This window comes from uncultured Roseobacter sp. (assembly GCF_947495275.1).
Classification (GTDB): domain Bacteria; phylum Pseudomonadota; class Alphaproteobacteria; order Rhodobacterales; family Rhodobacteraceae; genus Roseobacter.
Genome location: NZ_CANLYL010000001.1, coordinates 402148 through 457325 on the forward strand (window position 1 = coordinate 402148; position 55178 = coordinate 457325).

Below are 55178 nucleotides of genomic sequence, written 5' to 3' on the forward strand. Positions count from 1 at the left end.
TCGAACCGTTTCTGCGGGCATCGGGCGCGGTAATTTCGCGGACGCTCAGCGTCGATGAGGATGGCCTCTGGACCGATCACATTGTCTGGACGTCCATGAGTGCCGCAAAACAGACGGCCGAAGAGTTGATGGCGCACCCGCAAGCGATGCCGATGATGCAAGCCATCGCGGAAGGCAGCGCCAGCATGCGCCACGCGTCTATCGTGCTGACAATGGACTAAACAGGAGCAGGCTGGCACAACGGCACCATGCGCCGCACAGACCGCCTTTTCGACATTATCCAGATCCTGCGCGACGGGAAACTACACCGCGCGCAGGACATTGCCGAAAAACTGGAGGTTTCAACCCGCACAATATACCGCGACATGGACACGCTCACCGCATCGGGCATCCCTGTGGAAGGCGAGCGCGGAGTTGGCTACATGATTACGCAAGCCATCACCCTGCCCCCGCTCACGCTCACCGTCGAGGAGCTGGAAGCGCTGAACCTCGGCATGGCCATTGTTGGCGAAGCCGCTGACCCGGACCTCAAGGCGGCAGCGCTGAGCCTCGCTGACAAGGTTGATGCGGTGCTGCCGACGCAAACCGTTTCCGAGGCTGACGCGTGGAAATTTGCTGTCTATCCCTTTGCGGATGCCGCGCGCGGGTTTACGCATATGCCGGTTTTGCGGGCCGCCATCCGGGCGAAACAAAAGCTGCGGATAGTCTATACGTCCAAGGACAACCAGATTACGACACGGACGATCCGCCCGCTGCACATGGAATACTGGGGCCGGATCTGGACCTTGACGTCGTGGTGTGAAATGCGCGGAGCGTTCCGCGTTTTTCGGGTCGACCTGATCCAGACGGCAGAGGCGCTGCCTGAGCTTTTCGTTGATGAGCCCGGCAAGACCATTGCCGATTACGTGCCCTAGCAACACAGCGCCTCGCGGCGCGGCAAAATATGGATTTATGTGAAGAAGTTTAGGTTTGAAGGGTGCCATTTCGTTTCGGGCCGAAACAGCACCATTTCACATCATAATCGTAAAAATCGCAATTTTATGCGTGGGTTAGCACCCAGCCGCATTGTTTGCTGCAACGCCGCCTGCAACGGCACCACCGGCTGTCAGGATGTCCCTGCCGGACCCTCCGCCAAGCTGGTTGCCCACAGCAGCACCGGCCAATGCACCAGCGACGCCAGCGCCCACACAGCCAACTTGTCTTTGCTGCTGAGGTGTGGTTGCGCAGGCCTGAAGAAGCCCCATTGCGACAAATGTTACTAAGATACCAGTTTTCTTCATTGCTCATTCCCTTTTGAAGGCAAGCCGGATCAACTCCAGCATTTTGCGGTATAAGTGCAGCATAAAAACGCAGCAAGGTGGATCGGGTTCCGTATGGCGGATTGGCGCCACCGTTTCCGGCGAAAAAGCGCCGACCTCAGGGTTTCAGTCGCCAGCCCGTTTGGGGTGGTAGAAAGGCCTCAACACTGGCTTGAGCAATCACAATCGGATCGCCGGAAACCGTTGTGACGTTCAGCCCACCCTTTACAATCCGCACCTCGGCGCGCCCGCGCGGCAAGGTTGCAACCAGATGGTCCGCATCAACCGCATCCGGGTCCTGCACGCCGACCGTCACCTGCACGCGCATTTCGGAATGATCCAGCCCGATTGCCCCGAAAAGCGGTAGCGATGAGTGCCGAAAAGCATCCTCAATCGCCCGTTTTGCCGCCTTGGTATAATTCTGCCCATGCAGATCGTTGCCCATGCCCATTTCGATGATCACACGTTGCTCAGCCATCCTTGCGCTCCATGTCGAAACCGACCGTCAGCGCCACATTGGCCATGATCGTGGGGTTGCCGTCACCATCGGGTCGCGGTGCGTCCAGCCCGCCGTGGTGCAGGCGCACATCTGCCTGACCGTAAGGGAAAACCGTCAGAACCTTGTCGACATCCACCTTCTCGGGGTGCTGAACCCCGATGTCGACGATGATCTGCATGTCGGTTTTCTCAAAGCCGAAAAGCTCCGCGAGGTTGATCGAATTGTGCCAGAGCGCATCTTTGACGCCACGCACCGCCGCTTCGGTGTAATCACCACGCCTGAGCGATGTGCCCATCCCGAATTCCACCAGTAGTTTTTCCATTGCGGTCTCCTATCTGCCCTCAGGCATCAAAAACAAAACACTTGTCACGCCGGATCGTCAGCCACATCACGGTGCCGGATTTTGGCAGGAATACGTTCGGCACAGTGGCACGCAGAACCGAACCATCATAATCCATCGCAAATTCCACAAGGCTTTCATTGCCCATGAAACGCGCCCGCTGCACCACACCACGCGCGGCTGTCCCATCGGTGGCTGTCGGTTTCGGCCCGGTCCCGTTGCGATCAAAATCAATACGCACATGCTGCGGGCGAAAGACGATATCCACAGGCGACCCATCGGGATACCCCGGTGCCAGAAACTGCCCGAAAGGTGTTTGCGCCAGCGCCCCTGTTACCTGAGCGCGCAAAACATTGGCATCTGAAAAGAACGACACAGCAGCACGATCAACGGGCCGCGTGTAGACATTGTAGGGCGCGCCGTGCTGCACAATGCGGCCGTCACGCATCAAGGCGATCTCATCTGCCATGCGCATGGCTTCTTCGGGCTCGTGGGTGACAAGCAGAACGGCGGTGTCCTGCTCCTTGAGGATGTTCAACGTCTCGTCCCGGATGCCGTCGCGCAGCCGGTTATCAAGGCCGGAAAACGGCTCATCCATCAGCATGATCTTGGGTTTCGGGGCCAGCGCACGGGCCAGCGCCACACGCTGTTGCTCGCCGCCCGACAACTGATGCGGAAACCCGTCGATGAACCGCATCAGATCGACACGTTCCAGCAGTTCCTCCACCCGTTTGCGCTTGTCTGCCTTGCTGCCGGATTTGAGGCCAAAGGCCACGTTTTCGGCCACACTGAGGTGGGGGAAAAGCGCGAAATCCTGAAACATCAGGCCAATTTCACGGCGCTCGGGCGGCAGGCGGAAAATCGTGTCACAGACCAGCGATCCGTCGACGTAGATTTCACCGCTATCCTGCATTTCGACACCCGCAATCATGCGCAGGGTGGTGGATTTGCCGCATCCAGACGGACCTAGCAGGCAGGTGACCTGCCCGGGCTGGATCGAAAAGCTGACATCATTGACCACGGCGCGCCCGTCAAACGACCGCATCAGGTTCTTGATTTCCAACCTTGGAGGTGCAGGTGTCACGCGGCGCTCATCAAATCCGACTGAAATAATCAGGTGATGAGCTATCAGCCCTTCCGCGCGCCCGCAAGCACTGCCACGAAGCCGATGCATAAAACGACGCAGCAGATCACCAGCAGCTGTTCGTATTTGTGACCTTCGGGCAAAAAGGCGGCCACGCTGTCCCAACTGCGGGCAAAGTAGGCAAAGGCACCCGTCACCGCCGCTCCGAAGGCCGTGAGGTAAGACCACAGCGGGATGCGCCGCGCACCCACTAACCCGATCAGCAGAACCGGGGTGAGGAACATCGAGGCCGTTCCGCTGACCGCCACCGCGTCAAAAAGCGTGGCGTTGCCCCAGAGTGTCAGCGCCGCCCCCAGCGCCATGACGACGACCATGACGATGCGCCCGCCCATGAGGCTGCGGGTGGCAAGACCCAGCTCTTCTACAGCCAGTCGCGCAGAGGAGGCCAGCGCGGAATCCAATGTGCTCATGGCCGAGACCAGCAGCGAGATGACAAGCAGAGCAAAGACCCAGGGCGGGAACATACCCCCCCATGTGCCGATCAACTGCCCTTCGTAGGGTGCGCCAACGAGGCTGGCCTGAATGCCGAAAAACCCGAAGGCGAGAATGCATAGCGTCGAAATCCAGAAGGCATGCAGGAAGGACCGGCGCGTGGTGTCTTTGTCGGCAAGAAACCCGCGGTCCATCATCACCGGATCATGGGCGGGGTAGGAAAAGACCTGAAGGGCCGCAACCGCCAGCAGGATCCATCCGTTGTAAGGGCCTGATGCGCCCGGCGCGGTCAAAACGGCTGTCAACGAAAACCCCGGGGTCAGAACCAATGCGCCAAAAGCCAGCGTCAGCGCCACCAGAAAAAGCAGCATCTGCACCACATCCGTCCGCAGCGCGGCGCTGAGCCCACCCCAGGCGGAATAGGCCAGCCCCAGAACGGAGACGATCAGAATGGCAATTGTGCCGCTGCCGCCTGCCAGCGCGTCGAAAATCAGCCCGACCACCAGCAGGTTGGCAAAAACCTCGGAGAGCAGGCGCAAGCCGATCACCAAATTATAGGCCGCCTGCCCGATGGTGCCGAAATGCGTACCCAGCCAGTCCTGAAGCGATCCCGCACCCTTGGCGCGCAGATGGCCTACAATGAAACCGCCGGTCAGAAACGACCCGTAGTAGGCCGCATAGGCAAGGGTTCCGGCGATCCCGTAGTAATATCCCAGAATGGCCGCATTCATCAGCGACCGCGCAAAAATCCACGTGGTCACCTGACTGAGCACCAGAACCCAGAGGCCCGGTGCGACACCGCTGTCGGATTTGCCGCTGAAAAAGCCGTCAACGCTGACACGTCGGGGCGCTGCCAGCAGGCTGGCGACGATGATCACACCGGAAATGACAACAAGAAGAGTGGTTTGCATTGCGGATGGGCCTTTTCTGTTTGACCCCAACCGGTACCCGACCGTCAGACGTGATGCCAGACGGGCGACGACAAGCTGTCAAAAACGTGAACAGACGTTTGAATAACGATCAGTCGGTCAGCTCAAAGGAGGCCTGCGCGCGGTCAACGCCATTGACCTGAACGGTCACCATGTGCCTGCCCGGATAGAGACGAAAGGTTGTCGCGTCCCCTTTGAGCTTATGCGCTTTGCTGACCCCAAAGGGTTTTGACGGCGTGGCCTTGCCCTGTTTGAGCTTGAAGACCTTGCTACCCTGCTTGCCCTCCGGGCGTGCAAAGGTGATGCGGTAATCCACAAGCACCGGCAAATCCGTCGCCGCCGCGACCTGGCAGTTAAATTTCAGGGTCTCACCCACGGCGAGCGTTGGAGTCAGGATGTCCAGATCGACCGTGACCGGTACATCCGGGTCATAGCCCAGAGCCATCATAGCGCCGGGGTGACCTTCTTTTATCAGGCTGCGCAGCGCATGACGGGTCATCCAGTCAAGCTCCTTGGCGGTCTGCTTTCCTGCCGCTTTCCAAGATGCCAGACGCTCCAGCACCAGATCGGGACGGATTTTGGACAGATCATTCAGATGGTTAGCCACCGACCGTGTGACATAGCGCGTGGGGTCTGCATGCAGGATATCCAGAAGCGGCAAGGTTTGATCCGGAGTCAGATCCACGGATTTGGCCCAAGGCAGCTTGGGGCGCGTCCCTTCGCTGACAAGGCGGCGTACGTGGTAATTGTCGTCCTGCGCCCATTTTTGCAACATGGCGAGGGTTTCCTGCGGCCAACGGTTCAGAAAAGCGCGGATGTAGAATTCCATCGAGAACCGCTGCGTGGCCCGATAAAGCAGGTCCATTGCCCGGGGGCGGTGCGCCTCCAGCCCATGGCGCACGGCCAGAATACCCGGCACCGCATGGATGAAATGACCGAAATCATCGTCCTGCAGATCGGGGTTCAGCGGCGCAGGCATGGCCGCTTCGAGTTGATCTGCCATGGCGTCAAAACCCTCTGCCAACTGCGCCTCAATGCAGTCGGCCAGCCATTCCAGACGGGCCATCAGTTCGCGCGTGTCGAAGCCGCCAAGCGCCGCGCGGGCAAATTTCTGCGGATCAAAATGTGGTACGCCCGCGGCATATTCCTGCGCAAGCTGGTCCACCGTCTGCGGGTTGAACAGATAATCCTTCAGCGAAAACTTATCGGCCATGGGTCAGATCGTGGCGTTGGTGGCACCACCATCCAGAAGAATGTTCTGCCCCACCATGAACCCTGCATGTTGCGAGCATAAAAACGCACAAACAGAACCGAATTCTTCCAGCGTCCCGTATCGACCGACGGGAATCGTCGCGGAACGACGCGCCCGCGCTTCCTCCAACGTGATCCCTTCTCGCTCGGCCACCGGGCCATCCAAGGCCTGCGCGCGGTCGGTTGCGTGAATGCCGGGCAACAGGTTGTTGATCGTCACGCCGGAGCCTGCCACCTGACGGCTGGTGCCTGCCACATAGCCCGTCAACCCGGTGCGCGCGGCATTGCTCAATCCCAACTGCGGTATGGGCGCTTTGACCGATTGCGAGGTAATATTGACCACCCTGCCCCAGCCGCGTTCCATCATGCCGGGGACAAGCGCTTTGATCATGGCAATGGGCGACAGCATATTGGCATCCAGCGCCGCGATAAAGTCATCGCGATCCCAGTCATGCCACATGCCCGGTGGCGGCCCGCCCGCGTTATTGACCAAAATATCAGCACTGCCGACCACCGAAAGAACATCCGCGCGCCCTACATCCGTGGTGATATCGGCAGCGACCGCCTCGACCGATACGCCGTGTTCCGAACGGATTTTTTCAGCCGCTGCTTCCAGGGTCTCCTGACCGCGCGCATTCATGACCAAATCGCAACCCGCCGCGGCCAAGGCCTGTGCACAACCAAATCCCAACCCTTTCGAAGATGCGCAAATTACCGCGCGTTTCCCCTTGATGCCCAAATCCATAACATGCTCCCCTTCGTTTCAGACTATGCCTAACACTGTGGCAACAGAAGAGACCAGCAAAAGACTGCGCCATCTTATCGCGTTGCGACAAACCTGCGTTAACACCTTGAAAGTCAAACGATGCCAAACAGCAAAGGAACATGCTCCTGAAACACACAGATACCCCGGATCAGTCCTTCGCAGCCTTTCTGGCATCTGAAATGACCGTAATTTCCGGCGTCAATGATGGCGACGGGTTAGGCGACGCAGATGATCTGGTACTGGACGATGTTTATTCTCTGGTGGATCCGCCGCTTTTGCACCGGCTAATGCTGCTCTGCAACGACCGCGGGCAGTATCACATCGCCCCCGCCAGCGAGGTCGGTGTGATCGGTGCAGAGGTCCGCCTTGACTGTGTTGTGACGCTGATGTCCGATGATGCGCCCCTGACCGAAGTCGTCATTTTGGTACAGATGGACAGGGACGGTGCAACAGATGAGGTTTTCGCCCTGCCGTTGGGCGCGCTGAAGGCGCAGATGAACTACCAGTTGATCGGTGTCGACACACATAAGGCTGCATTGAGACTGGCGCAGGCTTCCTGCGGTTCGCTCACGCGCGGGACGGTGATCACCACCGGTAAAGGCCGTCAGAAATGTATCGAGGACCTGAAAATCGGCGATCCGGTTCTGACCCGTGACAATGGCATCCAGCGCCTGCGTTGGATTGGGTACAGCACGCAACGCGCTCTTGGCGCCTTTGCCCCGGTCCGCATTCTCGCCGGAGCGCTGCAAAATTCGTACGATCTGATTGTCAGTGCCAACCAAAGATTTTTGATCTCCCGGCACCCTCACCAAACAGGGGTGGGACATTCCGAATTGCACGTCAAAGCGGCCGATCTTGTAGATGGCCACTCCATAAGGGCGTTGTCAGGGGGGTTTGTAGACTACTATCAACTAGTCTTCGACACCCGCGAGGTCATCTACGCGCATGGCATTGCAATCGAAACCCTGCCAATTGACGGGCGCACAGCACCGCTGATGCCGTCCGAAATATTAAACGATTTCAATATGCGGCGAACGTCTAACGCCCCCATACTGACCCACGGCACAGCAGCTTGCGGTCATGTGGCGGTGGATGCAGATATCATGGACCATCTGCGCAATGCCACGCTGAGCTAGATCAGGACCAGGGGTCATCGCATTTGCAAGGCCTGGCAGCTTGCTCATCGCTTGCCGCGCCCTGCCCGCCTCGCTATACGCGCACCCATGCTGGATTCATCTCACAATCGCCCCGAGTTGCCGCCTGAAATTGCACGGCGTCGCACCTTTGCCATCATCAGCCACCCCGATGCGGGCAAGACCACGCTGACGGAGAAATTCCTGCTGTTTGGCGGGGCCATCCAGATGGCCGGACAGGTACGCGCTAAAGGTGAAGCACGCCGGACCCGTTCGGATTTCATGGCCATGGAAAAGGATCGCGGCATTTCGGTTTCCGCCTCTGCCATGTCCTTTGATTTCAAAGAGTTCCGGTTCAATCTGGTGGACACGCCCGGTCACTCCGATTTCTCCGAGGACACCTACCGGACGCTAACCGCCGTGGATGCCGCCGTTATGGTCATCGACGGCGCCAAAGGCGTGGAAAGCCAGACGCAGAAGCTCTTTGAAGTGTGCCGCATGCGCGATCTGCCGATCCTGACCTTCTGTAACAAGATGGACCGTGAAAGCCGGGACGTCTTTGAAATCATTGATGAAATTCAGGAAAATCTGGCCATTGACGTGACACCGGCCAGCTGGCCCATCGGCGTCGGGCGCGATTTCCTGGGGTGTTATGACATCCTGCGCGACCGTCTTGAGCTGATGGACCGCGCGGATCGCAATCGCGTGGCCGAGACCATCGAGATTGACGGGCTCGAAGACCCGAAACTCGCCGACCACGTGCCCGCCGCACTGCTGGACAAACTGCGCGAAGATGTCGAAATGGCGCGTGAACTGTTGCCGCCCCTTGATCTGGCCGCGATGCATGAAGGCTCGCTGACACCCATCTGGTTCGGGTCCGCGATTAACTCCTTTGGCGTCAAGGAGTTGATGGAGGGCATTGCCAGCTACGGGCCAGAACCCCAGATCCAGTCCGCGGAGCCGCGCCAGGTGCTGCCCGAAGAGAAGAAGGTGGCAGGTTTCGTCTTCAAGGTTCAGGCCAATATGGACCCCAAGCACCGCGACCGCGTGGCCTTTGTACGTCTGGCCTCGGGACACTTTCAGCGCGGCATGAAACTCACACATGTGCGCACCAAGAAACCCATGACCATCAGCAACCCGGTCATGTTCCTTGCCTCAGATCGGGAGTTGGCCGAGGAAGCATGGGCGGGCGACATCATCGGCATTCCCAACCATGGGCAATTGCGCATCGGCGACACATTGACCGAAGGCGAAGCCATCCGCGTGACCGGCATCCCTTCCTTTGCGCCTGAGCTTTTGCAAGGCGTGCGGGCGGGTGATCCGCTCAAGGCCAAACATCTTGAAAAGGCGCTGATGCAATTTGCCGAGGAAGGTGCCGCGAAAGTTTTCAAACCGTCGATTGGCTCCGGTTTCGTCGTCGGCGTTGTGGGGCAGTTGCAGTTTGAGGTGCTAGCCAGCCGGATCGAGCTGGAATACGGGTTGCCGGTGCGGTTCGACACCTCACAATTCACTTCCGCCCGTTGGGTCAGCGGTGACAAGCAGGCCGTCGAGCGTTTCTCGGACAGCAACAAGCAGCATATCGCCCATGATCACGATGGTGACATCGTTTACCTGACGCGCCTACAGTGGGATATCGACCGGGTCGCGCGCGACTATCCGGACGTCAAACTGACGGCAACAAAGGAAATGATGGTCTGACGGCCTCGCCATGAACAACAAGGACGAAATTCATCGGGGCGGCTACTTCAAGCTGATGCGCGAGCTGGAGCGACGCCAGCGACCTTTTGAAGAGCTTGACGAGATTTTACCTCCCGAAGATGTCGACCTTGAGGCGGTGCACACCCGCAAGGTTGTGGCACCGGAGGTGGATTTTCGCGACGCGGCGCGATTTTCGGCCGGGCGTAAATGGGTTGAGCTTCAGGCGCAGTTTGAAGGCGAAAGCGCGCTGCATCACCTCCATGCCATGCTGATCGCGGTGACGCGGCGACGCGATCCTCCCCAACACGCGCTGAACCTGTTTTTTCGTATCTGGGCCGAGCACGGCAATGCCATGGCGCGCGAATTGCCCACGCGCTGGTTGATTTCAGCGGCGACGAGTTTTGCGGATGTGGGCCAGAACGGCGACCAGCGCGCGCTCGGCATGGGATTGTCGACGCTGTTTGACATGATCAAGCTGCATGACAGCGAACGCCGCGTCACAGGTCTTGCAAACAGCACGCCTTTCCGCCGTAAACCCGGCATCAGGCGCCCGGCGCTGGCATTTCAAATGCAGCCCTATTCGCTCAAGGGCGGCGATCTGGACCGTGTTCTGCTGTCGCGGCTCTGGCAATTGTGCGAACGCGATGCAACCATCCGCCCGTTGGGCATGCGCATGCTCTGGATGGCCATGACCGATCATCGCAGCATTCTCGGTCGGGTGCAGAAATTCAAACCCAAGGACGATACGTGACCCGCGAGGTCAAATGGGGGCTTTGCGCCACGGTCAAAGCCTCGGCCAAGGACATCCTTCGCTTTGCCGCCTTTCATCTGAGCGCTGGGGCGCACCGGGTTCACATCTTTCTCGATGCGCCAAATCCGGATGCTTTTGCCCACCTCAAGGCGCACCCCAAATGCCGCGTCACCCTTTGCGATGATACCTATTGGCGCAGGCGTGGCGGCAAACCACCCGTCAAACATCAGGTCAGACAGTCGCGCAACGCGACGCATTGCTATCAGCGCGCGAGTGATCTGGATTGGTTGATCCACATGGATGTCGATGAATTTCTGATCGCAGAAAAACCGCTTTGGCAACATCTGTCGCAACTGCCCGTAACCTGCCTGACCGCGCGCATCCGCCCGATGGAAGCCTTGGCTCAATTACAGCCGACCGGGGAAACCATGGCCTTCAAACGGTTTGTTCCGAATGGTCCTGATCGGCTGAGCACGGTCAAGGCGCTCTACCCGACCTACGGGCAGTATGTGAGAGGCGGGTTTCTGAGCCATGTTGCCGGCAAACTTCTCGTGCGCACCGGACGAAACGATATCGAGGTGCGGATTCATAACATCTTTCAGTCGGACACAATGAACCCCGCAGAGGCCGCGTTAACCGATGTAACCTTGGCCCATGTTCATGCGGCCACTTGGGACACCTGGCGCGCCGCCTATGACTACCGCCATATCAAAGGCGCCTACCGAGCCGACCTCGCACCAGCAGAATCAGGCGGCGTGACGTTGCACGACTTTCTCGCTCAGCTTGTGCAATCCCGGGGCGATTCGGGGTTGCGTCATTTCTTTGACGAAGTCTGCGCCGATACACCCGATCATCGTGCCCGCCTTCAAGCCCATGACCTGCTGGCGGAACACAGGCTTGACCTCGATGCCCATGTTAACCAGCATTTCCCTGATTTCACGGGCGGATAGCGCAATTATTTGACGCTGGTAACACTTGTTGATATGGACGCGGAGCATGTCGCGACAAAGGTCGCCACTTGGGCCATTCGGGCCGACATGAACGCTGCTGCGGGCCAAAATAGTGTCCGCCAAAACCGGACATATATGACCAAATTTACTGATTTGAATCTGAACCCCAAGGTTCTGAAAGCTGTTCAAGAAGCAGGCTATGAAACACCCACGCCCATTCAGGCGGGTGCGATCCCGCCTGCTCTGGAGGGCAAGGACGTGTTGGGCATCGCCCAAACCGGCACCGGGAAAACCGCGAGCTTCGTGCTGCCGATGATCACGGCCCTTGCGCGCGGACGCGCCCGGGCACGCATGCCGCGCAGCCTTGTGCTGTGCCCCACCCGCGAGTTGGCCGCACAGGTAGCAGAGAATTTCGACACCTATTCCAAGCACCTCAAGCTAACCAAGGCGCTGCTGATCGGGGGCGTGTCGTTCAAGGAACAGGACACGCTGATCGACAAGGGTGTGGACGTTCTGATCGCGACGCCGGGCCGGTTGCTGGACCATTTCGAGCGCGGCAAACTGATCCTGTCGGACGTCAAGGTCATGGTGGTGGATGAAGCGGACCGCATGCTCGACATGGGCTTTATCCCGGATATCGAACGCATTTTCGGCCTCACGCCCTTCACCCGGCAAACGCTGTTTTTCTCCGCCACCATGGCACCTGAAATCGAGCGGATCACCAATACGTTTCTTTCAGCGCCTGAACGGATCGAGGTGGCGCGTCAGGCGACGACCGGCGAAAACATCACGCAGGGCGTTGTCATGTTCAAAGGCTCACGCAAGGACCGCGAACCGTCGGAAAAGCGCAAAGTGCTGCGCCGCATGATTGATGCCGAAGGCGACACATGCACCAATGCGATTGTCTTCTGCAATCGCAAGGTCGATGTGGATATCGTCGCGAAATCGCTGAAAAAATACGGCTATGACGCCGCCCCCATTCACGGCGATCTGGACCAGAGCCAGCGCACCCGCACGCTTGACGGTTTTCGCGACGGGACGCTGCGGTTTCTGGTGGCGTCGGACGTGGCCGCGCGTGGGCTCGATGTGCCGTCGGTCAGCCATGTGTTCAACTTCGATGTGCCGAGCCATGCCGAAGATTACGTGCACCGCATTGGCCGTACCGGACGTGCCGGGCGCGACGGCAAGGCGATCATGATCTGCGTACCGCGCGATGAGAGAAACCTTGCGGATATCGAACGGCTTGTGCAGCGCGAAATTCCCAAGCTCGACAACCCGCTCGCAGCGGAAAAAGCTGCCGACAAACCAGCGGATGCGGAGAAAGAGGACAAGCCCAAGCGCAGCCGAACGCGCAGCCGCAAGAAAGACGACGCCGCCCAGAAATCACCTGACGAGGCTCCGGCAGCGCAAAGCGCGAGTGAAACAGCGGACGCTCAGGCCGTCGAAGAGCCCAAACGCAGCGCCCGCAGCCGCACATCGGGACGCGGCAAGCAGAGCAATGACCGCGGTGGCAACAAGGTTGTCGGCCTAGGCGATCACACGCCGGAATTCATTGGGCTGAGCTTCAAGGAACGCAGCGCCGGATAAGCAGGCTCAACTGAGCCTGCTCACCACGATTGTCACTTCCGGCTTGCGCCCGATTTCTTCCAGAGCGGAATTGCGCACGGTGCGTTTCAAACCCTCGTGAAGCTTATCGTCATCCCGCAGGGTTTTTGCGCCGGCCCGCGCCAGCCACTGACCCAGATCGGCTTCTAGCACATCGACAAGCGATGCCTTGCTGGATCCGATCTCCGGCAACCCTTTGATTTCGCACCAGGGTTCCCCCAGAGGTTCGTCCTCGTCATCCAGAATGACCGTGACGACCACATGGCCGTTCAACGCCATCCGGATACGGTCCCGCACCACGCCATCCATTTGCCCGATCTGCACCGAGCCGTCGAGATAGGTGCGCCCGGTGTCGATATATTCCGCAATCGTCGGCTGGTTACCGGACAAATCCACCATCATACCGTTCACCGCCAGAACACCTGCCATCCCATTGCGGTTGGCGATTTTCACATGTTCGCGCAGATGCCGGTGCTCGCCGTGCATCGGGATCAGCACCTGCGGTTTCACAATTGAGGTCAGCCGTTCCAGATCAGGACCATTGGCGTGGCCCGACACGTGATAAAGCCCATCGCTGTCATCAACCACATCGACACCCTGCTCAGAAAAGGCGTTCATGATGCGGATGACACCCTTTTCATTGCCGGGGATCGTTTTGGAGGAAAAAAGAAAAAGATCGCCCTCTTTCATCTCCATCCCCTGATATTTGCCGCGTGACAATTGCGCCGAGGCTGCGCGCCGTTCGCCCTGCGAACCGGTGACCAGCAGCATCAGGTTTTCGCGCGGGATGGATTTGGCATCTTCGGGGGCGACGGTAGGCGGAAAATCAGTCAGAACGCCGGTTTCCACCGCCGCTTCGATCATCCGCTTCATCGCGCGCCCCATCAGCACGATGGAACGGCCTGCGCGCTCTCCGGCCTCCGCCAGCGTTTTGACCCGTGCGACGTTGGAAGCAAAGGTCGTGGCCACAACCATCCCCTTGGCCTTTTGCACCAGCTTGGTGATTTCCGGACCCAGGCTCGCCTCGGAACGGCCCGGTTTTGGTGAAAAGACATTGGTACTGTCACAGATCAGCGCCTTGACACCGCCCTTGCTGACCTCTGCCCAGAGGTCCGGATCGAAGGGTTCGCCCACCAGCGGCGTTTCGTCCAGTTTGAAATCCCCTGAGTGGATCACCCGGCCCTCAGGTGTGTCGATGATCAGCGAGGAGCTTTCCGGGATCGAATGCGAAATCGGCAGGAAGCCGACTGAGAACGGCCCTGCGGCAACCTTCTCCGGCCAGGCGGACACGGTTGTCACCGCATCCTCGGGGTGGCCGTGTTCCGCCATCTTGCGGCGCGCGATATTCGACGTGAAGGCGCGCGCATAGATCGGTGCCTTGAGCTGATCATATGTGTGGGCGATGGCGCCCACGTGATCTTCATGTGCGTGGGTGATGAACACCGCCTCGATCCGGTCACGCCGTTCCACCAGCCAGGCGATGTCCGGCATGATCACATCGACGCCGGGGCTGGTGTCCATATCGGGGAAGGCGATGCCCAGATCAACCACGATCAGGCGTTCCTTGCCGGGGCGTCCATAGCCGTAAACATAGGCGTTCATGCCTATTTCGCCCGCCCCTCCGAGAGGCAGGTAGATCAGTCTTTCATTGCTCATGTGGTTAAGCGTTGTCCTTGTTAAACTTGTGGATCACGGTCAGACCGTGCGTTGTCAGATCGTCCTCGAAAGCGTCAAAAAGCGCTTCGGACTGCTGGAATAATGGGGCCAGCCCCCCCGTTGATATTACGCGCATCTCTCGATCACGCTCTGCCTTGATCCGGGCACATATCTCACGCACCAGCCCGACATAACCCCAAAAAACGCCCGACTGCATGCAAGTGACCGTGTTTGTGCCGATCACCGCTTGCGGTTTGGAAATATCGACATGCGGCAGGGCCGCTGCAGCCTGATGCAACGCCTCAAGGCTGAGGTTCACGCCGGGGGCGATCACCCCGCCGATGTACGCCCCATCGCTATCGACCACGTCGAATGTGGTGGCGGTGCCGAAATCCACCATGATCAGATCGCCGCCGTATAGGTCATGCCCTGCCACCGTGTTGACCAGCCGGTCGGGGCCCACTTGCGTGCCCTGATCGACGCGCACATCGACGGGCAACAGACAGTCGGGTTTGCCCACCACAAGCGGGCGCGTGCTGAAATACCTGTCCGCCAAAACCCGCAGGTTGAAGACCACGCGCGGCACGGTGGAGGAGATGATCATATCGGTGATCTGCGCCTCGATGCCCTGCAGGCGCATCAATGTGCTCAGCCAGACGTAATACTGATCCGCCGTGCGCTGCCACTCGGTCGAGGTCCGCCAGGAGGCCAGAAACTGCTGCCCGTCCCAGATCGCAAAGACCGTGTTTGTGTTCCCGCAATCAATTGCCAACAGCATGGCCTGCCTCCCCTATGGGCTTTGAAAAAACACATCCGCCGCCGCGATGGCGCGCAGATTGCGCGCAGTGCGCAGCATCAGGTTACCATCGCCGTCGATGTCCTCAAAGGTGCCGGAAATCTCTTCGCGCCCGGTCCGTGCCAGGATAGGTTGGCCAAGCCGTGCCGCATGGGCCAGCCAGGCGGTTCGGATCGGCGCAAACCCGTAGGTGACAAACTGTGTCTCCAGCGCTGCGTAATGCGTGGCGAGGATGTCAAGAAAGGACTCCGGTGTGATGTCATGGCCGGTCTCACCGCGTAAGGACACCGGGCGCAACGCGCCCTGCTCGACCTCATCGGCACCGGGCGCATGGCGCAGGTTCACGCCCACCCCGATGGCCAGAGGCCCCATCTGCCCGCCCTGACCGGTGCTTTCCAGCAGGATACCGGCCAGTTTGCCGCCCCGCAGCAGCACATCATTGGGCCATTTCAGCGCCAAATCATCCGGGTTCGCCGTCACATCCACAAGCGCCCTGTGGAGCGCCAGTGACATCAAGAAGGACCGCAGCGCCGCAACGCCGGCGGGTTCCTGCGGGCGTAGCAACAGGGTTGCGGCAAAATTTCCAGCGGGCATACTCCATGGCCGCCCGCGCCGTCCCCGTGCCGCCGTTTGCACATGGGCAAGCACCCAGAAAGCACCGGGCGTGTCGCGTGCGCGCCGCACGGCTTCGTCTAGGGTAGACTCGACGCTGGGCAGCACAATGCGCCCATATCCCTCAGGCCAGGTGCTCATGATGCGGTGACCCGCTGAGGCGCTGGTCCGAAGATGCGTTTGGCAGGACCGGTCACGCCCCTGCTCAGTTGAGCAGGGTCTCGGCTGCGGCGGCAGCGGCGGTCTCGACCCCGAACATATTGGCAATGCCCAGAACCATGATCGCGGCAGAGGCCATCAGAAACCCCCAGAGCACGGTGTTCGACCCGCCACTGTCGAGCCCCTCTTTGCTCTCATCGCCGAAATACATGAAAAAGACGATGCGCAGATAATAGTAGGCACCGATCACCGAGGCCACGACCCCCGCGATGGCCAGCCAGGCCAGACCGGCCTCATAGGCGGCGCGAAGCACGTAGAACTTGCCGAAAAAGCCCAGCATCGGCGGCACACCGGCAAGGCTGAAAAGCAACACCAGCATGGCCAGCGCCTTGCCCGGTTCACGCTTGGCATACATGTTGAGCGAGGCGATATCCGTCACCGGCTGGCCGTCTTTCTCCATCATCAGGATGAAGGCAAAGGTGCCGATGTTCATGGTCACATAGATCGCCATGTAGATCAGCATCGCCTGCACGCCCAGCACGGTGCCTGCCGCCAGACCCATCAGCGCGTACCCCATATGGGCAATCGACGAAAAGGCCATCAGGCGTTTGATATTGGTCTGGCCAATCGCCGCCACGGCACCGAGGAACATCGACAGCACCGACAGCAGTGCGATGATCTGGCTCCAGTCGCTGACCGCATTGCCGAAGGCGTCATGCAAAACGCGGGCGAAAAGCCCCATGGCCGCCACTTTGGGGGCTGTCGCAAAAAACGCCGTAACCGGTGTGGGGGAGCCTTCGTAGACATCCGGCGTCCACATGTGGAACGGCACGGCGGAGACTTTGAAAGCCATGCCCGAGATCAGGAAGACCAGACCAAAGAGCAGCCCGACGGAAACCTCGCCATGCTGAGCGGTTTCAATGATGCCCGAAAAGAGCGTTGTGCCCGCGTAGCCGTACACAAGCGATGCGCCGTAGAGTAGCAAACCAGACGAAAGCGCGCCCAGCACGAAGTATTTCAGACCCGCTTCGGTCGATTTCACAGAATCCCGCCGCAGCGAGGCCACCACATAAAGCGCCAGCGATTGCAGTTCCAACCCCATATAAAGCGCCATCAGATCCCCGGCGGAGACCATCACCATCATGCCAACCGCACTCAGCGCCACCAGCAGGGGGTATTCGAACCGCAACAGATCGCGCGATTTCATATAGGCCTCTGACATGATCAGCACGGCAGCAGCCGACAGCAGGATCGTCACCTTGGCAAACCGCGCAAACCCGTCGAGCACCAGCATGCCGTTGAAGGCTGTGGCCGTCCCCTCGCCGGTGGTTGCGATCCACAGACCCAATGCGGCCATCACGGCAGCCGTCATCCAGATCAGCGTCGGCGCCAGCCCGTCCTTGGTGGTGTAGACCGCCACGATCAGCATGCCCATGGCATAGAGCGCCAGCAGGATTTCCGGCAGAACAAGTGTCAAATCAGCGGATACCATGTTGTCCGTCCTTTAGTTTGACGCGAGCTGTGACGCGGCCTCAGCCGCCGTCAATGCCGTGTCGTAATTGCCAACCAGAGCCGCAACCGCCGGGCCGGTGATGTCCAGCACCAGCGCAGGGTAGACGCCCAAAAGCAGCGTCATCGCCACCAGCGGTGCGAATATCCAGCGTTCCCGCGAGGTCATGTCGCTGATCGAGCGCAGGCTCTCCTTGATCAGATCACCCATGACCACGCGGCGGTAGAGCCAGAGCGCATAGGCCGCCGAGAGGATCACACCGGTGGTGGCCACTGCCGCAACCCATGTATTGACCTGAAAGACGGCCATCAGCGTCAGGAATTCACCCACAAATCCGCTGGTGCCCGGCAGGCCCACATTGGCCATGGTAAAGAGCATGAAAATCAGCGCATAGGCCGGCATCCGGTTCACCAGCCCGCCATAGGCGTCGATATCACGGGTATGCATGCGGTCGTAAATCACGCCAACGCAGAGAAAGAGCGCGCCGGAGATGAACCCGTGGCTGATCATCTGGAAGATCGCCCCATCCACACCCTGCTGATTAGCCGCGAAAATCCCCATGGTTACAAAGCCCATATGGGCGACGGACGAATAGGCGATGAGCTTTTTCATGTCTTCCTGCACCAGAGCGACCAGCGAGGTGTAGACAATCGCAATGGCCGACATCCACAAGACCAGCGGCGTCATCACTTCGGAGCCCACAGGGAACATCGGCAAGGAAAACCGCAGGAAGCCATAGCCGCCCATTTTGAGCAGGATCGCCGCCAGAACGACCGATCCGGCTGTGGGGGCCTGAACGTGGGCATCGGGCAACCATGTGTGCACCGGCCACATCGGCATTTTGACGGCAAAGCTGGCGAAGAAGGCCAGAAACAGCAGGGTTTGCAGACCGCCCACAACCGTGACGCCCGCGACCGAGAAGGTCTCAAAGGCGAACTGGTGTTTCAGCAGCACCTCGATGTCCGTCGTACCCGCATCCGCGAACATGCCGACCATCGCCACCAGCATCAGCACCGAGCCGAGGAAGGTGTAGAGGAAGAACTTGAAGCTGGCGTAGATGCGGTTCGCCCCGCCCCAGATGCCGATGATGAGGAACATCGGGATCAGACCCGCCTCGAAGAAGAGGTAGAACAGCACCAGATCCAGCGCCATGAAGACGCCCAGCATCAGCGTTTCCAGCATCAGAAAGGCAATCATATATTCCTTGACGCGCTCGGTCACATTCCAGGACGCGGCAATCACCAGCGGCATCATGAAGGTCGTGAGCATCACGAAAAGCACCGAAATACCATCGACGCCCATTTTGTATTGCAGCCCCAGCAACCATGGCGCTTGCTCAACGAACTGAAAGCCGGTGTCGTTGGGATCAAACTCCGCGAGGATAAACAGCGACACCAGGAAGGTCATGGTTGTGGCCGCCATGGCCAGCCACTTGGCGTTCCGGTTTGCCGCCTCGTCGTCACCGCGCAGGAATACCGCGAGGATCAACGCCGCACCCGCCGGGATGAAGGTCACAATCGACAGAAGATTGTCCATCAGTGCGCTCCTCCGCTCATCGTCATCCAGGTGACCAGAACAGCAATGCCGATCACCATGGCAAAGGCATAGGTAAAGATGTAGCCCGATTGCGCGCGCCCCGCGAGCCGGGTGAAGAAGGGGATGATCCCCATCGCCACGCCGTTGAGGCCGCCGTCGAGCACGTCGCCATCGCCCCGTTTCCACAGGAAGCTGCCGATCCATTTGGCCGGGCCCACAAAGACCACGTTGTAAAGCTCGTCAAAATACCACTTGTTCTTGAGGAACAGGTATAGGGGCCGCTGGTTTTCGGCCAGACGCGCCGGCAGGGTCGGGTTCCAGATGTAGAACCACATGGCCATCAGGAAACCGCTCAGCATGGCCACGAAAGGTGACACTTTCACCCATTTCGGGGCCGCGTGGGCATCATCCAGCACGGTATTGTCGGGGCCCATATAGATGGCCCCTTCGCCTGGTGCTCCGGAGAAGACATAGTGGTGTTCCTTCTCGCCGCCCTTGGCCTTGTCATCGCCATGGGCCGCGTCATCGCCGTGGCCATCGTCCTCCGTCTTGGCGGCATGATCCTCCCCGTGCGCTTCGCCATGGGCACCCGCTTCCGCATAAGGCACACCATAGAATTTCGCCACTTTGTCAGTGTGACCAAAGAAGCTGCCATACCAGACCATCCCGGCAAAAACGGAGCCAACCGCCAGGACACCCAGCGGGATCAGCATGGTCATCGGGCTTTCATGGGCATGATCATGGGTATGTTTGTCCCCACGCGGCGTCCCGTAGAAGGTCAGAAAAATCAGCCGCCAGCTATAGAAGGACGTCATCGCGGCGGCCGCAACCAGCAGCCAGAACGCATAACCGGTGCCCCCTGCAAAGGCGCTTTCGATGATCGCATCCTTGCTGAGGAACCCTGCAAAGCCGATATGGGTCAGCGGAATGCCGACGCCGGTGATGGCCAGCGTCCCGATCATCATCGCCGCAAAGGTATAGGGGATTTTCTTGCGCAACCCGCCGTAGTTGGTCATGTCCTGCTCGTGATGCATCGCGTGGATCACCGAACCGGCACCAAGGAAAAGCATGGCCTTGAAGAAAGCATGGGTGAAGAGGTGGAACATCGCGGCGGAATACATGCCCACACCCGCAGCCACGAACATATAGCCAAGCTGCGAGCACGTCGAATAGGCGATCACGCGTTTGATGTCGGTCTGCACCAGCCCTACGGTGGCGGCGAAAAACGCGGTTGTGGCCCCGAGGAAGGTGATGAAAGCGGTCGCCTCAGGCGCGAATTCCATCAGCGGCGACATGCGGCACACCAGGAAAACGCCCGCGGTCACCATGGTCGCCGCGTGAATGAGCGCGGAGACAGGCGTCGGCCCCTCCATCGCGTCCGGCAACCAGGTGTGCAGGATCAGCTGCGCAGATTTGCCCATCGCCCCGATAAAGAGCAGCATCGCCACCAGATTGGCCGCGTTCCACTCCGACCACAGGAAGGTCAATTGCGTTTCTGCCAAATCAGGGGCGGCGGCAAAGATATCGTCAAAACGGATGCTGTCGGTCAGGAAGAACAGCGCAAAGATCCCCAGCGCAAAGCCGAAATCCCCCACCCGGTTGACCACAAAGGCCTTGATCGCGGCGGCATTGGCGCTTGGTTTGCGATAATAAAACCCGATCAGCAGGTAGGAGGCGACACCAACGCCTTCCCAGCCAAAGAACATCTGCACAAGGTTGTCAGCCGTCACCAGCATCAGCATCGCAAAGGTAAAGAACGACAGATAAGCAAAGAAGCGCGGCTTGTAGCTTTCACCCTCTTTCCACTGCGGATCATGATCCATGTAGCCAAAGGAATAGAGGTGCACGAGGCTCGATACGGTTGTGATCACGATCAGCATGATTGCCGTCAAACGGTCCAGTCGGATCGACCAATCCGTGCTGAGCGTGCCGCTTTCGATAAACCGCAGGATCTGGATCTGCTCGGTCGTGCCGTCAAAGGTCAGAAAGATCAGCCAGCTCAGGATCGCCGAGACAAAGAGCAGCGAGGTGGCGATCCACATGGCCGCCGTCTCGCCAAACAGCCGCCAGCCGAACCCACAGAGAAGCGCGCCAACTAGAGGGGCAAAGAGGATGATGGTTTCCATGATTGCTTAGCCCTTCATCACGTTGACGTCTTCCACGGCGATGGTGCCGCGGTTGCGGAAGAAACAGACCAGAATGGCCAGACCAATCGCCGCCTCTGCTGCTGCCACGGTCAGCACGAAGAGCGTGAACACCTGCCCTACCAGATCACCGAGGAAGCTGGAGAAAGCCACCAGATTGATGTTCACAGCCAGCAGCATCAATTCAATGCTCATCAGCAGGATGATGATGTTCTTGCGGTTGAGAAACAGCCCGAAGATGCCAATGACAAAAAGCGTCGCCGCCACTGTCAGGTAATGTTCAAGTCCGATCATTTCTGTTCACCTTTGGTATTTCGAGGCGTGGGTATCTTTATGGTTGCAGGTTGTCCTACCTGGCCGGTTGGTAGTGCCGCACCGCGCGGAGGCAACATCGACAAGATGCCCCGCTTGAGGCTTTTGCCGACGGACCGTTCAATGAAGCGATATACAAAGAACGAAGCCAACAATACTGCGATCAGCATCGTTGCGGAGGCTGCCGGCGCGCCAATGTAGCGGCTCATGAAATCGATACAGATATAGCCTACCGCCTGATGCAGCAGGTACAATGGATAGCTCATCCCCCCCAGCAGGATCGCAAACGGGCCGAAGTGTTCGGGAACCGTGACGTTCTCCGCAAAAATGACCAGCGCCAGAGATACTGCCACGACAATCGTCATGCCCCATATCGCAACCTGCGAGACATCCAACATGTCATACCGGCCGAAATCGAAGTAGCCGCCATGCACGGCGGCAACAAAATGCAGCGCCAACATGCCCTTCAGATAGGGGGTCCATCCTTCATCACGTCTGCGAAACAGGATCACCCCCAATGCGAAGAAGGGTGCATAGGGAAAGAGAACATAGGCGGCAAATTCCGTGTCCAGCCCCAAGAGTACCAGACCAGCGCCCACAAAAACAAAGAGCGTCAGCATTTCCAGAACCCGATCAATGCTGCCTGCCAAAATCAACAACATCACGAAGCTGTAAAACCGCAACTCATAGACAATCGACCAGTAAGCAGGGTCGATCATCTTGCCGCCGCCAAGCATGGGCAGAAATGCCAGCGATTTCAGGCTGGTCATGATCAACAGACTATTGTTCATGCCGCCGGAGGCAAAAAAGATAAAGCCGGTCATAAGGGTGCAGCAGAACAACGCCGGATATAATCTGCTGACACGTGACGCGAAAAACTGACTGGCTGTTTTACCGACAGAAGAGAGCGAAATCACGTAACCGCTGATAATGAAAAACGCAGCAACGGCATAGCCGCCGTATACCAGATGGCTTGTCCAGAAAAGCTCCCCCGGAACGACACCGACGGCGGGACCAACATAGAAGTAATGGTAGACCACAACGCAACCAGCCAGAAGGAAGCGCAAGTACTCAATCCCGAACAGGCGGTTTTGTTGATGATCTGTGCCTGACGTCAAAGCCCCTGCCCCGGTTTGACGTCCTTAAGCTCCATTGCAACCGCCGGGTCACGCATCATCTGGGCGACCACATCCTGGCGTTTGACATCAGAGCGATGGCGCAGGGTCAGCACAATCGCGCCGATCATCGCCACCAGCAGGATCAGGCCCGCAAGCTGGAAGAGCAGGAAATACTGGTCATAAAGGATCAGCCCCAGCGCTTCGGTATTGTGCCGGTCCACGGGCATCACCTGCGCACGCAGCCCTTCGGCAGCAGCGTTGCTTTCCCAGGCCCCAAAGGCCATGACGAACTGCATCAGGATCACCAGCCCGATCAGCAGCGCCAGCGGCATGTATTTCGCCATCTCCGCCTTGAGTTCGGCGAAATCCACGTCCAGCATCATCACCACGAACAAGAACAGCACGGCCACAGCGCCCACGTAGACAATGATCAGGAGCATGGCGACGAATTCCGCGCCCAACAGCACAAACAGCCCCGCCGAGGACAAAAACGCAAGAATCAGCCAGAGCACGGAATGCACCGGGTTGCGGCTGACCACTGTGAAAAGCCCCCCGGCAATCACGCTGATGGCAAACAGGTAAAAGGCAAAAACCGTCATTCCTTGTCCTTCTCTTCGTCCAGCACCTGCTGCGCCAGTTCCAGCGCGCGGGTCATGGCAGGCAGCCCTGCAAACATCGACATCTGCCCGATCGTCTCGACAATATGCTGTTCAGTGGCCCCGGCCTCCAGCGCGTGACGCACCGCCTGCCGGAAGGCCACATCGTTCTGCGCGCCCTGCATGGTCAGCCCCGCAAGGGTCAGCAGCATCCGGGTGCGCGCGTCCAGCGAGCCTTCGTTCAGCGCGTTCCCGAACATCATTTCCATCATGTCCTTGGGCATTGTGCCCATCATCTTCTCAAAACCCTTGGGCGAAAACGCCTCCATCGCCGGAAAGCTCTTCGCCATTTCCTGCGCTTGTTCCATCATCGCGGCAAAGGGGTTGGCCCCTTCAAACGGGTTCTTGGGATCACTCATCGGTAGGGCGCGTCCAGTTCAAGGTTGCGGGCGATCTCGGCTTCCCAGCGCTCGCCATTGGCCAGAAGCTTGTCCTTGTCATAGAACAGCTCTTCGCGGGTCTCGGTGGAAAACTCGAAATTTGGTCCTTCGACAATCGCGTCCACCGGGCAGGCTTCCTGACAGAAACCGCAGTAGATGCATTTGGTCATGTCGATGTCGTAGCGCGTGGTGCGGCGGCTGCCGTCGTCGCGGGGCTCCGCATCAATGGTGATGGCCTGTGCCGGGCAGATCGCTTCGCAAAGCTTGCAAGCAATGCAGCGTTCTTCGCCATTGGGATAGCGTCTGAGCGCATGCTCGCCCCGAAAGCGCGGGCTGAGCGGGCCTTTTTCATGCGGGTAGTTCACCGTCGCCTTTGGGGCAAAGAAATACTTCAACCCCAGTTTCATGCCGACCCAGAAATCCTGCAACAGGAAGTATTTCGCGGCGCGGGTGTAGTCGATCTGTGTCATTTACCACCATCCACTTTCATACTCGTCAGGAAGGACCGAAATTGTCGCCAAGACACGTTTCGACCATCCGGTCGAATTAAGATCAGCGTCAATGTCGGAATGCAGCTCATTCAATTTCACAGCGGCCATTTCTGCACTATCAAACTCGCCAATCGCCGACTTGTCTAAAAGAGCTTTCCATCGACTTTCAGCAGCTTCTAAAATTCCAGCAGTAGACCACTCTCTTTCGTCATTCATTATCAGTCGAGGAAACGTGTAAAAAACCATGTTTTCTCTGATTTTCATATCAGCCTCCCATTCCCCAGCGCGCGTATGCGCCCCAGAACCAGTCGAATTTTGCAGCAAAGGCCACAAAGACCACCCAGGCGAGCGAGAACGGCAGGAAGACTTTCCAGCCCAGTCGCATCAACTGGTCATAGCGGTAGCGCGGGGTGATGGCCTTGACCATCGCAAAGAGGAAGAAGAAGAATGCCATCTTCGCGATCATCCACAGCACCCCATCCGGCAGGCCGGGGATCGGCGACAGCCAGCCGCCGAAGAACAGCAGCGAGGTCAGCGCGCACATCAGGAAGATGGCGATATATTCGCCCGCCATAAACAGCAGGAAAGGTGTCGAGGAATATTCCACCTGATAGCCTGCAACCAGTTCGCTTTCCGCTTCGGGCAGATCGAAGGGCGGGCGGTTGGTCTCTGCCAGGCAGGAGATGAAGAACAGGAACACCATGGGCAGATGCGGCAGCCAGTACCACGAGAAGAACGCGTAGTTGCCGTCCTGTGCGGCCACGATGCTGCCGAAATTCATCGACCCCGTGGAGATGATCACCCCGATGATGATCAGGCCCAGTGACACCTCATAGGAAATCATCTGCGCGGCCGAGCGCAGGGAGCCCAGAAACGGGTATTTGGAATTCGACGCCCAGCCGCCCATGATCACGCCGTAGACCTCCAGTGAGGAAATCGCCAGGACGAAGAGGATGGCGACGTTGATGTCGCTGAGCACCCAGCCGTCGTTGAAGGGGATCACCGCCCAGGCGATCATCGCCAGCACGAAACTGGTCATCGGTGCCAGCATGAAGACGGTCTTGTCGGCCCCCGCCGGAACCACCACTTCCTTGACCACATATTTCAGCGCATCGGCCACGGTTTGCAAAAGCCCGAAGGCCCCCACCACGTTGGGTCCGCGGCGCATCTGGACGGCGGCCCAGATCTTGCGGTCGCCATAGACCAGAAACAGCAGCGAAATCATCACGAAGGCCACGACCGCCAGCACCTGTGCCAGGATCAGGACGGCGATGCCGCCGGGGGTGGTAAAGAAGTCAGCCATAGGTCCTCACACCGTCGGTATTCCAGTTTCCTTACAGGCCGCCACGGTGACTTCTGCGTCAATTGTAGCTAGCCCGTCAGGTAGGGTTGGCGAGATCGTGTAAACAGCATCTGCGGCCCACACGCCACCCTCTTCGGTCACATTTGTACGCAAATGTCGGGCAAATCCGTAGCCCTGGGTCAAAGCGAATTGCGCAACCGCGCATGTTGCATAGCGCTGCACATTGGCAGGCACGCGCGCTTTGGTCATGGCCACATTGACCTGCACCAGATCCTCACCCAGCAATTTGCTCTCCGCCCCCAGGTATTCGGGAATGAAATCCTCGGCCACCGGCACGGGCGGCGCGCAGGCCGCAAGGGCCAGAGGGGATATGAGCGCGATGGGCTTCATTCCGCTGCAAGTGCCCCGTCGCGGCGTGCTTTTGCATTGGCCGACAACTCCGCCATCAGTTGACTGGCGCGTGCGATGGGATTGGTCAGATAGAAATCAACAATGGCCTGTTTGAACGCGGTGCTGGCCATCTTGCCCGGCTCCAGCGGGTCGAGCGCATATTCCTGCACCTCGTCGATCTTGCTCAGATGCGGCGCATGATCCACCAGCGCCTGACGCAACTGGGCAATGCTGTCATAGGGCAATTGCGCGCCGGTCTCCGCCGAAAGTGCCCGCAGAATGGCCCAGTTTTCCTTGGCCTCGCCCGGGGCAAACCCTGCACGCAAGGCAAGCTGCGGCCGTCCTTCGGTGTTGACAAAAAGCCCCGGTTCTTCGGTATAGGCCGCTCCGGGCAGGATGATGTCAGCCCGATGCGCCCCCCGGTCGCCGTGGCTGCCCTGATAGATGACAAAAGGTCCGGCTTCGATGTCGATCTCATCGGCGCCGAGGTTGTAGATCACATCTGCCTTGGACACCGCCGCCATGCCGCCTTCGTTTGTCGCGCCCACATCCAGCGCGCCGACCCGCGACGCAGCCGTGTGCAGCACCATGAAGGTCGATTTCGTCGATTCCGCCAGGGCCATCGCGGCGGCCAGCACCGCTTCGCCATCCTCGCGCTGCAGCGCGCCCTGCCCGATCACAATCACCGAAGGCTTTTCGGCGACATTTGAATGATCACGGCCCAAAAGCTCGGTCAGCGTATCGGGGCCCGTGCCCAGATGATTGTATTCATAGGTAAGGTCGACCGCTTCCCCGACCACGCCAACATTTGCGCCCTTTGTCCAGGCTTTGCGAATGCGGGCGTTGAGCACCGGTGCCTCGACCGCCGGGTTCGAGCCGATCAACATGATGGCCTGCGCCGCATCAAGATCGTCGATCCGTGCCGTCCCCGCATAGGCGGACCGGTTCCACGCTGGCAATCGCGCCCCATCGGTGCGGCATTCAACCACGCCACCGCGCCCCTCGATCAATTGCTTGAGCGCAAACACCGCCTCCACCGGGGCGAGATCGCCCACGATGCCAGCGACGGATTTGCCTTCCATCGCCTTTGCCGCTGCCGCCAGCGCTTCCGGCCAGGAGGCAGGCCGCAGCTTGCCGTTTTCACGGATGTAGGGTTTATCGAGCCTCTGGCGGCGCAACCCATCCCAGACAAAACGCGTCTTGTCCGAAATCCATTCCTCGTTCACGCCGTCATGGTTGCGCGGCAGGAAGCGCATGACTTCGCGGCCCTTGGTGTCCACGCGGATGCTGGCACCAAGCGCGTCCATCACGTCGATGCTCTCGGTTTTCGTCAGCTCCCACGGTCGCGCCGTAAAGGCGTAAGGCTTTGAAACCAAAGCACCAACCGGGCAGAGATCAATGATATTGCCCTGCAAATTCGAATCCAGCGTCTGGCCCAGATAGGAGGTAATCTCCGCATCCTCGCCCCGGCCTGTCTGGCCCATCTGGTGAATGCCCGCCACTTCGGTGGTGAAGCGCACACAGCGTGTGCAGGAAATGCAACGCGTCATATGGGTTTCCACCAGCGGCCCCAGATCGAGGTCTTCGGTCGCGCGTTTGGGCTCGCGGTAGCGGCTGAAATCGACACCGTAGGCCATCGCCTGATCCTGAAGATCGCATTCACCACCCTGATCGCAGATCGGGCAATCCAGCGGGTGGTTGATCAGCAGAAATTCCATCACCCCTTCGCGCGCCTTTTTGACCATGGGGGAGTTGGTCTTGACCACCGGCGGCTGACCTTCGGGGCCGGGGCGCAGATCGCGCACCTGCATGGCACAGCTTGCCGCCGGTTTCGGCGGGCCACCGACGACCTCGACCAGACACATGCGGCAGTTGCCGGCGATGGTCAGACGCTCGTGGTAACAAAAGCGCGGCACTTCGATACCTGCCACTTCGCAGGCCTGGATCAGCGTCATCGCGCCCTCCACCTCGATTTCCTGCCCATCAATAATGACTTTGCGTAAGTCGCTCATATCATTTGCCTTTACCCATCACTGCGCAGTTGCGCATCGGTTCCTCGCGGCGCGGTGCCGCGCCCTGTCATTTCTCACGCAACAACACGCCAATAGTGCTGTTGCGTGCAATTTCCGCTTTGCCGAGCGCACAATACCCGGCCTCATCCACTTTCAGCCCCTGCGCTGCCATGTAATCTGCCGCGCGGGCCCGCAAGCGGTCCTTTTCAACGTCCGAGTCCACATGGGCGTCAATTTCCTTCTTGGTATACCCCAAGGCTTCGGCCTGTGCATTCAGATCCTGCAAGGCCCCCAGCGCCCGGAATATCCGTGCAGAGATCACCGGGCAGTTTTTGCGGATCTGATCCGCCAGCCCAATGGCAAAAAGCCCGTCATCAATGGATTTGACCTCCCGCAGGGGCGGGTTGGCCGCTGCAACACCGGTCACAAAAACAGCGCCCGCCGTGACCATGGTCATAATCATCTTCCGCATATCCGTTCTCCCACCAAAGGCAGCATGCCTTATCTGCCCTCCGATCTGGGGGGGCGCGCGCTGCTATTCAATATCAGCCGCCGCCGCGATGGGGCTTTCGCCGGATATGCCTGCACGACACTCACAGAGGGCAGGCCCCCTGCAGTGTCAGGGTGTCGTCGGAAATCGGCAGGGTTTCGTCCGCATCATCCGGCCCCACGACCCATTGAATGGCCGAACTGCCGTATTCATTCACACAATAGACGGTCGCCTCGTAGCGCGCCGCCTCCTTGGCCCCCAGCAGTGAGGCCGAAACCGGACGTGCTGTCACCTGAAACTTTTGCCGCTCATCCAGATCGCTCAAACGCGTGCGATAAAACTGGCCATCAAACCGAATCTCGTCGGCATCACTGCCGCACCCGGCAACAAATCCGGCGGCCAACATCAGACAAACAAGATTCTTCATACCATTCACTCCGCGGCCACCGGCGCGCATCTGCCCGCGCGCCACTGGCTTGCTTCTTTCAGATGCGACCAGCCAAAGGCATGATCGCTGTCACCATGGGTTTTGAGGTGTGCCAGCCGGTCCAGCGCTTCTGCAAGCGTCGGTTCATGGCCTTCAGGCACCCACCACATCACGAAATGCATCTCTCCCAGCACTTCGAACCATTCCTGGCGGCGCTCGTAAAACTGCTTGTGGATGGTGCCCCAGACGAATTTCTCCAGCGTCTCCACGCTCTCCCAGACCGTGAGGTTAGCGACATATTGCGGGTCACCGTCGATCTTGGCATCGGTGTTGCCCGTGCCCGGCTCTCCTGAGCCTTCCATCATCCACACGAACCCCGGCATGCGCTTGCCCAGGCCGTTGATCCGATCAAGGTTTGCCATGAACTCCGCCACGCGCGGATCATCCGTCGGCGCGATCAGGCGGCCAACGTTGAGTTCGGCGAGGTGGTATCTATTGACCATCAATGTTACTCCCGGACCAAAAACTGGCCGATAGTATCGTTCTTTCCAGCAACGTTTCGAGCGAATGAGCAAACCGCAGAGCTGTTATTGTCGTTGACCCCGCGTTCAGCTAGTATTCTTGCTTTCTCCTGCTGAATCCAAACTGTTTGCCCGTAAAACAATAGCTTTCGCATTTTGTTTTTTCGCAACCCTTGCTTCTTCAAGACCTCCGTTGCGGACAACACAAACCCTTGATAATCTTCGGGGCCAAAAGAACCAACACTGTTACATTCTTGTTGCATTTCATAAGCTGCAGCCACCTGTCCAACTGCCGTGCCATAGGGATCGTTGCCGGCAGCAGTCACGATTGTACCGACACCTATTGCGACAAAAAGCGAAAGAAAGACGCCAGATAATTTCATCATAGCCCCCATCACTCCGCCGCCACAGCGCTCACACGCCCTGTCCGTTTATGCTTGATGCGGTCCTCGATCTCGTCGCGGAAATGGCGGATGAGGCCCTGAATGGGCCAGGCCGCCGCATCCCCCAAGGCGCAGATCGTGTGGCCCTCGACCTGTTTGGTCACATCCAGCAGCATGTCGATCTCTTCGGGTTCCGCTTCGCCGGTGACCAGACGGTCCATCACGCGCATCATCCAGCCGGTGCCTTCGCGGCAGGGCGTGCACTGGCCGCAGCTTTCGTGTTTGTAGAATTTTGACAGCCGCCAGATCGCCTTGATCACATCCGTCGAGTTATCCATCACGATCACCGCCGCCGTGCCGAGGCCGGAGCGTTGTTCGCGCAGATAATCGAAATCCATGATCGCGTCTTTCATCTGCGCGCCGGGGATCATCGGCACCGAGGATCCACCGGGGATCACCGCCTTGAGATTGTCCCAGCCGCCGCGGATACCGCCGCAATGGGTCTCGATCAACTCCTCGAAGGTAATCGACATGGCCTCCTCAACCACACAGGGGTTGTTCACGTGACCCGAAATGGCAAACAACTTTGTGCCCGCGTTGTTGGCTCGCCCGAAACCGGCAAACCACTCCGGCCCGCGCCGCAGGATCGTCGGCACAACGGCAATCGACTCCACGTTATTCACCGTGGTCGGACAGCCATAAAGCCCCGCGCCCGCCGGGAAGGGGGGTTTCATGCGCGGCATGCCCTTCTTGCCCTCAAGGCTTTCCAGCAGCGCCGTTTCCTCACCGCAGATATAGGCCCCGGCACCATGATGCAGGTAAAGATCGAAATCCCAGCCCGACCCGGCGGCGTTCTTGCCAATCAGCCCCGCGTCATAGGCCTCGTCAATGGCGCGTTGCAGCGCCTCTTTCTCGCGGATGTATTCACCGCGAATGTAGATGTAACAGGCATGCGCATTCATCGCGAAGCTGGCGATCAGACAGCCCTCGACCAGCGTATGCGGGTCGTGGCGCATGATCTCGCGGTCCTTGCAGGTGCCGGGCTCGGATTCGTCGGCATTGACCACCAGATAGGCAGGCCGCCCGTCGCTTTCCTTGGGCATGAAAGACCATTTCAGACCGGTCGGAAAACCCGCGCCACCCCGCCCGCGCAGACCGGAGGCTTTCATCTGATCCACGATCCAGTCGCGCCCCTTCTTGATGATCCCGGCCGTGCCGTCCCAATGGCCGCGCGCCTGCGCACCCTTCAGCGTGCGGTCATGCATGCCGTAGATATTGGTAAAGATCCGGTCCTTGTCCGTGAGCATATTGCTCCCCTTCTACTCGTTGCCGCGCTGCGCCTTGCGCGCGCGCCGTATTTGGAATGACACGATCAGCGCCCAGAAAAGCCCGGCCAGTGCTGCGAAATCAAACAGAAACGCATAGCGCCCGGGCAGGCCCAGCTTTGGCCCGAGCCAGAGCGCCAGCAGCCACAGACCCATGGTCACTAGGATCACAATGCTCACCAGCCGCCCCTTGGCGGCCAGGGCGGCTTGCTGTGATGGTCTGTCCTGATGTTGCGCACTCATTGCGGTTGACCGCCCTTCTCTTCAGTTTGTTTCTCGCGGCACAGGTGTCCTAGTCACCTTTGGCCAGCGCCTTGGCCTGACCCACCCAGTCGTCGCGTTCGATCCGACCCTTGAACCGCAGACGGGCGTCCACCCATTCAATGTCTTTCTTTTTCAGCTTGGCCACCTGATCGAAATGCCAGATGCCGAGGCTGTTAAGCGTCTCTTCCAGCTTCGGCCCAACGCCGCTGATCTGTTTAAGATCATCCGCACCGCCGTCCCGTGGCGCATCTGAAAATGCTGCCGGGCGCGCGTCTGCTGCTGCGGCCTTCGGGGCGGCGGCTTTCTTGGCAGTGGCTTTTTTCGCAGCGGGTTTTTTTGCAGGTTTCTTGGCTGCCGCCTTGGGCGCGGCTGCCTTCTTGGCAACCGGTGCCGCAGATGCTTCAGCTGCCGCGGATTTCTCAGCTGTCTCGGCCTCGGCGGGTTTTTCAGCCTGCGGTGTAGCAGCGGCGGCAGGTTTAGGCGTCTCTGCCGGTTCTGATGGCTTCAGCTCCACCGTGTTCGGCGCAGGCAACGGGCGGGTCATGATCCAACTGATCACGCCACCGACAACGACGAAGACCACAAATCCCGCAAAAGCACCCTGCATGAAGCTCCAGCCGCCCAAGACCCATAGCATAATGGCTGCTACCGCGCCGGCCGCCAAAGCCACCAGCCAGCTCCCCAGCGCCATGCTGATCATTCCCTGTTTGTTGTCCATCCCAGTCTCTCTTTCCGGTTTCTCGCGTCAGACGCTCAGTTTTTACCGTTTCTTACCGTTATTTGGAAATTCAACTATCTTTCTCATCGGCCAGCGCCTTGGCCTGACCAATCCAGTCGTCGCGCTCGATCCGACCCTTGAACCGCAGCCGCGCGTCAACCCAGGCGATATCTGCCTTTGTAAAGCTTGCAACCTGATCGAAATGCCAGATGCCAAGGCTGTTGAGCGTCTCCTCCAGCTTCGGCCCCACGCCGCTGATCCGTTTGAGGTCATCCGCGCCGCCGTCCCGTGGCGCATCCGACAATTGCGCCGGCCGCGCATCTGCCGCAGCCGGTTCAGCCGCAGGTGTCTTCGGTGCAGATTTTTTCGCGGCTGGCTTGGTCTTGGCTTTTGCAGGTTTCGCCGCTTTGTTTGCGGGTTTGCCTTGCCAAGGCATGACCAGCGGCACCTCGGTCCCGTCGATCCGCTTGATGCTGTCGCCAATATCCACCGCTAGTTGTGCCGAAGCATTATATTGGGTCTTGCCGCTGTCATGTTCGGTCAGCGATGTCAGCCCCTTGAGTGGCTCCGCCGCGTAGCGACCGTTCTGCGGGCCGGGCACAGGCACTTTGCCTGCCGCCATTTCATCAATGATCGCACCCATGCGGTCGGCGGTCAGATCCTCGTAATAATCCTTGCCGATCTGCGCCATGGGTGCATTTGAACAGGCCCCGAGGCACTCCACTTCTTCCCATGAAAACTTGCCATCGGCGGAAAGTGCATGCGGTTCCGGCGCGATTTTCTCCTTGCAGACTGCCACGAGGTCTTCGGCCCCGCAGATCATGCAGGAGGTGGTGCCGCAAACCTGAATATGGGCAACAGAACCAACAGGTTGCAACTGGAACATAAAGTAGAAAGTGGCCACTTCCAGCGCCCGGATATAGCTCAGCCCGAGCATGTCCGCCACATGTTCGATCGCCGGTTTGCTCAACCAGCCCTCCTGCTCCTGCGCACGCCACAGGATCGGGATAATTGCAGAAGCCTGACGGCCCTCTGGGTATTTCGTGATCTGACCCTCAGCCCAAGCCTGATTGTCGGGCGTGAAGGCAAAGCTTTCGGGTTGTTCAGGGTGTAGTCGGCGGAGCATTCAGTCGAACCTCAGAAATTGCGGGGGCACGCGACGCCCCCTGCGAAAATTATTGTCTGGACAAGTGCATGTGGGTCGCTCACCGGTCGATCTCTCCGAAGACCACATCCATGGTCCCGATGATCGCCGCGACGTCGGCCAGTTGGTGGCCGCGCGACATATGATCCATCGCCTGCAAATGCAGGAACCCAGGCGCGCGGATCTTGGCGCGGTAGGGTTTGTTGGTGCCGTCCGCCACGAGGTAGACGCCGAACTCGCCCTTGGGCGCTTCGACGGCGGCATAAACCTCGCCTTCGGGCACGTGGAACCCTTCGGTATAGAGCTTGAAGTGGTGGATCAGGCTTTCCATCGAGGTCTTCATGTCCGACCGGCTGGGCGGGGTGATCTTGCCGCGCGCCAGCACATCGCCCTGACCCTCGGGCGCGCGCAATTTGGCAATCGCCTGATGGATGATCGAGACCGACTGGCGCATCTCTTCCATGCGCACCAGATAGCGGTCGTAGCAATCGCCGTTTTTGCCCACGGGGATCTGGAAATCGAACTCGTCATAGCATTCATAAGGCTGGGCGCGACGCAGATCCCAGGCAAGGCCCGACCCGCGCACCATCACGCCGGAAAACCCGTATTCGAGGATGTCCTCTTCGGTCACCACGCCAATATCGGCGTTGCGCTGTTTGAAAATGCGGTTCTCAGTCAGCAGCCCGTCGATATCGGCCATCACGCGGGGAAATTCTTTGGCCCAGGTCTCGATATCGTCAATCAGCGCATCGGGCAGGTCCTGATGCACGCCACCGGGGCGGAAATAGGCCGCGTGCAGACGCGCCCCGCAGGCGCGCTCGTAAAACACCATCAGCTTTTCGCGTTCCTCAAAGCCCCAGAGCGGCGGCGTCAGTGCGCCCACATCCATGGCCTGCGTGGTGATGTTCAGCAGGTGGTTCAGCACTCGGCCGATCTCGCAGAAAAGTACGCGGATGAGGCTGGCACGGCGCGGCACTTCGACGCCCGTCAGCTTTTCGATGGCCAAACACCAGGCGTGCTCCTGATTCATCGGGGCCACATAGTCGAGCCGGTCGAAATAGGGCAGGTTTTGCAGATAGGTCCGGCTTTCCATCAGCTTTTCGGTGCCGCGATGCAGCAGGCCGATATGCGGATCGCAGCGCTCGACGATCTCGCCGTCAAGCTCCAACACCAGCCGCAGCACACCATGCGCCGCCGGGTGCTGTGGCCCGAAGTTGATGTTGAAGTTGCGGATCTTCTGCTCGCCCGTCAGAGCGTCTTCAAAGCCTTTGGAGCCATCCATCATTTCTGATCTCCAGTTTGTTCAGCAGCCAAATCTCTAAACATTTTTCTATACATATTCGACCGTCGCTGCACCGTTTTGCGACCGAAAACTGATTGGGTTTGGCGGAGGAGGTGTCCTTCGTACCTCGTCGCATTTTTTAAAAAACGGCATCAACGCCAGCCCCAATCCTGCCGCCGCAATCATTGTGTTGACCAGTTCAAACCACATCACAGCTTCTCCAGCTCTTGGAGCTTCAGGCCCATCCACCACAGCAGGGCGATAGTGCCCAATGGTACGAGGCAGACAGCGGCCCAGTATTTGTTGATACCAAAGAACGGCAGCAGCTTGACCATCGGAATGGCCGTCAGTGCCGAGAGGATCAGCCACCAGATGCCGCCCATTACTTGGCCTCCGCCTTGTCGTCTCCCGGCAGGATGTATTCCGCCCCTTCCCAGGGGGACATGAAGTCAAACTGGCGGTATTCCTGCACCAGGCTCACCGGTTCATAGACCACGCGTTTCTGCGCCTCGTCATAACGCACTTCGGTATAGCCCGTGGTGGGGAAATCCTTGCGCAGCGGGTGGCCGCGAAAGCCGTAGTCGGTGAGGATGCGGCGCAGGTCCGGGTGGCCCGAAAACAGGATGCCGAACATGTCGAACACCTCGCGCTCGAACCAGTTGGCGCAGGGGTGTACCCCGATGACCGAGGGCACCATCTGGTCTTCGCGGATGCTGACGCGCAGGCGGATGCGGTGGTTCTGATACATCGACAGCAGATGATAGACCACGTCGTAGCGTTTGGCGCGACCGGCGTAATCAACGGCCGTGATGTCCACGAGGGTCGAGAACCGGCAGGTCATATCGGTTTTCAGAAACTCGACCAGCCCGGTGATATTCGAGGGCGTCACATCGAGGTTCAATTCCCCATTGGTGACATCCCACCCCAGCACGCAATCAGTGCGCTTGGCTTCGATGTAGGATCCCAGTTCGTTCAAGGCATCGGACATGATCGGCCTCCCCTAGCGGACGATTTCTTGCTCACGCCCGGTCATCGGACGGTTTTTGGTGACGCCCGGTCATCGGACGATTGTGCCAGTACGGCGAATTCTGCGTTGCAACTGCAGGATACCGTAGAGCAGCGCTTCGGCCGTGGGCGGGCAGCCCGGCACATAGATGTCCACGGGCACGATGCGATCGCAACCCCGCACCACCGAATAGCTGTAGTGATAATACCCACCGCCATTGGCGCAGGATCCCATGGAGATCACGTAGCGCGGTTCCGGCATCTGGTCATAGACCTTGCGCAGGGCGGGGGCCATCTTGTTGGTCAGCGTGCCCGCCACGATCATCACATCCGACTGGCGCGGGCTGGCACGCGGGGCAAAGCCGAAACGTTCCGCATCATAGCGCGGCATGGCCACATGCATCATCTCGACCGCACAGCAGGCCAGACCGAACGTCATCCAGTGCAGACTGCCGGTGCGCGCCCAGTTGATGATGTCTTCGGTCGATGTCAGCAGGAAACCCTTGTCCTGCAACTCCCGGTTCAGCTCCTGTGTGGCGACCTCGCGGTCAGCACCCGCGACGTTGGCTCCGGTGGCTACTGCCATTCCAGCGCTCCCTTTTTCCATTCATAGGCAAACCCGATCGTCAGCACGGCCAGGAACACCATCATCGACCAGAAACCCACCATGCTCACATCCTGAAAGGCCACGGCCCAGGGGAAGAGAAAGGCGATCTCCAGATCGAAGATGATGAAGAGGATCGAGACGAGGTAGAAACGCACGTCGAACTTCATGCGCGCATCGTCAAAAGCATTGAAACCACATTCGTAAGCGGAGACTTTTTCGGGGTCCGGATTGCGTACGGCGAGGATCACGGCGGCAAGGATCAGAACCAACCCTAACCCTATGGCGACAGCCAGAAACATGAGGATGGGAAGGTATTCCCGCAGCATCTCGTCCAAGGCTTGGCTCCTTTTGTCTGCTCAGGCGTGCAACAGCTCACGCCGCCCGCCGCGAAGGGGGCTGCATTGGGTTTACGCGTGTGGCTTGGCAGGGTCAACAGATGCGGCCCCGGAAAACCCCGTCAACTGCATGGAAAATTTAGGGCGCAAATCATGCAAAACCGGCGCAACTTCGCCGGATCACAAGGCTGGTAAAACAAGATTGATCCAATTCCGGCGCATCCGCGTAACCGATTGTACCTGCCACCAGAATAGGTTTCTGCCGACCACGGTGGCCATAAAATCAGGGAAAAGGACAGACCATGAATAGACGTTTCGCGCTCAAAGCCACAATCGCCGCCACAGCACTTGCGGCCCTCACTGCCTGCGCTCCGGCCGAACAGGGAAGCGATATCGTGGATATTGCGGCCTCGAATGGCAATTTCAACACGCTCGTTGCCGCCGTGCAGGCCGCCGGGCTCGAAGAAACCCTGCGCAGCCCGGGGCCCTTCACGGTCTTCGCCCCGACAGATGCCGCTTTTGCGGCCCTTCCGGCAGGCACCGTCGACAGTCTGCTGCTGCCTGAGAACAAGGATCAGCTTGTCAGCATCCTGACATATCATGTGCTGCCAGGGTCGGTCGCCTCATCGGATGTGCTGGGTCAGGTGGTCAACGCTGAAACCGTGAACGGCAAAACCGTTCGCGTCGATGGCACCGGCAGCAAGCTTGGGCCCGCCGTGAAGGTCAACGATGCCAATGTCACCTCCGCAGACATTCTGGCGACAAACGGGATCATCCATGTGATCGACAAGGTTCTGCTGCCCTAAACACCCCGACGGCAGCACTTGCTACCCTTTACGCCCGTCAGAGCAATCTGGCGGGCTTTTTTGTTGCGCTGGCTCCGGGGCGGCAATTCATTATCCTTGCGCAAAGACATCACGCAGGATCAAGCGCGGAGCGCCACATAGGTGCAGGATGGACCATGTGAACGAAAGGCGCGGAACATGGCATTGCTCGACAGGCTGGTCTGGCAGATCGAGGTCCACCTCGACGAGACCCCGTCGCTCGCGGTCTTGTCCGAGCGTTGCACGGTCAGCCAGCACCACATGTGCCGTGTCTTCCGGCAGGTCACCGGACTCTCCATCATGTCCTACATCCGCGCACGGCGTCTGTCGCGGGCGGCGAGACGGATTGCATTGGATGACATGGATATTCTCGCCGCGGCCCTTGAGGCCGGATACACCTCTCACGCTGCGTTCACCCGCGCCTTTGCGGCCTACTTCGGCTGCGCGCCCAGCATCGTCCGGCAGGCGCGGTCCCTGTCCACCCTCTCACTCATGGAGCCCCTTGAAATGAAAAAGGAAATGATCGTCGACATCGCCGAGCCGGAGATGCGCCACCGCGCGGAATTTCGGGTTGTCGGCTTGAGCAAGAGATGCAGTTTTGAGAGCATCGCCGAAATTCCCGGTCTCTGGCAAGCGTTCAACGCCCGTGAAGACGAGGTTGAAAATGCTGTGCCCGGTGCCGCTTACGGTGTGTGTTGTGACGCGGATGACAACGGCCAGTTTCGTTATCTGGCCGGAATGGAAGCCAGCGGGCGGACACATGGCATGGATCACGTCGATATCCCGGCCCAACGCTATGCGGTTTTCACCCACCGCGGCCATGTGTCGGACCTGCCCAAGACCGTCTATACGATCTGGAACAAGGCTCTGCCTGATGCGGGGCTCTCCCCCGCAGCCGCACCTGATTTCGAGGTCTATGGCCACCGGTTCGATGTCGAAACCGGACGCGGCGATGTGGAAATCTGGATTCCCGTCACGGAGTGATCACCTCGCCCGCCGCTGCCTTGATCGCGGGGTCAGCCCTGTGACCACTCTGGTTTGCGTTTGTCAAAAAACGCGCCGATACCTTCGGCGGCCTCATCACTTTCCCATTGGGCGGCCAAGGCGGCGATGGTGTGATCCACAATCCCTTCGTCAATGCGCGGACCCAGATCGCGTGCCAGCTTCTTGGCAGCGGCCACCGCCCCCGGCGCGCAGGCGAGGTATGGCACAACCTCCCGCTCGACAGCCTGCGCCAGTTCTTCGGCTGCAACAGACCGGGACAAAATGCCCAGGTCGACCGCTTCAACCGCGTCAAAAATCCGCGCGGACATGAAGACCCGGCGCGCGCGCCCCTCCCCCATACGGGCCAGAACATAAGGGCCAATGGTGGCCGGTATCAGGCCCAGGCGTGTCTCGGTCAGCCCGAATTTCGCCGTCGCGACCCCGATGGTCACGTCGCAGATGCACGCCATGCCCACACCGCCGCCAAAGGCATTGCCCTGCACCCTGCCGATCAGCGGTTTGGGCAGGGCATTCAGCGCGCCCAACATGGTGGCCAGTTTACGCGCTTCGGCACTTCTGGTGGTGGCATCCATCGCCATCTGCGCGCGCATCCAGCCCAGATCGCCACCTGCGCAAAAGGACTTGCCCGCCCCGGTCAGCACCACCACACGCACCGCGCTGTTTGATGCCAGCATCGCGGCAGCCTCGGTCAGTTCCGACAGCATCTGCGCTGACATCGCATTGTGCTTGTCCGGGCGGTCCAGTGTCAGGGTCGCGACACCGCGCGTGTCCGTGGCGATTGTGATCGTTTCAAACATCCGCTTTCTCCAAACCCGGAATCGTGCGCCCTGCTCGAAGCCAGTCGTCATGCACCCAGACCATCCGGTCGACAAACCAGATTTTGGGCAGGGCCGTCAGGATCATGCCAAAAACCGCGCCCTCCCACCACAGGAACCACAATCCCCAGATCATGATCAGCGCGCCGGGCAGGCTCAGGGCACTCAGCACGACGGCAGCCCTGCGGTGATGGGCGTCAATTTCGCCACGATGGTTCAGGAACACACGTTCGCCCAGAACGCCCTTGCTCATCCAGTTGTCGAGCGTTCGGGGGGGCGGGAAGGCGCGCGGGTTCCACCAGATCCAGAAGATCGCAAGACCCACCGGGATCAGCGCCCAGACACCAAGCCAAACCCGGCTCCAGAGCGCTAGCACCAGCAACGGCAGGCAGGTGAGCATCCGCGTCCAGCCCGACCATGGGTTGGCGTGGCGCAGCCAGACATGGTCATCCATGGCCATCGCCTGTTCGGTACCTTTGAAGAAATCCATCGCGGGCCTGCCCTTCAGCCTGTGCGCATGGCGCGTGCCATCTCTGCGGCCTCTTCGACCACGTCGATGTCGAGGCCGGTCTCGTAACCCAATGCGGCCAGATGACGGGCCACCGCCTCCGTGGCCACATTGCCTGCGGCCCCAGGGGCATAAGGACAGCCGCCCAATCCGCCCACAGCGGCGTCGAACACCCGCACGCCGAGGCTGAGCGAGGTGTCGATGTTCTCCATCGCGCGACCTTTGGTGTCATGGTAATGCCCCGCCAGCCGCCCGACCGGCACCACGTCACGCACCGCCAACAGCATCCGCGCAATACTGTCGGGCGTACCGGCACCGATGGTGTCGCCGAGGCTGATTTCATAGCACCCCATGGCAAAGAGCCGGTCCGCCACCGCCGCCACCGCAGCAGGCGCCACCGCCCCGTCATAAGGGCATTCCACCACGCAGGACACATAACCGCGCACCGGCAGGTCGATATGGCGCGCCTCTTCCAGAATGGGCGCGAACCGTTCGATGCTTTCGGCGATAGAGGCGTTGATATTGGCCTTGGAAAACCCTTCGGAGGCGGAGGCGAAGATCGCGATTTCATCGGCCCCTGCGGCCCGCGCGTCCTCAAACCCGCGCATGTTGGGGGTCAGGGCCGCATAGCGCAGGCCGGGTGTGCGGGTGATCCCGCCCAGCACCTCAGCAGAGCCCGCCATCTGCGGCACCCATTTGGGCGAGACAAAACTCGCCACTTCGATGCGGCCAAAGCCCGCGCGGCTGAGCTTGTCGACCAGCGCGATCTTTTCCGCCATCGGTATGTCCCGCGCCTCATTCTGTAGCCCGTCGCGGGGCCCCACTTCGAATATCTCGCATGGTCCCAGACTCATGAACACCCTCCCCCTTTGATGTGCTTTGCGATCACTCTAACGGCCAGGGCGCGTAAAAGTCCCGATCATAAATGCCGTCACCCTCCGGCAGGGCCGCGATGAAGCTCTTGCGCGCGGTGATCCGCGCATACCAGTCGGCGGTCGCGGGAAATTCCTCCAGCGTCGCGAAATGCCGCGCCATATAGACCGCCTGCCCCACGGAAATATCGGCGGCGGAAAACCCGGAGGTCAGCAGATGCTCGCGGGTCTGCGGCGCTGTGCTCAGCCGCGCCTCAAGGGCGGCGTAGCATTTTCTGACTCGCGCCGCTTCGAGCTTCATGACAATCGGACTGCGCATGTGATCTTCGTAAAGCGCCACATGCTGCTGGGTCAGGGCTGCGGTATGCTGGCTCAGGGTTTCGGCGAAATGCAGCCAGACCAGCCAGTCCATACGCTCGGGGCTGCCGGGCATCCGGCCCAGACCCTCCGGGCTGAAACGCTCGCAAAGGTATTCGGTAATGGCCCCGGTCTCGAACATATGCGCGCCGTCGATCTCCAGCGCCGGCACCCGTCCCGCAGGCGAAAGACTGAGGAAGTCGGCGCGGCGCAACGTCCGGTCAAACGGGTAGCTGCGGACCTCAAACGGCACTTCCAGCTCATTGAGCAACCACAGGCTGCGCATGGAACGTGTCTGCGGGCAATGGTGCAGCGTGATCACGCCTCCGCCTCCGGTTCAAGCTGGATGAGGGCCGCACCAGCTTCGACCTGATCGCCGTTTTGCGCCATCACTTCGGCCACCACCCCGTCACGCGCGGCCAGCAGGGCATGTTCCATCTTCATCGCTTCCAGAACGGCCAGACGGTCGCCCTTGCGCACCGATTGGCCCACTGATGCGTCAATGGATTTCACCAGCCCCGGCATCGGCGCTTCGATCAGATTGCCGTCCCCGCTGCTGCCACTGGCGCGCGCCAGCGGGTCCACCACTTCAAAGGGCAGCCCGTAGTGGTCAAAGACCGTCGCAACCCCGCCCGCAAGACCCACCTGAGGCGCGGGATGCCCGCCGATGTGCCAGATCGCGCCGCGCCTGCGGGCCTCGACCACCTCATCATCCAGATGCCAACGCTGATGCGCCGTATCCAAAACCTCAACCGCCAGATCAACCACCTCGCCCTGCCAGATCAACTGCACCGACCGCCGCATGGGCTGCCAGAGGCTGAACCCTGCCTGCGCGGGCGGCTCAAAAAGCCCCAGCGCCGCCATGCCTGCGGCCACCTTGTGCCGGGCCAGCGGTGCGGGGGCCGCGATCAGATGATCCAGCTCACGCCCGATCAGCCCGGTATCGACCTCACCGCGACCGAAGCGTTCATGCCCCGCCAGCGCGCCCAGAAAGGCCAGGTTGGTCACCGTGCCGCCCACCTGCGTGCCTGCCAGACCCCGGCGCAGCTTCGACAGGGCCACGGCGCGGTTTTCCCCCTGCACGATCAGCTTGGCGATCATCGGGTCGTAATAAGGACTGATGGTATCGCCCGCCCGCACGCCACTGTCCGCGCGCACATCATGCGGAAAGTTCAGGTGGCTGAGGGTGCCGGTGGCGGGCAGGAACCCGGCGGGAACGTCCTCCGCATAAAGCCGCGCTTCAAAGGCATGGCCGGTGATGGACAGGTCCTCCTGCCGGGCGGGCAAGGGCTCGCCTGCGGCCACACGCAACTGCCAGGCCACCAGATCAACGCCGGTGATGGCCTCGGTGACGGGATGCTCCACCTGCAACCGCGTGTTCATCTCCATAAAGAAGAAGCCATCCTCCTTCAGCCCGTCCGAGCCGTCCACGATGAATTCCACCGTGCCCGCGCCGCTGTAACCAATGGCCTCCGCCGCGCGCACCGCCGCCGCCCCCATGGCCGCGCGCATCTCTTCGGTCATGCCCGGTGCGGGCGCTTCCTCGATCACCTTCTGATGACGGCGCTGCAAGGAACAATCCCGCTCAAATAGATGCACGGCCCTTTTGCCATCGCCAAAGACCTGCACTTCGATGTGGCGCGGCTGGGTGACGAATTTCTCCACCAGCACGTCCCGGTTACCAAAGGCCGTCTGCGCCTCAGAACGGGCCGAGGCGAGCGCTGTCGCAAAACCCTCGGCCGTCTCCACCAGACGCATGCCCTTGCCGCCGCCGCCCGCCACCGCCTTGATCAGCACCGGATAGCCGATCTTGTCGGCCTCCGCCGCCAGCAGATCGTCATCCTGATCCGCCCCGTGATAGCCCGGCACCACCGGCACGCCCGCCTCCACCATCAGCGCCTTGGCCGCATCCTTCAGCCCCATCGCGCGGATCGCCGAGGCGGAGGGCCCGATAAATGTCAGCCCCGCAGCCTCCACCGCATCAACGAAATCGGGGTTTTCGCTCAGAAACCCGTAGCCCGGATGGATCGCGCGGCACCCCGTATCCAATGCGGCCTGAATGATCACATCGCCGCGCAGGTAACTCTCCGCCGGGGCCGCCCCGCCGATACGCACCGCCACATCCGCCAGCGCCACATGTTTGGCCCCCGCATCGGCATCCGAATAAACGGCAACACAGCGCACGCCCATCGCGCGGGCGGTTTCAATGACCCGGACAGCAATCTCGCCCCGGTTCGCAATCAGGATTGTGTCAAACATATTTCACCACCATGAGCCCGATGTTCCGTCCATCAGATGTTGTTTCACGTAGTCCGGCAAGGGCCATGCGTCGTAATCAACCCCCGTCAGCCGTCCGGGTGGCTGACTCCGGTAAGCATGGCGGTAAAGATCCATATGCAGCGTGATCTCGATTTGGCCCAGCGCCTCATCCACCTTGGTCTTGGTCTCGTTGATGCCCTCTTCGAGTTTTTGTGCATCGCTCTTTTGGCGCATCCAGCCCGCAGGCAGGACCTGCGTCAAAATTTTGCCGCCCGCCGACAGCGCCACCAGCAGAACAAGGTTGGCCAGAACCCCGGGCAAAGAGGGGGAGGCAATATCGCGAAGAAACCCTGGCAAGCCACCGAACCAGCCACGCTTGGCGTCCTTTTGCGTTGCAAGCTGCACCCGCGCCAGTTCGAACTCCCGCGCAAAGCTTTCGCGGAAAGCCCGGGCAAAGGCGCGCCGGTTGAAATCCGAGCGCCCCGCCCAAAGGCGCAGTTTGGGCCGCACGAACCACCCTTGTCGGGATTGTTCCACAAACTCTTCGAAATCGAAGATAAAGAAATAGTCCTCGGCATCGGGCGCATTGTGGATCACATAGACAGGCAGTTCCACCTCGCTGCCCAGCGTCGGCAGTTTCAACCCGCTGACGGTGTCGACCATCCGGTCCCCAAGCGCCTTGATGCCCTTCATATGTTGCCTCCAAAATCCTCGACTAATTCAAACCGCTCGCAGACCAGCATCATGTTCTCACCCCACCCGCCGTTGCGCTCGAAATATGCGCGGTGCCCTGCCTGCCAGCCTGCCAGCGTCTCGTTCTCACCTTCTGCCAGCGCGAAATCTTCATCGACCTCGCAAAATCGTCTTTGCGTCACCTCGACCGTTCGGATGACGAGCGCGGGGGTACCATCCCAGTTGAGCGCAATATCGTGGCGTCCGGCAACCGGCAGCGCCTCCCCGCCGGTCTCGAAATCGCGCAGCGCGCCGCAGGTCGCACGCTTGGCACCCGATCTGACCAGCCCCAGCAGATCGGCACAGAGCGCCGCGGTGTCGCCGAAGGTGAAAGTGACGGCCTCGGGATAGCGGCGTTGGACCTCTTTCAGCGTCACCATCAACGTCCCTCCCGGGTCGGGCCGGGTGACACTGCGGTGCACAGGCTGTGCACGTTCTGTGCACAGGGTGTGACAGGCCGGTTTTTACATGCGGAAGACGCCAAAGCGTGTCTCCTCGATCGGGGCGTTGAGCGCGGCGGAAAGCGACAAAAAGAGCACGTCGCGCGATTTGCGCGGGTCGATAATCCCGTCATCCCACAGCCGCGCGGAAGCGTAGAGCGGGTGGCTCTGGCGCTCGAACATGTCAATCGTGGGCTGTTTGAAACGGGCCTCTTCTTCGGCGGACCAATGCTCGCCCGCCCGCTCGATGGCGTCGCGTTTCACCGTGGCCAGCACACCCGCCGCCTGCGCACCGCCCATGACCGAAATGCGGCTGTTGGGCCATGTCCACATGAAACGCGGGCTGTAGGCGCGCCCGGCCATACCGTAGTTGCCTGCCCCGAAGGAGCCGCCGACCAGCATGGTGATCTTGGGCACATTGGTGGAGGCCACAGCCGTTACCATCTTGGCGCCATGCCGCGCGATGCCTTCGTTTTCATATTTGCGGCCGACCATGAAGCCGGTGATATTTTGCATAAATATCAAAGGGATACGGCGTTTTGAACACAGTTCGACAAAATGCGCGCCTTTCTGGGCGGATTCCGAGAAGAGCACGCCGTTATTGGCGATAATGCCAATAGGGCAGCCCTTGAGATGGGCAAATCCGGTCACCAGCGTTTCGCCAAAGCGCGGTTTGAATTCGTCAAAACGGGAGCCATCGACCAGTCGGGCAATCACTTCGCGAATGTCATAGGGCGTGCGCAGATCTGCAGGCACCACGCCCAGTATTTCTTCCGGATCATAGGCCGGATCTTCGGGCGCCTCCCATTGCACGGTGGCGGGTCTGGCGCGGTTCAGCGCGCCCACCGCCCGGCGCGCCAGTGCCAGCGCATGGGCGTCATCCTCGGCGAGGTAATCCGCGACACCGCTGAGACGGGTATGCACATCACCGCCGCCGAGGTCTTCGGCAGTGACCACTTCGCCCGTTGCGGCCTTGACGAGAGGTGGGCCTGCCAGAAAGATAGTGCCTTGATCCCGAACGATAATTGTCACATCAGACATGGCCGGAACGTAAGCGCCCCCGGCTGTGCAGGAGCCCATGACCACGGCGATCTGCGCGATCCCTTCGGCACTCATACGCGCCTGATTGTAGAAGATGCGGCCAAAGTGATCGCGGTCGGGAAAGACCTCATCCTGATTGGGCAGGTTGGCCCCGCCGCTGTCCACCAGATAGATACAGGGCAGCCGGTTCTCCTGTGCAATCTCCTGCGCCCGCAGGTGCTTCTTGACCGTCATCGGATAGTAGGTGCCACCTTTTACGGTGGCGTCGTTACACACCACCATGACCTCCTGCCCCTGCACCTGACCGATGCCCGCGATCACACCCGCGCAGGGGGCCGCACCGTCATAGAGTCCATGCGCGGCAGTGGCACCGACCTCCAGAAAAGGGCTGCCGGGATCCAGCAGGCCCGCCACCCGGTCGCGCGGCAGCATCTTGCCCCGGCTGAGGTGACGCGCGCGCGATTTATCGCCCCCACCAAGTGCCGCATGATCCGCCGCAGCAGCGATCTCCGCCAAAGCTTCCAGATGGGCTAAGCGATTGGTTTTAAAGGCTTCGGAGGACGGCAAAGCCTGCGAGGTCAGTTTCATGTCATCTCCTTCATCGGCAAGCTGGCCGCTTTCCGGTCATCATGTTTGCGGCGCTCCGGGCCGGTCAGGGTCTGCGGAAATATCCAGCAAACGCCCAAATCTGTCGACGGCATAGTCATAGCGCAGAGCGGGTTGCTGCACACAGCGCACCACGATCCAGACGCCGGCGCGTTCGCCCGGTCGCGCCGTGCAATCGGTCAGACGGGCGTTGCCCCCCGCTTGCGCCACGTATTGCGCAGCATAGGTCGAAATGACATCCGTCTCCGTGATCGTGGCCGCGATCCAGCCCCATCGGAATCCCCAGACCCCGAGACAGATCACCAGCAGTGCCAGCGGTGTCCACCAGAGCCAGCGGGGCATCACTCACCCCATTGCCGTGACAACCGATCGGTCTGATCCGCTGTCAACTCCATCAGGCACTGCAATGTGGCTGGTCCGCCGCCTGTCCCGCCGCCCCATTTTGTGCGCTCGTAAGCGCAGGCCTCATCGCGAAAGGTGATCCAGGCGCGCTGCATCGCCACAAGCGCCGGGGCTTGAGCGGGTGCGGCCGAGCCAAGCTCCCGCATTTCGGCATCCATCTGTCGGGCATCCTGCAGGACAGCCTGGTAGGTCTCGTTCAGAAGAGCGTCCCAAAAGGTCAGTTCGCCATCAAGACAGCCGCCCATGCCGACGGTTGTGTGGCCTGCATCATTGGCTTGCATACAGATGGCAGAAGACAGGCCCGCACAGTCACTCAGTGCTGCCCCAACGGGCAATTCATCCAGACAGCTTCGGGTTTGCGCATCCGAATACAGAATGCCCTGCGCGAGGGCGGGCGCGGCGCTCAGTGCCAATCCCAAGGCCAAAGCACGGATCACCCCATGGCCCCCATCATTTCGCGACCAACCAGCATGCGCCTGATCTCTGACGTGCCCGCGCCGATTTCCATCAGTTTGGCGTCGCGGAAAATGCGTGCCACGGGGCTGTCGTTCAAAAACCCGGCCCCGCCCATTGCCTGCACAGCCTGATGCGCCTGCACCATCGCCTGTTCGGAGGCATAAAGACAGCAGGCCGCGGCGTCCTGACGTGTCACATCGCCCCGGTCGCAGGCCTTTGCCACCTCATAAACATAGGCACGTGCGGAATTCATGGCCGTATACATATCGGCGATCTTGCCCTGCATCAGTTGAAAATTGCCAATCGGCTGGCCGAACTGTTTGCGCTCGGAGAGGTACGGCATGATCGCATCGAGGCAGGCCGCCATGATGCCGGTTCCGATCCCGGCCAGCACCACGCGTTCATAATCGAGCCCCGACATCAGCACGCGCACGCCTTTGCCCTCTTCACCCAGCACGTTTTCAAAAGGCACTTCGACGTCCTCGAATATCAACTCGGCGGTGTTTGATCCGCGCATGCCCAGCTTGTCGAAATGGGGGCTGGTGGAAAATCCGGTCATCGATTTTTCGATCAGAAAGGCGGTGATGCCTTTGGACCCTGCGTCTGGGTCGGATTTGGCATAGACAACCAGGGTTTCCGCGTCTGGCCCGTTGGTGATCCAGTATTTGGTGCCGTTCAGGCGGTAGTGGTCGTTGCGTTTTTCGGCGCGCAGTTTCATGGAAACCACGTCGGACCCGGCACCGGCTTCGGACATGGCCAGCGCGCCCACATGTTCACCGGATATCAGACCGGGCAGGTATTTCCGTTTCTGCGCGTCCGTGCCGTTCAACTTGATCTGATTGACGCAGAGGTTGGAGTGGGCCCCATATGACAGCGACACCGAGGCACTTGCACGCGCAATCTCCTCCACAGCGACCGTATGTGCCAGATAGGACATGCCCGCACCGCCGTATTCTTCCGGCACGGTAATGCCCAGCAGACCAAGCTCGCCCATCTCCGTCCAGAGTTCTGGCGGAAAGGTGTTTTTGGCGTCAATCTCCGCCGCCAGGGGTTTGACACGATCCTGCGCCCATCTGTGCACCAGGTCGCGCAACGCGTTCACATCTTCGCCCAGATCGAAAGCCATGGTTGCCATAAACATCGCGGTGCACTCCTTGCGCGATTTATTGAACGTATGTTCATAAATGACATAGCCCTCTCATCCGGTCAACCCGGCAATAGTTCCGACGCAAAAAAGGCGGCTCGAAGCCGCCCTTCCCTGCGTGACTTGCGTTTCGGATTATTCAGCTGCCGTCGACTGGCCCTGATAGACCGCGCTGACCTCTGCGCGGATGATGCGGGCGATCAAGGCACAATCCTCCAGCGAGAACGTCAGCGGCACCCGCATGTCAACGATGCCCGCCAGCACGCGGTCGGTTGCAGGCATGGCGGGGGCTTCCGCGTAGCGCCAACTGTCATAGCGGCTGGTGAAGCCAACCGGCTCCGCGCCGCCGAACCATTTCAGCTCGACACCGCGCGCGGCACAGCGCTTCACGACGCTCAAGACATCCTCCGCCGACCAGTCCAGCAGCAGGAACTGAATGGAGGAACCGACAATCGTTTCCTGTGCGGGCCGCTCGATCACCGTCAGACCCGGCGTGTCACGCAGCCCTTTTTCAAGGCAAAAGTACCGCTCGTTCCAGCGCGCGCATTGCTTTGCAAGATCCGCCACCTGCGGGCGCAGAATGGCCGCGCGCAGGTTATCCATCCGGCCCGAGATATTGGGCGTCTCATAGCGGATATTCTCGAAAGCTTCCTTGGGCGGGGCCGCAAGGTGACGCTCATAGAGCATGTAGGAGCCTGACAGGATCACCGCACGCGCCGCGATTTCCGCGTCATCGGTCACGAAAAACCCACCCTCGCCGGAATTCACATGTTTATAGGTCTGGCAGGAATAACACCCGACGGCACCCTGACGCCCCGAGGGCACGCCATTCCATGCCGCGCCCATCGTATGCGCGCAATCCTCGATCACCGTGATGCCCGCCGCATCGCAAATGGCCATCAACCGGTCCATATCGCAGATATGGCCCCGCATGTGACTGAGCAGCAGAACCTTAGCCGCCTCAGATTTTGACTGAAGATCGTCAAGATCAATGGTCAGCGCTTCGGTGACACCCACGAACACCGGGTTTGCCCCCACGGCGGCGATGGCACCGGGCACCGGCGCAAGCGTGAAAGCATTAGAAAGCACCGGATCGCCCGGTTTGACACCCACGGCGCGCAGAGCTGTGGCCATCGCATAGCCCCCCGATGCCACGGCGAGGCAGTATTTAGCCCCAACCGATGCGGCGAACTCCTGCTCCAGCAGCGCGGTTTCGCTGACCTCACCCGCTGCCGTGTTGTACCGGTGCAAACGCCCATGACGCAGCACAGCCATGGCCGCGTCGATACCCGCTTCGGGGATCGGTTCCTGCTGCGTAAAGCTGCCTTTGAAAATTTCCGTCATTTCATGTCCCTCGTGGCTCTGACTTTGGGTGGACATAGCATTCTGGTCAAGCCAGCAGGCTGTCCACGATACCGGGAAGATCCGCGTAGTCCTGCAACAGGGCTTCGGGTTGCAAGGCCGCCATATCCCCCCCCGCCGGGCCGAATGTCACCAGAACGCAAGGAACACCCGCCGCCCTTGCGGTATTTCTATCGGTGTCTGAATCGCCGATCAGGACGCATTTTTTCGGATCCCCACCAGCGCGCCGGGCCGTCTCAAAAAGCGGTTCCGGATCCGGTTTGCGCACCGACAGCGTGTCTGCGCCGATCAGGGCGGCAAAAGCGTCCCGCACGCCGAGGCTTTGCAAGAGGATATCCGCCAGCGCTTCGGGCTTGTTGGTACAAATCCCAACACCGTATCCCTCGATCTTCAGCCGTTCGACGGCCTCCATCGCGCGCGGGTAGAGTACCGTGTGGACATCAATCGCGGACCTGTAGGCCTCCAGAAGAACGGGGTAGTAGCGATCCGTCATTTCCGCGGCATCGGACTGGCCAAGTCGTTTCATACCAAGGTTGAGCATTGCCCGCCCACCCCGCAATGCGGTGCCCGCATCCGACAACGGGTCCAGCACATCGCCCGCCCCCATATCGCGGAAACACTGATTGGCGGCGGCAATCAGGTCACCGCTGGTGTCGGCCAACGTGCCATCCAGGTCAAAAATTACCGTTTTCATGCCTTCTCCGCGCTTCATTCTTCGGACAGGTCGTTGCCGTAAGATGTTGCAAGCCGCAACCTTCTTTGATCCGCACACGTCTTGCGCCGCCCTGCCAGACGGATAAACAGGGCCGCGACAGAACACAAAGAGAAACATTATGACAACCGCTTTGATCATTTTGGCTGCAGGCAAGGGAACCCGGATGAATTCCGACCTGCCCAAAGTGCTTCACCCGCTGGCGGGCGCACCGCTTCTGGTGCATGCCATGCAGACCGGTGCCAGCCTTGAGCCTACACATTCGGTCGTTGTTGCCGGGCACGGGGCCGAGATGGTGCGCAAGGCTGCGCTGACCCATGACGAAACGGCCGTCGTGGTCGAGCAAACCGAACAGTTGGGCACCGGACATGCCACGGCGCAAGCGCGCGCAGCCCTGGCCGATTTTGATGGCACAGCCATCGTGATCTTTGGCGACACGCCATTCGTGCGGTCGGAAACGCTCGCTGCAATGGTTGAGGCACAATCCAGCAATGATCTGGTCGTTCTTGGGTTCGAGGCGGCAGACCCGGGGCGTTACGGTCGCCTTGTCGTTCAGGACGATCAGTTGGAACGCATCGTCGAATTCAAAGATGCGTCGGAAGCTGAGCGCGGGATCACCCTGTGCAATAGCGGTGTCGTCGCCTGCAATGCCAATCTGCTCTTCAAGCTCATCGACGCAGTGGGGAACGACAATGCAGCTGGCGAATACTATCTGACGGATATCGTCGGCATCGCCCGGGCCCGCGACCTGAGCGCCACGGTTGTCACCTGCGCAGAAAGCGAAACGCTGGGCATCAACACCCGCGCGGAACTTGCCAGCGCCGAAGCCGCCTTCCAGTCCAATGCCCGGGCCCGCGCGGTTGATGATGGCGTCACGCTACCAGCCCCGGAAACCGTCCATTTTGCTTTTGATACGGTGATCGGGCGCGACACGATTGTTGAACCGAATGTTGTTTTCGGGCCCGGCGTGACCGTGGAATCTGGTGCCACCATACGTGCATTTTCGCATCTGGAAGGATGTCATGTCGCCCGTGGCGCCATTATCGGACCTTATGCCCGGCTGCGTCCGGGCGCAGAACTGAGCGAGAACACCCGCGTGGGAAATTTCGTCGAAATCAAGAATGCCCAGATCGGCGAAGGCAGCAAGGTCAACCACCTTAGCTACATTGGGGATGCCGTGCTTGGTGCCCAGACGAACATAGGCGCCGGAACGATCACCTGCAACTATGACGGGGTGATGAAGCATCGCACCGAAATCGGCGACAATGTCTTTATCGGGTCAAATACGATGCTCGTCGCCCCCGTTCATATCGGTGACGGTGCCATGACGGGCAGTGGCTCGGTAATTACCTCCGATGTGGAGGCGAACGCACTTGCCATCGCCCGCGCGCCACAGGTGGAGAAACCCGGCACAGCGGCAAAACTGATACAGATACTCAAGGCAAAGAAAGCCAAACTTCAAAGAGGCAGCTGATCTATGTGTGGAATTGTAGGTGTTTTGGGCAATCATGAAGTTGCGCCCATTCTTGTCGAAGCGCTCAAAAGGCTTGAGTACCGAGGGTACGATAGCGCGGGCATTGCGACCGTCGAAAACGGTGCACTGGATCGGCGTCGTGCTGTTGGCAAGCTCGTCAACCTGTCCGATTTGCTTGTCCACGAACCATTGGCCGGAAAATCCGGCATCGGTCACACACGCTGGGCAACCCATGGTGCCCCTTCGGTGCTGAACGCACACCCGCATCAGGCCGGACGCGTGGCTGTCGTGCATAATGGGATCATTGAGAACTTCCGTGAATTGCGCGCAGAGCTTTCGGAAAAAGGCGTGGATTTCGTCACCGAAACCGACACTGAAACCGTGGCCTTACTGACCGAATACTACATGTCCCAAGGGGCAGCGCCGGTTGCGGCGGCCAATCAGGCACTTGACCGGTTGCAAGGCGCCTTCGCGCTGGCTTTCCTGTTTTCCGGCGAAGACGATCTGATTGTGGCAGCACGCCAGGGCTCGCCGCTGGCCATCGGTCACGGCGAGGGAGAAATGTTTGTTGGATCCGACGCCATCGCCTTGTCACCGCTGACCGATCGCATCAGCTATCTGGAAGAAGGCGACCGCGCGGTCGTGACACGAAACTCCGTCGAGGTGCGCGATATCAACGGCACCCTGGCAAACCGCGCCATCAGGACCGTCCAGGTGGGGGCCACGCGCATCGACAAGGCCGGGCACAAACACTTCATGGCCAAGGAAATTGCTGAACAGCCAACGGTGATTGCCCAGGCACTGGGTCACTACCTGAGCGCGGATGGCGAAATCAGCTTGCCGAACCCCGGGGTTGATTTCACTTCTATCGACCGGTTGACCATGGTCGCATGCGGCACCGCATTCTACGCTTGCCTGACCGCGAAATACTGGTTCGAACAAATTGCCCGCCTGCCCGTCGATGTCGATGTGGCATCGGAATTCCGCTATCGCGAACCCCCGATCCCGGATCGGACCGCCGCCCTTTTTGTCAGCCAGTCAGGAGAGACCGCCGACACATTGGCTGCCTTGAGATATTGTGAGGGCAAGGCGGGGCGCATTCTGTCCGTCGTGAATGTGCCAGAAAGCTCCATCGCGCGCGAGAGCGATCTTGTCTTGCCAATCCATGCCGGTGTCGAAGTGGGTGTTGCATCGACAAAAGCTTTCAGTTGCCAGCTGACGGTATTGTTCATGCTGGCGCTGAAAGCTGCGCGCGATCGCGGAGAGATAGATGCAAAGACGCTCGCAGATCACCTCAACGCACTACGCAGCATTCCCGGCGTTCTGAGTACGGCGCTGGAAAGTAGCAAAGCGATGCAAAAGGCCTCCCTGAAGCTCGCCGAAGCGCGCGATGTCTTGTTTCTGGGGCGTGGTCTGATGTATCCGCTGGCACTGGAGGGGGCGTTAAAACTGAAGGAAATCAGCTATATACACGCTGAGGCATATGCATCTGGGGAACTCAAGCACGGCCCGATTGCCCTTGTCGATAAATCCGTTCCGGTCGTTGTCATGGCCCCCAGAGATGCGCTGTTCGACAAAACTGTCAGCAATATGCAAGAAGTCATGGCCCGCAAGGGTCGCGTCATTCTGATTTCAGACAAACAAGGCTTGAAAGAGGCCGGCGACGGTGCCTACGCGACAATAGAATTACCGTCAGTACCTGACGCCGTCACACCGATTCTATATGCTATCCCCGCTCAACTGCTCGCCTACCACACTGCCGTTGCCAAAGGCACGGACGTGGATCAGCCACGTAACCTGGCAAAATCTGTCACGGTGGAATAGCGATGGCCAAGCAGTTTGACGGCCTGAGCGAGGTGCTGACCCGTTTCATCGAAGCGCAGCATATCTTTTTCGTCGGGTCAGCAGCACCTGACGGTCAGGTCAACATCTCGCCAAAGGGTATGGACAGCTTGCGGGTTTTAGGCCCCAACCGAATTGTCTGGCGAAACCTGACAGGATCTGGAAATGAAACCGCTGGCCATCTGGCGCAACTCAATCGCATGACGCTGATGTGGTGCGGCTTCGAAGCAAAGCCGATGATCTTGAGGACATATGGAACCGCGAAAACGCTGCATCTTCGCGATGAGGCGTTTCGCTCCCTGAACGCGCTGTTTCCCCATTCGGACGGCGCGCGTCAAATTTACGACGTGTCACTCGATCTCGTACAGACAAGCTGCGGTTATGCTGTCCCCTTCATGGCCTATCAGGGGGAGCGGGACGTTCTGCGCAATTGGACCGAAGACAAGACGCCCGAGGAGATCGCGACCTATTGGGAGACGCGCAACCAGCACACCATTGATGGCGCGCCAACTTATGTCACGAGCCCCAAAACACCTTAAAGCCAAGACACCTTAAAGACTGACATCCACGGTCACCAGATCTGTCAGATTGACGCCGAGCAGGCGCATCGCGGCAAGTGACATGCGGCTGCCGGCGGTTTCGGGGCCTGCAATGGGGATCAACGTCACGGCCACGGTCTTACCCGTCGCAGGATTGCGCACTTTGCCCATGGTCTCATCTGAAACAAGCGGTGTCTTCAGCCAGAAACCCGGCTCTGCCGGGCTTCCCAGCGAAGCAACCGTCTGACCCAGCGATCGGCCCGTGGCGCCTGCACCGCTGGCCGCTGCCCTCTCGGAGGCCGTCGTGGTATCCAGAACGTCAGCCGTTTGCGGAGCGTTGGCGCCCAAAGCGGTTGGCTGTGCGGTCGCAGTCGGTTCAACCGACGGTGCCTTTGCGCCCCCCAGGGCCACATTGAGCTGATTGAGTTCAGCGCAACCTGCCGTGGACAGAGCACCGACAATCAGGACCATCTTCAAAGCGCAAACATGTCTCATAAGACGTCTAAAGCATAGATGGCCGATACACATCAATGCCGTTAACCCCTTGCTGCGTCTTGGCCAGCGCATTACCTATGACAGCATGAATGCTCCATTGATCGATCCTTTCGCCCGCGCAATTACCTATTTGAGGGTCTCGGTGACCGACCGCTGCGATTTTCGCTGCGTCTATTGCATGTCTGAGAACATGACATTTCTGCCCAAAAAGGAGTTGCTGACACTGGAAGAACTGGACCGTATGTGTTCGACCTTCATCGGGCTTGGCGTCGAAAAACTGCGCATCACCGGAGGCGAGCCTCTTGTGCGCAAGGGTATCATGACGTTCTTTGAAGGTATGACGCGACATCTTGAAAGCGGCGCGCTCAAGGAACTGACCCTCACAACCAATGGCAGCCAGTTGGAACGGTTCGCAAAAGACCTCTATGCTGCCGGGGTGCGGCGCGTAAACGTGTCTCTTGATACATTGGACGAAGGCAAGTTTGCTGACATCACCCGATGGGGACGCTTGCCGCAGGTGTTGCGCGGAATCGATGCGGCGCAGTCAGCGGGGCTACGGGTCAAGCTGAACGCTGTTGCACTCAAGGATTTCAATGAAGAAGAGTTACCCTACATCACCCGTTGGTGTGCGGACCGGGATATTGATCTGACATGGATCGAGGTCATGCCGATGGGTGACATCGGGAACGAGGACCGTTTGGGCCAGTACTGGTCGCTCAAGGACGTGCGCGCGCGGTATGCAGAGCACTACACCGTCACCGATCTGGCAGAACGTACCGGCGGCCCTGCACGTTATGTCCGGCTGGAGGAAACAGGACAGAAAATCGGGTTTATCACACCGCTGAGCCACAACTTCTGCGAAAGCTGCAACCGCGTGCGCCTGACCTGCACTGGTGAGATTTTCATGTGCCTCGGCCAGGA

Annotated in this window: 62 protein-coding genes (2 of these 62 only partly in view); 13 read left to right on the forward strand and 49 right to left on the reverse strand. The window is 59.8% G+C overall.

Annotated elements, in window-relative coordinates:
- Together Q0802_RS01920 and Q0802_RS01925 are read left to right on the forward strand one after the other, a co-directional pair.
- Window positions 1-221: the 3' portion of a hypothetical protein gene (locus Q0802_RS01920; protein ID WP_298912729.1), read on the forward strand. It extends 154 nt beyond the left edge of the window; 221 of the gene's 375 nt are visible here — the last part of the coding sequence; its start codon lies off the left edge, out of view; the stop codon is at window positions 219-221.
- A gap of 27 nt (window positions 222-248) precedes the next feature.
- Window positions 249-914, forward strand: coding sequence for a YafY family protein (locus Q0802_RS01925; protein WP_298912731.1), 666 nt, complete (start codon window positions 249-251; stop codon window positions 912-914).
- A 135-nt stretch (window positions 915-1049) separates the two neighbouring features.
- Here Q0802_RS01925 and Q0802_RS01930 read toward each other — a convergent pair whose 3' ends face one another.
- The 7 genes from Q0802_RS01930 to Q0802_RS01960 all read right to left on the reverse strand — a co-directional run bounded on the left by Q0802_RS01930 (window position 1050) and on the right by Q0802_RS01960 (window position 6638).
- Window positions 1050-1280: a hypothetical protein gene (locus tag Q0802_RS01930; RefSeq protein WP_298912732.1), complete on the reverse strand. Its 231-nt coding sequence runs from the start codon at window positions 1278-1280 to the stop codon at window positions 1050-1052.
- 136 nt (window positions 1281-1416) lie between these two features.
- Window positions 1417-1776 carry a Lin0512 family protein gene (locus Q0802_RS01935; protein ID WP_298912734.1) on the reverse strand — a complete coding sequence of 120 codons (360 nt, stop codon included), beginning with the start codon at window positions 1774-1776 and terminating at the stop codon, window positions 1417-1419.
- A complete protein-coding gene (locus Q0802_RS01940; protein ID WP_298912736.1) occupies window positions 1769-2119 on the reverse strand; it encodes a Lin0512 family protein in 351 nt (116 codons plus the stop codon). The genes Q0802_RS01935 and Q0802_RS01940 overlap by 8 nt, the downstream gene beginning before the upstream one ends.
- A 19-nt stretch (window positions 2120-2138) precedes the next feature.
- Window positions 2139-3182 carry an ABC transporter ATP-binding protein gene (locus Q0802_RS01945; RefSeq protein WP_298913552.1) on the reverse strand — a complete coding sequence of 348 codons (1044 nt, stop codon included), beginning with the start codon at window positions 3180-3182 and terminating at the stop codon, window positions 2139-2141.
- A gap of 83 nt (window positions 3183-3265) precedes the next feature.
- A complete protein-coding gene (locus Q0802_RS01950; protein WP_298912739.1) occupies window positions 3266-4624 on the reverse strand; it encodes a sodium:proline symporter in 1359 nt (452 codons plus the stop codon).
- A gap of 109 nt (window positions 4625-4733) precedes the next feature.
- Window positions 4734-5855, reverse strand: a complete 1122-nt coding sequence (locus Q0802_RS01955; RefSeq protein WP_298912742.1) for a DNA alkylation repair protein — start codon at window positions 5853-5855, stop codon at window positions 4734-4736.
- A gap of 3 nt (window positions 5856-5858) precedes the next feature.
- Complete coding sequence (locus Q0802_RS01960; RefSeq protein WP_298912745.1) at window positions 5859-6638, reverse strand: SDR family oxidoreductase; 780 nt, start codon at window positions 6636-6638, stop codon at window positions 5859-5861.
- A 140-nt stretch (window positions 6639-6778) separates the two neighbouring features.
- Here Q0802_RS01960 and Q0802_RS01965 point away from each other — a divergent pair, with 140 nt between their 5' ends.
- From Q0802_RS01965 to Q0802_RS01985, 5 genes are all read left to right on the forward strand, one after another.
- Window positions 6779-7795, forward strand: coding sequence for a Hint domain-containing protein (locus Q0802_RS01965; protein ID WP_298912748.1), 1017 nt, complete (start codon window positions 6779-6781; stop codon window positions 7793-7795).
- Window positions 7796-7882: 87 nt separating this feature from the next.
- The gene (locus tag Q0802_RS01970; protein ID WP_298912751.1) at window positions 7883-9490 is read left to right on the forward strand and encodes a peptide chain release factor 3; all 1608 of its coding nucleotides are present in this window, start codon (window positions 7883-7885) and stop codon (window positions 9488-9490) included.
- Window positions 9491-9500: 10 nt separating this feature from the next.
- Entirely contained in the window at window positions 9501-10241 is a 741-nt protein-coding gene (locus Q0802_RS01975) for a hypothetical protein (protein ID WP_298912754.1), read from the forward strand.
- Window positions 10238-11191: a glycosyltransferase family 2 protein gene (locus Q0802_RS01980; protein ID WP_298912756.1), complete on the forward strand. Its 954-nt coding sequence runs from the start codon at window positions 10238-10240 to the stop codon at window positions 11189-11191. The genes Q0802_RS01975 and Q0802_RS01980 overlap by 4 nt, the downstream gene beginning before the upstream one ends.
- A gap of 135 nt (window positions 11192-11326) precedes the next feature.
- Window positions 11327-12778 carry a DEAD/DEAH box helicase gene (locus Q0802_RS01985; RefSeq protein ID WP_298912758.1) on the forward strand — a complete coding sequence of 484 codons (1452 nt, stop codon included), beginning with the start codon at window positions 11327-11329 and terminating at the stop codon, window positions 12776-12778.
- A gap of 6 nt (window positions 12779-12784) precedes the next feature.
- Here Q0802_RS01985 and Q0802_RS01990 read toward each other — a convergent pair whose 3' ends face one another.
- The 28 genes from Q0802_RS01990 to Q0802_RS02125 form a co-directional block, all read right to left on the reverse strand.
- Complete coding sequence (locus tag Q0802_RS01990; protein ID WP_298912760.1) at window positions 12785-14452, reverse strand: ribonuclease J; 1668 nt, start codon at window positions 14450-14452, stop codon at window positions 12785-12787.
- A 4-nt stretch (window positions 14453-14456) separates the two neighbouring features.
- The gene (locus Q0802_RS01995) at window positions 14457-15230 is read right to left on the reverse strand and encodes a type III pantothenate kinase (protein WP_298912762.1); all 774 of its coding nucleotides are present in this window, start codon (window positions 15228-15230) and stop codon (window positions 14457-14459) included.
- A gap of 12 nt (window positions 15231-15242) precedes the next feature.
- Window positions 15243-16001: a biotin--[acetyl-CoA-carboxylase] ligase gene (locus tag Q0802_RS02000; protein ID WP_298912764.1), complete on the reverse strand. Its 759-nt coding sequence runs from the start codon at window positions 15999-16001 to the stop codon at window positions 15243-15245.
- A gap of 64 nt (window positions 16002-16065) precedes the next feature.
- On the reverse strand, window positions 16066-17511 hold the full coding sequence (nuoN, locus tag Q0802_RS02005) for an NADH-quinone oxidoreductase subunit NuoN (RefSeq protein ID WP_298912767.1): 1446 nt from the start codon (window positions 17509-17511) through the stop codon (window positions 16066-16068).
- Window positions 17512-17523: 12 nt separating this feature from the next.
- Window positions 17524-19065 carry an NADH-quinone oxidoreductase subunit M gene (locus Q0802_RS02010; protein WP_298912770.1) on the reverse strand — a complete coding sequence of 514 codons (1542 nt, stop codon included), beginning with the start codon at window positions 19063-19065 and terminating at the stop codon, window positions 17524-17526.
- The gene (gene nuoL / locus Q0802_RS02015; RefSeq protein ID WP_298912772.1) at window positions 19065-21191 is read right to left on the reverse strand and encodes an NADH-quinone oxidoreductase subunit L; all 2127 of its coding nucleotides are present in this window, start codon (window positions 21189-21191) and stop codon (window positions 19065-19067) included. The genes Q0802_RS02010 and nuoL overlap by 1 nt, the downstream gene beginning before the upstream one ends.
- Before the next feature lie 6 nt (window positions 21192-21197).
- Window positions 21198-21503: an NADH-quinone oxidoreductase subunit NuoK gene (gene nuoK, locus Q0802_RS02020; protein WP_187428658.1), complete on the reverse strand. Its 306-nt coding sequence runs from the start codon at window positions 21501-21503 to the stop codon at window positions 21198-21200.
- Complete coding sequence (locus Q0802_RS02025; protein WP_298912775.1) at window positions 21500-22588, reverse strand: acyltransferase; 1089 nt, start codon at window positions 22586-22588, stop codon at window positions 21500-21502. Before Q0802_RS02025 ends, nuoK begins: the two co-directional genes overlap by 4 nt.
- A gap of 47 nt (window positions 22589-22635) precedes the next feature.
- Complete coding sequence (locus tag Q0802_RS02030) at window positions 22636-23238, reverse strand: NADH-quinone oxidoreductase subunit J (protein WP_298912778.1); 603 nt, start codon at window positions 23236-23238, stop codon at window positions 22636-22638.
- Window positions 23235-23654 carry a carboxymuconolactone decarboxylase family protein gene (locus Q0802_RS02035; RefSeq protein ID WP_298912781.1) on the reverse strand — a complete coding sequence of 140 codons (420 nt, stop codon included), beginning with the start codon at window positions 23652-23654 and terminating at the stop codon, window positions 23235-23237. Before Q0802_RS02035 ends, Q0802_RS02030 begins: the two co-directional genes overlap by 4 nt.
- Window positions 23651-24145 (reverse strand): NADH-quinone oxidoreductase subunit NuoI, encoded by a 495-nt coding sequence (nuoI, locus tag Q0802_RS02040; RefSeq protein ID WP_298912784.1) that lies wholly within the window; start codon window positions 24143-24145, stop codon window positions 23651-23653. Before nuoI ends, Q0802_RS02035 begins: the two co-directional genes overlap by 4 nt.
- Entirely contained in the window at window positions 24146-24430 is a 285-nt protein-coding gene (locus tag Q0802_RS02045; protein WP_298912787.1) for a hypothetical protein, read from the reverse strand.
- Between the two features lies 1 nt (window position 24431).
- Window positions 24432-25469 (reverse strand): NADH-quinone oxidoreductase subunit NuoH, encoded by a 1038-nt coding sequence (nuoH, locus tag Q0802_RS02050; RefSeq protein ID WP_298912790.1) that lies wholly within the window; start codon window positions 25467-25469, stop codon window positions 24432-24434.
- A 6-nt stretch (window positions 25470-25475) separates the two neighbouring features.
- A complete protein-coding gene (locus Q0802_RS02055; protein WP_298912792.1) occupies window positions 25476-25859 on the reverse strand; it encodes a hypothetical protein in 384 nt (127 codons plus the stop codon).
- Window positions 25856-27871, reverse strand: a complete 2016-nt coding sequence (gene nuoG, locus Q0802_RS02060; protein ID WP_298912795.1) for an NADH-quinone oxidoreductase subunit NuoG — start codon at window positions 27869-27871, stop codon at window positions 25856-25858. The genes Q0802_RS02055 and nuoG overlap by 4 nt, the downstream gene beginning before the upstream one ends.
- Before the next feature lie 67 nt (window positions 27872-27938).
- The gene (locus Q0802_RS02065; RefSeq protein WP_298912798.1) at window positions 27939-28343 is read right to left on the reverse strand and encodes a DUF5333 domain-containing protein; all 405 of its coding nucleotides are present in this window, start codon (window positions 28341-28343) and stop codon (window positions 27939-27941) included.
- Window positions 28344-28464: 121 nt separating this feature from the next.
- Window positions 28465-28788, reverse strand: a complete 324-nt coding sequence (locus Q0802_RS02070; RefSeq protein WP_298912801.1) for a hypothetical protein — start codon at window positions 28786-28788, stop codon at window positions 28465-28467.
- 5 nt (window positions 28789-28793) lie between these two features.
- A complete protein-coding gene (locus Q0802_RS02075) occupies window positions 28794-29291 on the reverse strand; it encodes a DUF3291 domain-containing protein (RefSeq protein ID WP_298912803.1) in 498 nt (165 codons plus the stop codon).
- Window positions 29292-29296: 5 nt separating this feature from the next.
- Window positions 29297-29692 (reverse strand): hypothetical protein, encoded by a 396-nt coding sequence (locus Q0802_RS02080; RefSeq protein ID WP_298912805.1) that lies wholly within the window; start codon window positions 29690-29692, stop codon window positions 29297-29299.
- Window positions 29693-29703: 11 nt separating this feature from the next.
- Window positions 29704-30999, reverse strand: coding sequence for an NADH-quinone oxidoreductase subunit NuoF (gene nuoF, locus Q0802_RS02085; RefSeq protein ID WP_298912807.1), 1296 nt, complete (start codon window positions 30997-30999; stop codon window positions 29704-29706).
- Between the two features lie 12 nt (window positions 31000-31011).
- Entirely contained in the window at window positions 31012-31260 is a 249-nt protein-coding gene (locus tag Q0802_RS02090; protein ID WP_298912809.1) for a DUF5337 domain-containing protein, read from the reverse strand.
- A 49-nt stretch (window positions 31261-31309) separates the two neighbouring features.
- On the reverse strand, window positions 31310-31999 hold the full coding sequence (locus Q0802_RS02095) for a hypothetical protein (RefSeq protein WP_298912813.1): 690 nt from the start codon (window positions 31997-31999) through the stop codon (window positions 31310-31312).
- A 70-nt stretch (window positions 32000-32069) separates the two neighbouring features.
- Complete coding sequence (gene nuoE, locus Q0802_RS02100) at window positions 32070-33125, reverse strand: NADH-quinone oxidoreductase subunit NuoE (protein ID WP_298912816.1); 1056 nt, start codon at window positions 33123-33125, stop codon at window positions 32070-32072.
- 79 nt (window positions 33126-33204) lie between these two features.
- On the reverse strand, window positions 33205-34425 hold the full coding sequence (locus Q0802_RS02105; protein ID WP_298913554.1) for an NADH-quinone oxidoreductase subunit D: 1221 nt from the start codon (window positions 34423-34425) through the stop codon (window positions 33205-33207).
- Window positions 34426-34634: 209 nt separating this feature from the next.
- Window positions 34635-34808 carry a hypothetical protein gene (locus tag Q0802_RS02110; protein WP_025048937.1) on the reverse strand — a complete coding sequence of 58 codons (174 nt, stop codon included), beginning with the start codon at window positions 34806-34808 and terminating at the stop codon, window positions 34635-34637.
- Window positions 34808-35413: an NADH-quinone oxidoreductase subunit C gene (locus tag Q0802_RS02115; RefSeq protein WP_298912848.1), complete on the reverse strand. Its 606-nt coding sequence runs from the start codon at window positions 35411-35413 to the stop codon at window positions 34808-34810. The genes Q0802_RS02110 and Q0802_RS02115 overlap by 1 nt, the downstream gene beginning before the upstream one ends.
- Before the next feature lie 69 nt (window positions 35414-35482).
- A complete protein-coding gene (locus Q0802_RS02120; RefSeq protein WP_298912851.1) occupies window positions 35483-36016 on the reverse strand; it encodes an NADH-quinone oxidoreductase subunit B in 534 nt (177 codons plus the stop codon).
- Window positions 36007-36372, reverse strand: a complete 366-nt coding sequence (locus Q0802_RS02125) for an NADH-quinone oxidoreductase subunit A (protein WP_298912854.1) — start codon at window positions 36370-36372, stop codon at window positions 36007-36009. The genes Q0802_RS02120 and Q0802_RS02125 overlap by 10 nt, the downstream gene beginning before the upstream one ends.
- Before the next feature lie 302 nt (window positions 36373-36674).
- On the opposite strand from Q0802_RS02125, the gene Q0802_RS02130 reads away from it, so the two are divergent.
- Together Q0802_RS02130 and Q0802_RS02135 are read left to right on the forward strand one after the other, a co-directional pair.
- Window positions 36675-37178, forward strand: a complete 504-nt coding sequence (locus tag Q0802_RS02130; protein WP_298912857.1) for a fasciclin domain-containing protein — start codon at window positions 36675-36677, stop codon at window positions 37176-37178.
- A gap of 177 nt (window positions 37179-37355) precedes the next feature.
- Complete coding sequence (locus Q0802_RS02135; protein WP_298912860.1) at window positions 37356-38180, forward strand: AraC family transcriptional regulator; 825 nt, start codon at window positions 37356-37358, stop codon at window positions 38178-38180.
- 32 nt (window positions 38181-38212) lie between these two features.
- On the opposite strand, the gene Q0802_RS02140 is transcribed toward Q0802_RS02135, so the two are convergent.
- From Q0802_RS02140 to Q0802_RS02200, 13 genes are all read right to left on the reverse strand, one after another.
- Window positions 38213-38998 carry a crotonase/enoyl-CoA hydratase family protein gene (locus tag Q0802_RS02140; protein ID WP_298912863.1) on the reverse strand — a complete coding sequence of 262 codons (786 nt, stop codon included), beginning with the start codon at window positions 38996-38998 and terminating at the stop codon, window positions 38213-38215.
- A complete protein-coding gene (locus Q0802_RS02145) occupies window positions 38991-39506 on the reverse strand; it encodes a DUF6653 family protein (protein ID WP_298912866.1) in 516 nt (171 codons plus the stop codon). The genes Q0802_RS02140 and Q0802_RS02145 overlap by 8 nt, the downstream gene beginning before the upstream one ends.
- A gap of 14 nt (window positions 39507-39520) precedes the next feature.
- Window positions 39521-40378: a hydroxymethylglutaryl-CoA lyase gene (locus Q0802_RS02150; RefSeq protein ID WP_298912869.1), complete on the reverse strand. Its 858-nt coding sequence runs from the start codon at window positions 40376-40378 to the stop codon at window positions 39521-39523.
- Window positions 40379-40409: 31 nt separating this feature from the next.
- Window positions 40410-41075, reverse strand: coding sequence for a glutathione S-transferase family protein (locus Q0802_RS02155; protein ID WP_298912872.1), 666 nt, complete (start codon window positions 41073-41075; stop codon window positions 40410-40412).
- Entirely contained in the window at window positions 41072-43012 is a 1941-nt protein-coding gene (locus Q0802_RS02160) for a biotin carboxylase N-terminal domain-containing protein (protein WP_298912875.1), read from the reverse strand. The genes Q0802_RS02155 and Q0802_RS02160 overlap by 4 nt, the downstream gene beginning before the upstream one ends.
- A gap of 3 nt (window positions 43013-43015) precedes the next feature.
- The gene (locus Q0802_RS02165) at window positions 43016-43705 is read right to left on the reverse strand and encodes a hypothetical protein (RefSeq protein ID WP_298912877.1); all 690 of its coding nucleotides are present in this window, start codon (window positions 43703-43705) and stop codon (window positions 43016-43018) included.
- Window positions 43702-44124, reverse strand: coding sequence for an ASCH domain-containing protein (locus Q0802_RS02170; protein ID WP_298912879.1), 423 nt, complete (start codon window positions 44122-44124; stop codon window positions 43702-43704). The genes Q0802_RS02165 and Q0802_RS02170 overlap by 4 nt, the downstream gene beginning before the upstream one ends.
- Window positions 44125-44208: 84 nt before the next feature.
- Window positions 44209-45813 carry a carboxyl transferase domain-containing protein gene (locus tag Q0802_RS02175; RefSeq protein ID WP_298912881.1) on the reverse strand — a complete coding sequence of 535 codons (1605 nt, stop codon included), beginning with the start codon at window positions 45811-45813 and terminating at the stop codon, window positions 44209-44211.
- 39 nt (window positions 45814-45852) lie between these two features.
- Complete coding sequence (locus tag Q0802_RS02180) at window positions 45853-46173, reverse strand: hypothetical protein (RefSeq protein WP_298912884.1); 321 nt, start codon at window positions 46171-46173, stop codon at window positions 45853-45855.
- A complete protein-coding gene (locus Q0802_RS02185) occupies window positions 46173-46670 on the reverse strand; it encodes a lysozyme inhibitor LprI family protein (protein WP_298912887.1) in 498 nt (165 codons plus the stop codon). Before Q0802_RS02185 ends, Q0802_RS02180 begins: the two co-directional genes overlap by 1 nt.
- Window positions 46667-47830 (reverse strand): isovaleryl-CoA dehydrogenase, encoded by a 1164-nt coding sequence (locus tag Q0802_RS02190; RefSeq protein ID WP_298912898.1) that lies wholly within the window; start codon window positions 47828-47830, stop codon window positions 46667-46669. Before Q0802_RS02190 ends, Q0802_RS02185 begins: the two co-directional genes overlap by 4 nt.
- A gap of 138 nt (window positions 47831-47968) precedes the next feature.
- Window positions 47969-49177 (reverse strand): aminotransferase class I/II-fold pyridoxal phosphate-dependent enzyme, encoded by a 1209-nt coding sequence (locus Q0802_RS02195; RefSeq protein WP_298912902.1) that lies wholly within the window; start codon window positions 49175-49177, stop codon window positions 47969-47971.
- Window positions 49178-49223: 46 nt separating this feature from the next.
- Window positions 49224-49889: an HAD-IA family hydrolase gene (locus tag Q0802_RS02200; RefSeq protein WP_298912905.1), complete on the reverse strand. Its 666-nt coding sequence runs from the start codon at window positions 49887-49889 to the stop codon at window positions 49224-49226.
- 139 nt (window positions 49890-50028) lie between these two features.
- Here Q0802_RS02200 and glmU point away from each other — a divergent pair, with 139 nt between their 5' ends.
- From glmU to Q0802_RS02215, 3 genes are read left to right on the forward strand one after another with little or no spacing between them, the layout of a single operon-like run.
- Complete coding sequence (gene glmU, locus Q0802_RS02205) at window positions 50029-51381, forward strand: bifunctional UDP-N-acetylglucosamine diphosphorylase/glucosamine-1-phosphate N-acetyltransferase GlmU (RefSeq protein WP_298912908.1); 1353 nt, start codon at window positions 50029-50031, stop codon at window positions 51379-51381.
- A 3-nt stretch (window positions 51382-51384) separates the two neighbouring features.
- On the forward strand, window positions 51385-53205 hold the full coding sequence (gene glmS / locus Q0802_RS02210; RefSeq protein WP_298912910.1) for a glutamine--fructose-6-phosphate transaminase (isomerizing): 1821 nt from the start codon (window positions 51385-51387) through the stop codon (window positions 53203-53205).
- Between the two features lie 2 nt (window positions 53206-53207).
- Window positions 53208-53762: a pyridoxamine 5'-phosphate oxidase family protein gene (locus Q0802_RS02215; protein ID WP_298912912.1), complete on the forward strand. Its 555-nt coding sequence runs from the start codon at window positions 53208-53210 to the stop codon at window positions 53760-53762.
- Window positions 53763-53774: 12 nt separating this feature from the next.
- Here Q0802_RS02215 and Q0802_RS02220 read toward each other — a convergent pair whose 3' ends face one another.
- Window positions 53775-54257 carry a hypothetical protein gene (locus tag Q0802_RS02220; RefSeq protein WP_298912914.1) on the reverse strand — a complete coding sequence of 161 codons (483 nt, stop codon included), beginning with the start codon at window positions 54255-54257 and terminating at the stop codon, window positions 53775-53777.
- 85 nt (window positions 54258-54342) lie between these two features.
- Here Q0802_RS02220 and moaA point away from each other — a divergent pair, with 85 nt between their 5' ends.
- Window positions 54343-55178: the 5' portion of a GTP 3',8-cyclase MoaA gene (gene moaA / locus Q0802_RS02225; RefSeq protein WP_298913557.1), read on the forward strand. Its footprint extends 172 nt past the window's final position; the window shows 836 of its 1008 coding nt (coding positions 1-836); its start codon is at window positions 54343-54345; its stop codon lies off the right edge, out of view.

Bases quoted from the DNA above. Each gene is read 5' to 3' on its own strand.
- Q0802_RS01925 (WP_298912731.1), top strand. From the start codon at position 249: ATGCGCCGCACAGACCGCCTTTTCGACATTATCCAGATCCTGCGCGAC.
- Q0802_RS01930 (WP_298912732.1), bottom strand. From the start codon at position 1,280: ATGAAGAAAACTGGTATCTTAGTAACATTTGTCGCAATGGGGCTTCTT.
- Q0802_RS01935 (WP_298912734.1), bottom strand. From the start codon at position 1,776: ATGGCTGAGCAACGTGTGATCATCGAAATGGGCATGGGCAACGATCTG.
- Q0802_RS01940 (WP_298912736.1), bottom strand. From the start codon at position 2,119: ATGGAAAAACTACTGGTGGAATTCGGGATGGGCACATCGCTCAGGCGT.
- Q0802_RS01945 (WP_298913552.1), bottom strand. From the start codon at position 3,182: ATGCGGTCGTTTGACGGGCGCGCCGTGGTCAATGATGTCAGCTTTTCG.
- Q0802_RS01950 (WP_298912739.1), bottom strand. From the start codon at position 4,624: ATGCAAACCACTCTTCTTGTTGTCATTTCCGGTGTGATCATCGTCGCC.
- Q0802_RS01955 (WP_298912742.1), bottom strand. From the start codon at position 5,855: ATGGCCGATAAGTTTTCGCTGAAGGATTATCTGTTCAACCCGCAGACG.
- Q0802_RS01960 (WP_298912745.1), bottom strand. From the start codon at position 6,638: ATGGATTTGGGCATCAAGGGGAAACGCGCGGTAATTTGCGCATCTTCG.
- Q0802_RS01965 (WP_298912748.1), top strand. From the start codon at position 6,779: ATGCTCCTGAAACACACAGATACCCCGGATCAGTCCTTCGCAGCCTTT.
- Q0802_RS01970 (WP_298912751.1), top strand. From the start codon at position 7,883: ATGCTGGATTCATCTCACAATCGCCCCGAGTTGCCGCCTGAAATTGCA.
- Q0802_RS01975 (WP_298912754.1), top strand. From the start codon at position 9,501: ATGAACAACAAGGACGAAATTCATCGGGGCGGCTACTTCAAGCTGATG.
- Q0802_RS01985 (WP_298912758.1), top strand. From the start codon at position 11,327: ATGACCAAATTTACTGATTTGAATCTGAACCCCAAGGTTCTGAAAGCT.
- Q0802_RS01990 (WP_298912760.1), bottom strand. From the start codon at position 14,452: ATGAGCAATGAAAGACTGATCTACCTGCCTCTCGGAGGGGCGGGCGAA.
- Q0802_RS01995 (WP_298912762.1), bottom strand. From the start codon at position 15,230: ATGCTGTTGGCAATTGATTGCGGGAACACAAACACGGTCTTTGCGATC.
- Q0802_RS02000 (WP_298912764.1), bottom strand. From the start codon at position 16,001: ATGAGCACCTGGCCTGAGGGATATGGGCGCATTGTGCTGCCCAGCGTC.
- nuoN (WP_298912767.1), bottom strand. From the start codon at position 17,511: ATGGTATCCGCTGATTTGACACTTGTTCTGCCGGAAATCCTGCTGGCG.
- Q0802_RS02010 (WP_298912770.1), bottom strand. From the start codon at position 19,065: ATGGACAATCTTCTGTCGATTGTGACCTTCATCCCGGCGGGTGCGGCG.
- nuoL (WP_298912772.1), bottom strand. From the start codon at position 21,191: ATGGAAACCATCATCCTCTTTGCCCCTCTAGTTGGCGCGCTTCTCTGT.
- nuoK (WP_187428658.1), bottom strand. From the start codon at position 21,503: ATGATCGGACTTGAACATTACCTGACAGTGGCGGCGACGCTTTTTGTC.
- Q0802_RS02030 (WP_298912778.1), bottom strand. From the start codon at position 23,238: ATGACGGTTTTTGCCTTTTACCTGTTTGCCATCAGCGTGATTGCCGGG.
- Q0802_RS02035 (WP_298912781.1), bottom strand. From the start codon at position 23,654: ATGAGTGATCCCAAGAACCCGTTTGAAGGGGCCAACCCCTTTGCCGCG.
- nuoI (WP_298912784.1), bottom strand. From the start codon at position 24,145: ATGACACAGATCGACTACACCCGCGCCGCGAAATACTTCCTGTTGCAG.
- Q0802_RS02045 (WP_298912787.1), bottom strand. From the start codon at position 24,430: ATGAAAATCAGAGAAAACATGGTTTTTTACACGTTTCCTCGACTGATA.
- nuoH (WP_298912790.1), bottom strand. From the start codon at position 25,469: ATGGCTGACTTCTTTACCACCCCCGGCGGCATCGCCGTCCTGATCCTG.
- Q0802_RS02055 (WP_298912792.1), bottom strand. From the start codon at position 25,859: ATGAAGCCCATCGCGCTCATATCCCCTCTGGCCCTTGCGGCCTGCGCG.
- nuoG (WP_298912795.1), bottom strand. From the start codon at position 27,871: ATGAGCGACTTACGCAAAGTCATTATTGATGGGCAGGAAATCGAGGTG.
- Q0802_RS02065 (WP_298912798.1), bottom strand. From the start codon at position 28,343: ATGCGGAAGATGATTATGACCATGGTCACGGCGGGCGCTGTTTTTGTG.
- Q0802_RS02070 (WP_298912801.1), bottom strand. From the start codon at position 28,788: ATGAAGAATCTTGTTTGTCTGATGTTGGCCGCCGGATTTGTTGCCGGG.
- Q0802_RS02075 (WP_298912803.1), bottom strand. From the start codon at position 29,291: ATGGTCAATAGATACCACCTCGCCGAACTCAACGTTGGCCGCCTGATC.
- Q0802_RS02080 (WP_298912805.1), bottom strand. From the start codon at position 29,692: ATGAAATTATCTGGCGTCTTTCTTTCGCTTTTTGTCGCAATAGGTGTC.
- nuoF (WP_298912807.1), bottom strand. From the start codon at position 30,999: ATGCTCACGGACAAGGACCGGATCTTTACCAATATCTACGGCATGCAT.
- Q0802_RS02090 (WP_298912809.1), bottom strand. From the start codon at position 31,260: ATGAGTGCGCAACATCAGGACAGACCATCACAGCAAGCCGCCCTGGCC.
- Q0802_RS02095 (WP_298912813.1), bottom strand. From the start codon at position 31,999: ATGGACAACAAACAGGGAATGATCAGCATGGCGCTGGGGAGCTGGCTG.
- nuoE (WP_298912816.1), bottom strand. From the start codon at position 33,125: ATGCTCCGCCGACTACACCCTGAACAACCCGAAAGCTTTGCCTTCACG.
- Q0802_RS02105 (WP_298913554.1), bottom strand. From the start codon at position 34,425: ATGGATGGCTCCAAAGGCTTTGAAGACGCTCTGACGGGCGAGCAGAAG.
- Q0802_RS02110 (WP_025048937.1), bottom strand. From the start codon at position 34,808: ATGGGCGGCATCTGGTGGCTGATCCTCTCGGCACTGACGGCCATTCCG.
- Q0802_RS02115 (WP_298912848.1), bottom strand. From the start codon at position 35,413: ATGTCCGATGCCTTGAACGAACTGGGATCCTACATCGAAGCCAAGCGC.
- Q0802_RS02120 (WP_298912851.1), bottom strand. From the start codon at position 36,016: ATGGCAGTAGCCACCGGAGCCAACGTCGCGGGTGCTGACCGCGAGGTC.
- Q0802_RS02130 (WP_298912857.1), top strand. From the start codon at position 36,675: ATGAATAGACGTTTCGCGCTCAAAGCCACAATCGCCGCCACAGCACTT.
- Q0802_RS02135 (WP_298912860.1), top strand. From the start codon at position 37,356: ATGGCATTGCTCGACAGGCTGGTCTGGCAGATCGAGGTCCACCTCGAC.
- Q0802_RS02140 (WP_298912863.1), bottom strand. From the start codon at position 38,998: ATGTTTGAAACGATCACAATCGCCACGGACACGCGCGGTGTCGCGACC.
- Q0802_RS02145 (WP_298912866.1), bottom strand. From the start codon at position 39,506: ATGGATTTCTTCAAAGGTACCGAACAGGCGATGGCCATGGATGACCAT.
- Q0802_RS02150 (WP_298912869.1), bottom strand. From the start codon at position 40,378: ATGAGTCTGGGACCATGCGAGATATTCGAAGTGGGGCCCCGCGACGGG.
- Q0802_RS02160 (WP_298912875.1), bottom strand. From the start codon at position 43,012: ATGTTTGACACAATCCTGATTGCGAACCGGGGCGAGATTGCTGTCCGG.
- Q0802_RS02165 (WP_298912877.1), bottom strand. From the start codon at position 43,705: ATGAAGGGCATCAAGGCGCTTGGGGACCGGATGGTCGACACCGTCAGC.
- Q0802_RS02170 (WP_298912879.1), bottom strand. From the start codon at position 44,124: ATGGTGACGCTGAAAGAGGTCCAACGCCGCTATCCCGAGGCCGTCACT.
- Q0802_RS02175 (WP_298912881.1), bottom strand. From the start codon at position 45,813: ATGAAACTGACCTCGCAGGCTTTGCCGTCCTCCGAAGCCTTTAAAACC.
- Q0802_RS02180 (WP_298912884.1), bottom strand. From the start codon at position 46,173: ATGCCCCGCTGGCTCTGGTGGACACCGCTGGCACTGCTGGTGATCTGT.
- Q0802_RS02190 (WP_298912898.1), bottom strand. From the start codon at position 47,830: ATGTTTATGGCAACCATGGCTTTCGATCTGGGCGAAGATGTGAACGCG.
- Q0802_RS02195 (WP_298912902.1), bottom strand. From the start codon at position 49,177: ATGACGGAAATTTTCAAAGGCAGCTTTACGCAGCAGGAACCGATCCCC.
- Q0802_RS02200 (WP_298912905.1), bottom strand. From the start codon at position 49,889: ATGAAAACGGTAATTTTTGACCTGGATGGCACGTTGGCCGACACCAGC.
- glmU (WP_298912908.1), top strand. From the start codon at position 50,029: ATGACAACCGCTTTGATCATTTTGGCTGCAGGCAAGGGAACCCGGATG.
- glmS (WP_298912910.1), top strand. From the start codon at position 51,385: ATGTGTGGAATTGTAGGTGTTTTGGGCAATCATGAAGTTGCGCCCATT.
- Q0802_RS02215 (WP_298912912.1), top strand. From the start codon at position 53,208: ATGGCCAAGCAGTTTGACGGCCTGAGCGAGGTGCTGACCCGTTTCATC.
- Q0802_RS02220 (WP_298912914.1), bottom strand. From the start codon at position 54,257: ATGAGACATGTTTGCGCTTTGAAGATGGTCCTGATTGTCGGTGCTCTG.